This window comes from Cupriavidus sp. MEYA8 (assembly GCF_059278825.1).
This window is the reverse complement of record NZ_CM181222.1, coordinates 336,439-391,445: the sequence shown is the minus strand read 5'-3', so window position 1 is coordinate 391,445 and position 55,007 is coordinate 336,439. Positions and strand designations below refer to the sequence as shown.

The window sequence follows — 55,007 nt, the reverse complement described above, 5'->3', positions numbered from 1 at the left end:
GCATTCCTCGACCAGCTATGGGCCAGGCTCGCCGAGCAGGGCGATTTCCCGACGCTGCAGTATTGCATCGATCATGTCTTCAGTTCGCTCGATGCGGAGCGGAACGTCGGCGAAATGGCCAGCAGCATCCTGTCGGACTTCAGCCTGTCGCAGAAGATCATCCGGCTGTCCAATTCCGCCATGTACCGGTCGTTCGGCGGCGAGGTCACCACCGTTTCGCGCGCGATCATGGTGCTGGGGGTGGATACGGTCATCCACCTGACGCTGGGCGTGCGCGTGCTCGACTTTTTCCAGACCATGCCGGAAAACCGGCCACGGGCCGCGCAAGCGCTCAAGCAGGCCATGGTGGCGGCGGAATTCACCCGGACACTGGCCGAAGCGCGCGGCATCGCCGACGGGGAAGAGGCCGTGGTCTGCACGCTGATGCACCATGTGAGCCGGCTGCTGCTGGTCCTGTATGTGCCGGAGGCGTGGGACCGCATTGCCGCCATGTGCGAGGCCGGCGAGCAGATCGGCGAGGACGATGCCTGCCGCGAAGTCCTGGGCGTGTCGCTGGGCGAGATCGCCCGGGCGGCTGCCGTCAAATGGCGCCTGCCCCCGCTGATCGCCGGCGCCATGAGCGCGCCCCCGTTACCGGAAGGCGCCATGCCGGAGACGCATGCCGGCTGGCTGGGCGCCGTTGCCCGGCTGTCGTCGCAGGCGGCCGCTTCGATCCTGGCGGGGCAGGATGATCCATTGGCCGAAAGCCCTGTTCGGGCCAACAGTTCCCTACGCGCCGACAGTCCGCTGCAGGCCGCCAATCCGTTGTTGGCCGCGGCGCAACGGCTCGGCCTGGAGCCGGCGCATCTCGGGCAGGCGCTGGCACAGGCCAGGGCGCTGACGACCTCGATGGCAGCCACGGACGCCGCCAGCCAGGCCGGCGACGACGCCGGCCAGCAAGGCAGCAAGCCCGCCGATGCGCTGGCCAGGCTGCAGCGCGCCGTCGCGGAAGTCCGGCAGGAGGGCGGGGCGATGTCCATTGCCGAGCTGGCGCCCTTTGCGCTGGAGTCGGCAATGCGCGCGCTGAACTTCTCGCGCTGCTTCCTGATGCTGCTCAACCCATCGGCCAGGCGCTTCGGCGCGCGGCTCGGCTTTGGCGAGGGCATGCGCGAGAAGCTCGACCAGCTGTCCTTCGAAGAGGGCTTCGTTCCGGACGTGTTCCACTTCGCCACGCTGGCGGACCGGCCTTTGCTGATCGAGGACACCTTTGACAGGGAGGCCGCGCACCGCGTGCCGCGCTGGTATCGCGAAGCCATGCCCGATGCCCGCGCGCTGCTGCTGATCCCGGTGCGGGTGCGCAATCGCTGCGTGGCCCTGATCTGCGGCGACTGGGGCGACGCGCGCTTCACCGGTGCGCTGAGCGCGGAGGAGGCCGACGCGATCGTCCAGCTGGCGGCGGAGATTTCGGCCGGCTTCCTGCGGTCGGCGCCGGCGCGATAGGCGGGCAGGGCAGGCGCGGCTGGCGGCGCCGCGCTCACGCGGGAAATGGCATGGAACAGCCCGTTCCAGGCGGCGTCGCCCCACGGCGTGCCATAGACGGAATGCAGCCGCCACGCCAGCCAGGCGGCCAGGCCGCGGCGCCGGGTCCAGTGCCCTTGCCCTACGAAAACTTGCGGATCAGGTGTTGCAAGCGATCGCAGGCGGCCGGGACCTGGTGTTCAATCGCTGTCGCGACACCAAGAAGCAGGCCAGACCGCTGCGTGGAGGCAGAGCAGTACCAGCCCGATAACGGTGCGGGCGCCAGCCCGTAGGCATAGGCTTCCCGGGCGATCCTCTTGTCGTCGGCGCCGTCCGGCAGCCTCACCACTACGGCAAGGCCTGCCGGATAGGCCTGGAATCCCCTGGCACTGAGCGCCGCCAGAAGCGCATCGCTGCGGGCTGCGTAAATGCGTTTCATACGACGCAGATGCCGCATATAGTGCCCATCGCGCATAAACTCGGCCGTCGCCATCTGCACCGCCGGCCCGGGCGCGGAAGCAAGGCAGGCGACGACTTCATCGAAGCGCGATACCAGGCCGGGCGGCACGACGACGAAGCCGAGCCGCAGCGTCGGGCTGAGCGTCTTGCTGAAAGACCCGATATGGATGACCCGTCCCGCCCGATCCTGCGATGCCAGTGCGGGAGCCGCCCGGCGCCTGAGCTGGAGTTCGCCAAGGTAGTCGTCCTCGATGATCCAGGCACCCGCGCGGCTTGCCCATTCGAGCAGTTGCACGCGACGACCGAGCGACAGTGTCGGGCCCAGAGGCGCCTGTTGCCCTGCGGTGACCAGGGCCACCGCGGCATCCGGTGCATGCTCTTCGCCATAGCTGACGTCGATGCCATCTTCGTCCACAGGAACGGGAACGGTCGTGAGCCGGGAAAGTGACATGGCCCTGCGACTGGGCATAAATCCGGGGTTCTCGACCCAGGCTTTTCGGCCCTCGGCCTGAATCACCCGCAGCGTTACACCGAGCGCCCCCGAAAAGCCTGTGGTAATGAAGATCTGCGAGAGCTGACATTCAATACCTCGCGACAAGGCCAGGTGTGCGGCGATTTCTCGCCGGAGTTCATGCTCGCCGCGCGGATCCGGGTAGGCCGCCGGCGCCTCCACCTCGTCACGTGCCGCACGCGATCGCAGCCGCGCGAACAAGGTGGCAGGGAAGCAATCCGATGCCGGCACGCCCATCTGAAAGACCGCGGGACCGGGCAGGAAGTGCTGGTACAGCTCCGAGCGCAGATCCGACTCGACCGAGCGCGCCTGTTCCGCGACAGGCCTTGCGACCGCGGTATGGTCGGAAACCCTGGTCCCGCCGGCGCGCGACGAGACCACCAGTTGCGCATCGGTCAGCCGCTCGTACGCTGTCTTGACGGTGCCTCGAGCCACTCCAAGCTGGGCAGCGAGGTCCATCCACGAAGGCAATCTGGCGCCCGGAACGAGTACGCCACTCTCGATGGCAGCGGTGATACCCAGCCGTATCTGTTCCGCCAGTGAAGTCCTGGACGCACGGTCCAGCTTCAGCGCCAGGATCTTCGTCATCGCTTCTGGTGCATTCAGAAATTGCGTTTTTGGTTCTTTTTTGTGAACCAGGTGGAGCGCATGATTCTAGCCTCCAAGGAGCCAAACATGAAACTGCAACGCTTTCTTCTCTCGCTGGTGGCGGCTACGGGCATGGCCTTTACCGGGGTCGCTTCGGCCCACGGCGCGGGCGACACGGTCAAGCCCAACTTCTCGAAAGAGATTCCCAATATCCCAGGCAAGTCGCTCATTGCCGTGGAGGTTTTCTATCCGCCCGGTGGCGCTTCGCTGCCGCATAGCCATGCCAAATCGTCGTTCATCTATGCATACGTCGTTTCGGGCAGCATCGCGAGCAAGGTGAATGACGAACCGGAACGTGTGTACAAGGCGGGGGAGAGCTTCTTCGAGGAGCCTGGCTCCCGCCATCCGGTGAGCCGCAACGCGAGCAAGACAAAGCCGGCAAAGCTGCTGGCCGTGTTCGTGGTCGACTCGGCCGACAAGGAACTGACGATCAACGACAACTAGGAGTTTGAAATGAGACTGGATTACACCAAAGCATCGCCGGGCGGTGTCAAGGCATTTGGCGGCGTGTACGGCTATGTCATGCAATCGGGCCTTGAAGACGTGCTAGTCGAACTGGTCTATCTGCGCGTGAGCCAGATCAACGGGTGCGCTTATTGCCTCGACATGCATACCCGTGACCTGATCAAGAAGGGCATCACCCCTGCAAAGCTCGCGCTCGTGCAAGCCTGGCATGAAGCAGGGCCGTTGTTCAGCGACCGCGAGAAGGCCGCACTCGCATGGGCTGAGTCGGTCACGCTGGTGGCGGACACACATGTGCCCGAGGAGGACTTCAAGGCCGCGGCCGCGGTGTTCAGCAAGAAAGAACTCGCTGACCTCACGATGGCGATCAGCCTGATGAATGCCTATAACCGGCTTGCCATCAGCTTTCGCCGCGCACCGGATTCCGCGCTGGCTGCGCAAGACTGAGGCCTGTCGTCCCTCTGTATCGAGCGGAGCCGGTTGAGAGAAAACGCGCCTGTTCTGGCGCGTTTTTCCTGATTGCGGCCAGTAGTTCCTTCGGCGACTTCTTGGTCAGCAGCAAAACAGCCCCGGCACACAAGAATTTCGCTTTTCTTGACCGCCTCCTCGTTCCTGGGGTGAATCCGAAATGACTTGCACGGCATTCCGGTCTGGCTCGGCTTCCATCCGCCCGCCGGTACGACCCACTGCACCCCCACTACAACACGGCTTACCGCTCCCACAAAAAGATTCACTTCACTTCCCACCTTCCGTCATAGAAGATTCCCCAGCATCTCCATCTCCGGCCTGAAGCCGCATGCGGCCGGGCGATTGTCCAGTCAATTGGGAGTTCACCATGGCACGCATACCGGCCCTGACCCTGCTTGTCATCGCGCTGGCGGCCTGCAGCAGTACGCCGCCCGCGCCGCCACCCGCAACGCCCGCGTCATCGGCCGCATCCGCCGCGGGACCGGCCGGTAACGTGCAGGCACAGGCGCAACCCCAGCCGAACGCAGTCGACCCTGCAGCGATCCAGGCGCTCAACGACATGGGCAAGTACCTGCAATCCCTGCGCCAGTTCGAGGTCTTTATCGACCTGTCTGGTGAACGGGTGCTGCAGGACGGCCAGAAACTGCAGCACACCGCCATGGCGGACCTGGATGTGCAGCGGCCGGACCGGCTGCGCGCGCTGATGCGCAGCGCGCGCTCGCAGCGCGACCTGATCTATGACGGCAAGCAGGTCACGCTGTATTCGCCCGCGCAGAAGTCGTACTCGCAGGTCAACTTCAGCGACAACCTGGGCGTGCTGGCGCAGCGGCTGCGCGAACGCTTCGGCGTGGAGATTCCGTCGGCCGACCTGTTCCTGTGGGGCACGCCCGCGGCGCCGCTGGACAACATGGAATCGGCGATGAACGCCGGCCAGGACATCATCGGCGGCGAGTTGTGCGACCACTATGCCTTCCGCCAGGGGCAGCTCGACTGGCAGATATGGATCGCCAGCGGCAACCGTCCGCTGCCGCGCAAGCTCGTCATCACCAACCGGGCCGACGAGGCCAGGCCGCAATCGGTCACGCTGTACAAGTGGAACCTCAATCCGAAGTTCGGCAATTCGGCGTTCGCCTTCACGCCGCCCAAGGACGCCAGGAAGGCGGAGTTCGTTCCACTGAAGGCCACCCGGTAACGGGACCATGGACAAAAGGAGCATTGCCATGACCTACACATTCGCAAAGCCGCTCGCAGTGTGCACGGCCGCGCTCGTGCTGGTGGCCTCCGGCTGGACACCGGTGGCCGAGGCCGCCCGCGGTGGCGGCGGGCATGGCGGCGGTGGCGGACCTGCCGCGGGCGGTGGACACGCTGCCGGCGGCCAGCGCGCCGCTGCCGGCGGCGCCAACCGCGAAGCGCGACAGGTGAACAACCAGCGTGCCGACGCGCGCACCAACAACGTCCGCAACACCAGCGTCAACAACGTCAACGCCAACCGCAACGTCAACGTCAATACGAGCCGTAACGTCAACGTGAACGTCGACAGTCATGGCGGCTGCTGCGGCTGGGACAACGATTACCACCCGGTGGCGACGGCCGCTGCGGTCACGGCCACTGTCGCCGTGACGTCGGCGGTGGTGGGTTCCATGGTGCGCTCGGTCCCGCCGAGCTGCGTGCCGGTCAACTACGGCGGCATGGTCTACCAGCAGTGCGGCAGTACCTGGTACATGCCGCAGGGCGCGCAGTACGTCGTGGTCAATCCGCCGTACTGACGACAGGCCTGGGCGCGCCGGCGGGCTACCTCGCCGGCCCGGCGGGCTTACCCATGGCGCCGCTGCAAGTCATGGAATGACACCAGCTCGCCGGCCATCGCACTGGCAGCCACGGTGGGCGGGCTGGCCAGCCACACCTGCCCGGGACCCGAGCGCCCGGGGAAATTCCGGTTGATCGAACTCACTGTCACTTGCCCGGCCCGTTCCGACGAACCCGGGCCGCAGTTGGCGCACGCCCCGCACGATGGCTGCAGGATGCGCGCGCCGACCGCATGGAACGTTTCCATGTAGCCCTGGCGGATGCAGTAGTCCCGGACGTCGGTGGTGCCGAACTGCAGGTAGAGCGTGACATGCGGCGGCAGCCGCAGGCCGCGCTGCACCGCCCAGTGCAGCACCTCGTGGTACAGGTCGAAGTCCTCGCGCTTGCCGGCAGTGCAGGAGCCGCCGTAGGCGATATCCACGCGCACGCGCCGGTCCAGCGCGGCCAGCGGCAAGCCGTTGCCGGGGTCGCCGGGGCGGGCCACCATCGGGCCGAGCGTGCTGCAGTCCAGTTCGATGGTGGCTGCGAAGGCGGCATCGTCATCGCTGCGCATCCACGGCTCGATCACGAAATCGATGCCCCGGCGCTCCCTGAGGAAGCGCACCGTCTGCGCATCCGGCGCGACGATGCCGGTGAAGCCGCCCAACTCGGCGCACATATTGGTCAGCGTGGCGCGTTCGTCGATGGACATCGCGCGCACGACGGGACCGGTGAACTCGAACACCTTGCCGACCCCGGCGCCTGCCTTGATCCCGGCCTGCGCCAGCAGGTGCAGCACCACATCCTTGGCCGTGACGCCAGGCGCAAGTGCCCCGTGGAGCGCGACGCGGATGCCCTCGGGCATGGTCATGCGCACCGCACCCGTCATGAACGCATTGGCCATGTCGGTCGTGCCGACGCCGAAGGCCACGCAGCCCAGCGCGCCGCTATGGGGGGTGTGCGAGTCGGTGCCCACCACGACCTGTCCCGGCAGTGCATAGCGCTCGGCCATCATCGCGTGCGAGATGCCCGCGGCGTGGCTGCCGTCGTCGGTGCGGGACGCTTCCTCTGTGAGCGTGCGGTGGCAACGCAGCTGGTAGGCGTCGACGAACTCCCGCTGTGCCGCGCACATCCGGGCAATGTTGTCGACCAGCCCGCCACGCACATGCGCGGGGCTTTCATTGACGTAGGAGGTATGGTCCTCGAATACCACGATGCGCTCGGGATCCTCAAGCCGCAGCGGCCTGCCAAACGTGGCGTGCAGCATGTGGGCGCACATGCCGGTGTAGTACTCGTGGATAAAGCGCCAGTCCGCGCGCACGAAGATGCCGTCGCCCGGTTGCGGGCCCGCCAGGGATATCGGCGTCACGGGCGTCGCCAGCAGGTGGCGGTGGACGATCTTCTCAAAGAGGGTTTGCGGTGCCGCGGGCGGCGTCGCGGCGGCCGGTTCGACCTTGCCCAGGTATTGCTGGCCGAACTTCAGCAGCCCGCCGCTCAGCAGGATGGCGGCGGCCAGCGCGTCGCGCCCGGCCACCAGCGCTTGCGCGGCGATCGGCTCGCCGGCCTGCAGGCGCGCTAGCAGGCCGAAGTCGGTCGAGGTGAACAGGCCGATGTTGTCGGCGTTCTGTCGGTAGATGCGCTCGAAGCTGCGCGCGATCACCAGCCGGATGCCGGCGAGCTTCTCTGCCGCCGGGCTATGCTCGCGCGACGATCCCTTGCCGTAGCGGTTGCCCGCGACCGTCACCGAGAAGCCGCCCTCGCGGATCGCGCCGGGCGCGACCGGGCAGGTGCCGCCGACCTTGTAGCCGGTATAGGGGTAGCGGCCGAGCTTGTCGTCATAGTGCGTCAGGATCGGCACCGGCGTGATCTCGTCGGTGGACACGTCGTCGCGCAGGGGCCCGGCTTGCTCAGGCGTGAGGGCCTCGCCTTGCAGCTGGCGCGCCATGGCATCCGCCGAGTCGGCGAGGAACAGGATGCGGCCTGCGAAATCTTGGGCGCTCATGCGGGTCTCCAGTGGCATATTGGCGGCACTTTACTGGCTGCATCGCGCCGGCACGAAGCGCTGATCCGGCATGTCTGCTATCTGCGGGTGGCATATCAGGGTTAACCCATGTGTTCGGCGTGGTGCATGCGGCAGGCCTGTGCGCAGGCGTTAGTATTCGGCGACACGCGGCTCGCCGCCGGCATCCTGAAGACCATGCACCGCATCGACCCCGTCAATATCCAGCTGTTCCTGGCCGCGGCACGCGAAGGCTCGATCAAGCGCGCGGCGGAGACCGAACACATTGCGCAGTCGGCGCTAGCCGGCGCATCGCCGAACTGGAGCGCAGCCTTGGGGTGGTGCTGTTCGTGCGTTCGCCCGCCGGCGTGGTGCTGACCGATGCTGGCGCCCGCGCGCTCGAACTGGGCCGCAAGCTCAATGAGGACATCGCCAGCTTCGCGCGCGAAGTGCAGGATCTCGGCGACCAGGTGGCCGGCGTGGTGCGCGTGTCGGCCAGTCCGTCGGCCATCATCGGCTTCCTGCCGGAGCGGCTGCATGCGTTCAAGGCGGCGCATCCGCTGGTCGAGATCGCGCTGTACGAACGTTCCACTGCCGAATCGATCCGCGCCTGCCTCGATGACCGCGTCGACATCGGCATCGGCGTCGCGGCCAAGACGCCTGCTGGGCTGGAGTCGTGGCCGTTCGCCAGCGATCCGCTCAATGTCGTGCTGCCGTCGTCGCACCGGCTGGCGCGGCGCAAGCGCATCCGCTATGCCGAAGTGCTGGAGCATCCGCTGGTGGTGGTGCAGCCCGGCGGCGCGCTCGACCAGGAGCTGCGCGAACAGGCGGCGAACCTGCGCCTGCCGTTCAACCAGAGCGTGACGGTGTCAAGCTTCGAAGCCGCATGCCGCATGGTCGAGGCCGGCCTGGGCATCGCCGTGCTGCCGGCCAGTGCCGGCGCTGCCTATGCCGGCACGCGCGGCTTTGTGCGCGTGCCGCTGGACGAGCCATGGCGCGAGCGGCAGCTGCTGATCTACGCGCCCTACAAGCAGCCGCGGCTGCGCGCGATCGCGGCCATGATCCGCGCGCTCCAGCCAGGCACCACGGAGGCTATGCCGGGCTGAGATAGCCGGTCCAGCGGATTAGCACTCTGCCGCGCAGCGACGCAGCCCTACACTCCGACCCAAGGCCACCGCCCACGGTGCGATTTCAATAAACGGAGACAAGGAATGCGGACAACGCTGTTTCGGCGGGCGTGCCATGCGCTTGCGGGTATCACCACACTGGCCATGCTGGGCGGCCTGCCTGGCGCGGTCAACGCCCAGGAAACCAGGCCGGTCAGGCTGATCGTGCCAACCCAGCCGGGATCGCAGGCCGACGCCGTGGCGCGTGCGCTGAGCCAGCCGCTGGGCAAGCACCTGGGCCAGTCGGTTACAGTGCGGCGCAGTCTTCCGGATCCGCGACAGCCGCACGCGGCACCGGCTTGGTTGTGCTTGCCACGGGCTTCGGTGCCGGTTGCCCAGGGCCGGGAGCCAGGGCCTGTCCCAGACGCGCACCGCGTTGCAGCGCCACATGGACGGCTTCGCCCTTGCTGCGGACGCCGAGCGCCTTGTAAAGGGCGTTGCAATGGCACTTGACCGTCGCCACTGAAACGTTCAGCTGCCGGCTGATGGTCTTGGCGGGATAGCCGCGTGCGAGCAGTACGAGGATTTCGTACTGGCGCGGCGTGAGGCCGAGCGCGTGGGCCTCGCCGGGCGAACGGACGTCGGCCACCGTGTCGTCGTTTGCAGTAAAGGCGCCTTTGGCGCGGCGCTCCGCGTTTCGTCCGGCGCTGCCTTGGCGCATGCCATCGTGCGATGCCGGCGCAGTATCCGGTGCCATATCCGGTTCCAGCGCCGCCCGCCGGCTGAACGGCCTCAGGCTGACCTGGTAGCCGCTGCCGACCAGCCGGATCGCTGCTTCCAGCACATCGGGCTGCACCGATTTCGGCAGGCAACCCACGACGCCCGCCGTGACCTTGTCATCGACCCAGTTCCGGGGCGCGATGTCGCAAAGTACCAGCAGCCGCGCCGCGGGCCAAATCCTGCCGACCTGGCACAGCAGCTGCCATGCAGCCTCCGGATCGTCCGGCAGCCCCAGCACGACCAATGTGATGGCTTCGCCGGCAGCGCAGTGCCCCGCGAGTTCAGCCGGGTCGGCGGTAACGAGCTCCCCGACGGCGTCGACGTTTTCCAGTGACCTGCGCAACGCCACCCGCAGCAAAGCGTGGGATTCAATCAACAGCACCTTCATTGCACATGTCTCTCTTGCGCGCGGACGCGGCGCCGCGGCCGCGGCAGGGAGCGGCATGCGGCATCGTACGTCCGGCGGCCGTGATTTATGCGGCGGCTCGCGTTGCGACTGGCGACATGGTGGCGTGGCTCAGCCTGGATTGCGCAAGCTCGACCGCTTGCTGGAAGCGGGCCTGCGCTAGCTGGGCAAGCCCGGCCTGCGTTTCGGACGCGATTTCATACAGCTGCCGCGTGTAGGCGCAGGCCTTGTCTGCGGCAACGGGCGTCAGGCCGTTCTGCATGTCGAGGACCTTGCGCAGGTCCCTGCTGGCCAGCAGCGCCTGCATCCGCTGCTGGCTTTCGTCGAAGGCTGCCTGCGCGGTCTGCAGGTTCAGCTCGGCGATCCGCTGGAAGCCGGCAAACAGGATGCTGGAGTAGGCGAAGCAGTCAGCGAAGCCGCTGCCGTGACTGGCAGGGAACTGATCGGGCGCGAAATCGGGCATGCAATGGTTTCCTTGGATCCGCCGGGGCATGGTGCCCGACGACAGGTTTGCGGGTGAACGCACGACCGGAGGAGTGCGTCGGAGGAGACGCCCGGCGTGCTGCGTTGCATCATTCGCGCCCAATTTTAGAGTAAGCACTCTAAACAATGTGATCCGCAGGCCTAGGGGGATTCCCCGATGGCTTCAGCGTTTCTGTACGATTTTGTTTTTTTCGTTTTCGTTTGGCATTTCGGCCGGCGCGTTCCGGAACACAGCCGCAATGCGCGACGAATGACGGAGGAGATCGGCATAGCGGCAAGTAGAATCGCTGCGACTCCATCCCCTCGACATGCCATGCGGATTCCCCCGGTAAAGGCCATCATCGCTTTCGAAAGCGTCGCCAGGACCAAGAGCGTCAGCCGCGCCGCTGATGAACTCGGCCTGACCGCTTCCGCCGTCAGCCACCAGCTCAGCAACCTGGAAGAGATCCTGGGCCAGCCGCTGTTCTTCCGGCAAGGGCGCGGGCTGGCGCTGACGTCGGTGGGCGAGCAGTACCTGCGCGATATCACCGGCGTGCTGGCCGATCTCAACCGCGCTACCGAACGCGCCTCGAGCCCGGCCAATATCGAGATCCTGCGCGTCCATTCGAGCCCGAGCTTCGGCCTGATGTGGCTGCTGCCACGGCTAGAATCGTTCCAGGCCGACAATGGCGATATCCAGCTCAACCTGTCGTGCTCGTATGAAGACGTATCGTTCACCGGCGGCTATTACGATGTCGATATCCGCCATGGCTACGCGCACTGGCGCGACCTGCAGGTGAAGACGCTGCGGCGCGAGACGATCGCGCCGCTGGCTTCTCCTGCCTATCTCGAAAAGCATCCGATCCGTACGCCCGAGGATCTGCTGGCGCAGCGGCTGATCTATTCCGAAACGCCGCTGGTGCAGTGGCAACAGTGGTTCGCGCGGTTCGGCGTGCGGGCTTCGCACAAGACCTTCGACTTCAGCTTCGACCGCTCCTACATGTCGCTGGAGACCGCCGCACTGGGCCTGGGCGTGGCGCTGGAAAGCACGCTGCTGGCATCGGTGCAGATCCGCAAGGGCGCACTGATGCCCGTGTTCGACGACAGCCACGCGCTGGAGGTGGGCAGCCACCACGTGGTCTGCCCGGCGCAGAACGCCGGCTTGCCGCGTGTGGCGCGCTTCCTGGCCTGGCTCGACCGCCAGTTGCCGGCGCCGCGCTGAACGCGCGATGCCACATGCGCGGCCGATGAAGTGAACGAGACGGCGCGCTTCGAGGCGACCGTCTGCCGATGTTTGAAAATTTCTCAGCAATAGCTGAGGCAGACCGCGTTGATCGTCAGGCCGCCAGCGACAAAACTCGACACATCCCAAGTCCAATTGCAAGGAGACAAAGATGCTGGTCGAGAACAACGTAGTCATCATCACCGGCGCCGCCTCGCCGCGCGGCATCGGCAGGGCCACCGCCAGGGCCTTCGCCGCGCAGGGTGCCACCGTGGTGATCCTGGACCTGCGCCTCGAAGACGCGCAGGCTGCCGCCGGTGAGCTGGGTGACCGCCACCTGGGCCTGGCCTGCGACGTGACCGACAAGGCCGCCTGCGAACGCGCGGCGCAGACCGTGCTGCAGCGCTACGGTCGCATCGACGCGCTCGTCAATAACGCCGGCATCACCCAGCCGGTGCGCACGCTCGATATCCAGGCGACCGACTACGACGCCGTGCTTGACGTGAACCTGCGCGGCACGCTGTACATGTCGCAGGCGGTGCTGCCGCAGATGCGCGAGCAGAAGCGCGGCAGCATCGTGTGCATGTCGTCAGTGTCGGCGCAGCGTGGCGGCGGCATCTTCGGCGGGCCGCACTACAGCGCCGCCAAGGCCGGCGTGCTGGGCCTGGCGCGCGCCATGGCGCGCGAGTTCGGGCCCGACAGCATCCGCGTCAATTCGATCACGCCGGGCCTGATCCAGACCGACATCACCGGCGACAAGCTCACTCCCGAGATGCGCGCCGACATCATCAAGGGCATCCCGCTGGGCCGGCTGGGCAACGCGGCCGACGTGGCCAACGCCTGCGTGTTCCTGGCGAGCGACATGTCCGCCTACCTGACCGGCATCACGCTGGACGTCAACGGCGGCATGCTGATCCACTAAATTCAAGTGAAGCCGCCCGACAGAGGCGCAGCCTTCAACAGCCGGGGCACCGCAGCGCGGCGCCACCAGGCAGGAGACAACCGATGAAGACCAAATACGCGGCTTCGCCCATCGGCGGCGAAGCGACGCTGCACGCCGATTCCGCCACCTTCGAGACCCGCACCTACGCCAAGGTGGTGAAGCGGCTGATCCCGTTCCTGATGCTCTGCTATCTGGGCGCCTACCTGGACCGGGTCAATGTCGGCTTTGCCAAGCTGCAGATGCTGAGCGACCTGCAGTTCAGCGAAACCATCTACGGCCTCGGCGCCGGCATCTTCTTCCTCGGCTACTTCCTCTTCGAAGTGCCGAGCAACGTGATCCTGCACCGGGTCGGCGCCAAGCGCTGGCTGGCGCGCATCATGCTGACCTGGGCGGTGATCTCGGCGTGCTTCGCCTTTGTCACCACGCCAACCCAGTTCTACGTGCTGCGCTTTCTGCTGGGCGTGGCGGAGGCCGGCTTCGCGCCGGGCGTGATCCTGTACATGACGTACTGGTTCCCCTCCGAGCGGCGTGCCAAGGCATTGTCGATGTTCTTCATGGCGATCCCGCTGGCCGGCATCGTGGGCGGGCCGCTGTCGGGCTGGATCATGCATGCCTTCCACGGCGTGGGCGACCTGGCCGGCTGGAAGTGGCTGTTCCTGATCGAAGCGCTGCCTTCGCTGTGCCTGGGCGTGGCCATCCTGTTCTACCTCGACAACGGCATCGACCACGCGCACTGGCTGACTGACGCCGAGAAGGCCCTGCTCAAGCGCAATATCGAGGGCGACAACGTGCACAAGATGGAACACATGTCGATCCGCTCGTTCATGGCGGACCGCCGCCTGTGGCTGATGGCAGCGATCTACTTCTGCGTGGTGCTGGGCCAGTACGGGCTGACCTTCTGGCTGCCGACCATCATCCGCAAGGCCGGCGTCGCCGATCCGCTGTGGGTGGGCATCTACACCGCGCTGCCGTATCTGTGCGCGATCGTGGCGCTGCCGCTGGTGGGCATGAGCGCCGACCGCCGCCGCGAGCGCCGCTTCCACCTGATCGTGCCGATGGTGGTCGCCGCCACCGGGTTTGCCACCTTGCCGCTGCTGGGCAGTGTCAGTGCATCGCTGGTATGCCTGTGCATCGCCGCCGCCGGCATCCTGGCCTCGTCGTCGCAGTTCTGGGCGTTGCCTACCGCGCTGCTGGGCGGCATGTCGGCCGCAGCGGGCATCGCCGCGGTCAACTGCGTGGCCAACCTGGCTGGCTTCTTCTCGCCCGCCATCGTGGGCTGGCTGAACGACCTGACCGGGAAGTCCACCGCCGGCCTGATGTTCATCTCGGGCACGGTTGTCTTCGGCGCGATGCTGGTGCTCCTGGTCCCCGCCAGGTCCGTGAACCGCTGACACCCCCTCTTTGCCGAATTTCTGAAACTCTGATCGAACCGATTGCTGGAGACACCATGCAACAAGCAACCACCGACAAGGCAGTGTCCTTGCGGGAACGCGCCTACCGCATCCGCCGCAACGCCTTGCTGATGGGCGAAGTCCAGGGCCAGGGCTATATCGGCCAGGCGCTCGATATCGCCGACGTGCTCGCCGTGGCCTACTTCGACGCCATGCGCTACCGCCCCGAAGATCCCGAATGGGAAGGGCGCGACCGCTTCCTGCTGTCCAACGGCCACTACGCCATCGCGCTGTACGCGGCGCTGCTTGAGGCCGGCATCCTGCCCGCCGAAGAGCTGGAGACCTATGGCAGCGACGACAGCCGCCTGCCGATGTCAGGCATGGCCAGCTACACGCCCGGCATGGAAATGTCCGGCGGCTCGCTGGGGCAGGGCCTGACCATCGCCGTGGGCCGCTGCCTCGGCCTCAGGCGCAAGGGCTCCGGCAACTTCATCTACACGCTGTTCTCCGACGGCGAGCTGGACGAGGGCGCGATCTGGGAGGGCATCCTGTCCGCCGCGCACTGGAAGCTGGATAACCTGATCGCGATCGTCGACGTCAACAACCAGCAGGCCGACGGCCCGTCCACGCAGGTCATGGCGTTCGAGCCGCTGGTGCCGAAGCTGGAAGCATTCGGCTGGTTCACGCAGCGCGTCGACGGCAACGACATCGACGCCGTGGCTGCCGCCTTCCGTGCGGCGCGCGAACATAGCGGCGCGCAGCCGCGCATGATCATCTGCGATACGCGCATGGGGTGCGGCGTGCCGTTCCTCGAGCAGCGCGAGAAGAACCACTTTATCCGCGTGGATGCCCACGAATGGCAACTCGCACTGCAGGCCCTGGAAGCCGGGAGACAAGCATGAGCAATACCATCGCCACCGCCAGCACCAACACCAACACCAAGCCTAAGCTGAAGACCTCGGCCATGATCGCCTCCATCGCCGGCGAAGGACAGGCCACCCGATCCGCGCCATTCGGCCACGCGCTGGTGGAACTGGGGCGCCAGAAGCAGGACGTGATCGGCATGACCGCCGACCTGGGCAAGTACACCGACCTGCATATCTTTGCGCAGGCGTTCCCCGAGCGCTACTACCAGATGGGCATGGCCGAACAGTTGCTGATGGGTGCCGCCGCCGGCTTCGCGCATGAAGGGGCACAGCCCTTCGTCACCACCTACGCGGTATTCGCCACGCGCCGCGCCTACGACTTCATGCACCAGACCATCGCCGAGGACAACCTCGACGTGAAGATCGTCTGTGCGCTGCCCGGGCTGACCACCGGCTACGGCCCCAGCCACCAGGCCGCCGAGGACCTGGCGCTGATGCGCGCCATGCCCAACATGACCGTGATCGACCCGTGCGACGCGATCGACATCGAGCAGATGGTGCCGGCCATTGCCGCGCACAACGGCCCGGTGTACGCGCGCCTGCTGCGCGGCAACGTGCCGGTGGTGCTGGACGAGTACGACTACAAGTTCGAGCTCGGCAAGGCAAAGCTGCTGCGCGATGGCGCCGAGGTGCTGGTGATCTCGTCGGGCATCATGACCATGCGAGCGCTGGAGGTGGCCAAGGCGCTGGAGAAGGACCGCATCGGCGTGGCGGTGCTGCACGTGCCGACCATCAAGCCGCTCGATACCGAAACCATCGTGCGCGAAGCGAAGCGGCAAGGGCGCCTGGTGGTGGTGGCCGAGAACCACACGGTGATCGGCGGCCTGGGCGAGGCGGTCGCGGCCACGCTGATGCAGGCGGGCACCATGGTGCCGTTCCGGCAGGTCGGGTTGCCCGACGCATTCCTCGATGCCGGCGCACTGCCCACGCTGCACGACCGCTATGGCATCTCGGCGGGCGTGATGGCGCAATCGATCCGCGACTGGATCGCCTGACGGCCGTCTTTCGCATCCCCCATGGTCATTTCCGCTGCCGCGGGAATGACCTTCAGACTCCAGCAACGGCGTGATGCAGCAACAGTGCCGACAGCACGAACATCGTCACGCCGATCAACCCGTCCAGCACGCGCCAGGCCAACGGCCGGGCGAACCACGGCGCCAGCCAGCGCGCCCCGAATCCCAGCAGCCCGAACCAGAACAGGCTGGCCGAACTCGCGCCCGCCACGAACCAGCCGCGCAGCGCCGCCGGCTGCTGCGCGCCGATGCTGCCGACCAGCAGCACCGTGTCGAGATAGACATGGGGATTGAGCAGCGTGAACGCAGCCGCCTGCGCCAGCGCGGCGCCGCGGCTGAGGCCCTCCTGTCCTGCCCCCGCCCGCAGCTGGTGCGACTGGCGCGCGCGCTGCAGGGCTCGCCATCCGTATAGCGCCAGGAACGCGGCGCCGGCCAGCGCCAGCGCGCGCGCCAGGCCGGGGTTCTCGCCCAGCGCCCGGGCCATGCCCATGACCCCCGCTGCGATCAGCAGGGCATCCGCGACGGCGCAGAACAGCACCACGCTGCCGACATGCTCGCGGCGCAGGCCCTGGCGCAGCACGAAGGCGTTCTGGGCGCCGATCGCGACGATCAGGCCCAGGCTGAGGGCCATACCCTGGAGCCAGACAGACAAGGAGAGGGAGGAAGTGGCGAGCGGCGTCATCATGGGGGCAGCTTGCCTGGCCGCGCAGATGAAGACAAACTATCTTTCCTTTATCTGGTTTAGGAAAACTTAAGGCGATGCTGGACTATTCGGCCCTCTCCGCACTGGCCGCCGTGATACGCGAAGGCAGCTTCGAGCGTGCCGCGCGCGCGCTTCATGTCACGCCGTCGGCCATTTCCCAGCGCGTCCGGCTGCTGGAGGAGCGGCTGGGTTGCGCGCTGGTGGTGCGCGACCAGCCTTGCCGCGCGACGGAGACGGGCCGCAGGCTGTGCCAGCACGTCGACCGCGTGCGGCTGCTCGAGCAGGATCTGCAGGGCGCGCTGCCGGCGCTGGCGCCGGAGGGCATCGCACGCGTCGCGCTGCCGATCGCGGTGAATGCCGACAGCCTTGCGACCTGGGCCGCGTCGGCCATTGCGGCCTTCGCCGCGGCCAGCCCCGTACTGATGGAAGTCGCCGTGGACGACCAGGATCACACCACCGAGTGGCTGCGCAGCGGCACCGTGCTGGCCGCCGTGACCGCGACGGCGCGCCCGGCGGCAGGCTGCAACAGCCAGCCGCTGGGGGCCATGCGCTACCTGGCGGCCGCCAGCCCGGCCTTCGTGCGGCAGCATTTTGCCGGCGGCGTGGGAGCCGGCACGCTGGCGAAGGCCCCCAGCCTGCTGTTCAACACCAAGGATGAACTGCAGGTGCGCTGGGCGCGGCGGCTGTGCCATCGGCATGTTGATCTGCCCAGGCACATGCTGCCTTCCTCGCAGGCCTTCGTGACTGCGGCGCTGGCCGGCATGGGCTGGGGGCTGCATCCGCAGTCGCTGATCGCGCAGCATCTCGGCGACGGCTCGCTGGTCGAGCTGGTGCCGGGCACGCCGCTGGACGTGCCGTTGCACTGGCAATACGCGCGCGCCGCGTCCGGCCTGCTCGACGGCCTGAGCCGCGAGGTGCTGGCGGCCGGCCGCGCCGCGTTGCTGGCGCCCTGACTTGGCAGCGGTAAGCCACCGGCGGCGTGCCGGGGTCAGTCGTGCAGGTGCTCGTCCACGAAACGCCGGAACAGCGCCATGCTCGGCGCCTCGGTCCGGCCCGCCAGCGTGAAGAAAGCGTAGCGGGGGCCGTCGTCGACCGCGGGCGTGGTCGCCAGTTCGCACAGCTTCCCCTCGGCGATTTCCGTCCGCACGGCCGCGACGATGCTGAACAGGATCGCGTCCGAGACCAGCACGGCCTCGACCAGGCTGCGCACGTTCTCGCAGCGCAGGCTCAGGCAATGCTCGGGATCGGCGCGCGGGCCGAAGCGCTTGACCAGCCCGCGCGCGACTTCCGGGCTCAGCGGTGCCGACGCCAGCGGATAGCGCATGACATCGTCGAAGGTCACGGCCTCGCCGGCGGCGGCCTGCAGCAGCAGCGGATGGCCCGCGCGGCAGATGAAGCGGCCCTGCAGCTGCGCCAGCAATTCGTGGCGCAGGTCGGTGGCCGGCGCCACGCTGGTGACCTCCACGATGACCGCGTCCAGCGTGCGCTGGCGCAGCTGGATCATCAGCGCGTCGGAAGTGCCGAGCGACACCGCCACCTGTATGCCGGGGTGGTGCATGGCCATGTGGCGCAGGAACGGCGTCATCAGCACCGCGCCGGGGCCAGCGCCCAGCCCGACGCGGATGGCGCCGAGGTGATGGCGGTGGAACAGTTCGACGCTGCGATGCAGCTCGGCTTCCTCGAACAGCATGCGCCGGGCCCGCTCGGCGATCAGTTCGCCCAGCGGGGTCAGCACATTGCGCCGGCCATGGCGGTCGATGAGCTTGCCGCCAAGCTCGTCCTCCAGCGCCTGGATGCTGCGGCTCAGCGCCGACTGGGTCAGGTGCAGCCGTTGCGCGGCGCGGCTGAACGATTCCACGTCCGCGACCATGAGCAGGTGCCGCAGGTGTTTGAGGTGCATCGATGCCTTGTGGATGAGTTTTATGAATAAATTTTAGACGAGTAATGCATTGGACACATAGCGGGCTGGCCGATACGATCCGTCGCACAACACCCACACGAAGCGACGCAAGGCGCCGAGGAGACTGCCATGACCCGAATCCGATTCCAGAACATTGCCCGCCGGCTGCTGCGCGGCGCGGTGGCCGGCCTGCTGTGCGTGGGCCTGGCGCCGGCCCACGCCTACCCCGACCGGCCCGTCACGCTGCTGGTGCCGTTCCCGGCGGGAGGGCTGTCGGACGTGGTCGCCCGCAACCTCAATGCGCCGCTGGGGCGGCAGTTCGGCCAGCCGGTCATCGTCGAGAACCTGGGCGGCGCCGGCGGCGCGATCGCCGCGCAGAAGGTCCTGCATGCGCCGGCCGACGGGCACCTGTTGCTGCAGGCCGGCCCCGGCGAACTGATCACGACGCCGCTGGCGAACGCGGCCATCAAGTACAAGAGCGAGGACTTCCGGCTGGTCCACATGGTCGGCGCGGTCGACCTGGCCATCCTGGCGCGCAAGGACCTGCCGGTGAAGGATGTCGATGAGCTCGCGGCCCATGCCGCGCAGGCAGCACGGGCGGGCAAGCCGCTGACGTATGCCAGCGTCGGCATCGGGTCGCTCTACCACCTGCTCGGGGCGCACCTGTCGCAGACCATCGGCGCGCCGATGACGCACGTGCCTTACAAGGGTGGCGCGCCCGTGATCCAGGACCTGGTGGGCGGCATCGTCGATATCTTTATCTCGCCGTTCGGCAAGCCCGACATCGAGCGCATGCGCACCGGCCAGGTCAGGATGCTGGCGGTGCTGTCGCCGACGCGGCTCGACGCGGTCAGGTCCGTGCCGAGCGTCAATGAAAGCAAGGCGCTGCGCGGCTTCAACTACTCGACCTGGGCCGGTGTCTTCGTGAAGAAGGACACCGCCGAGCCGGTCGTGCAGGCGCTGCACAAGGCGCTGGCGCAGACGCTGGCCGACCCGGCGGTGCGTGCCAGCCTGGATGCCGCGAACCTGCCCGCATCCCGTCCGGCATCGCTGGCGGAAAGCCAGAAGGCGTACCAGCAGAGCATCGACCAGTACCGCGGCATCGCGCGTGCCATCGGCCTGCAGCCGCAATGAAGGACGCCATGCATCCCCTCCTGGAAACGCTGCAAGACAGTGCGGAAGCCTTCGTCGCCATCCGCCGCGATATCCATCGCCATCCGGAACTCGGCTTCGAGGAACACCGCACCAGCGACATCGTGGCCAGCCTGCTCGCCGAATGGGGCTACGAGGTGGAACGCGGGCTCGGCACTACCGGCGTCGTTGGCCGGCTGCGGCGGGGCAGCGGCAGGCGCAGTCTCGGCATCCGCGCCGACATGGACGCGCTGCCGCTGGCCGAAGCCACCGGGCTGCCCTATGCCAGCTGCCATCCCGGCGTGATGCACGCCTGCGGACACGACGGGCATACCGCCATGCTGCTCTGCGCCGCCAGACATCTGGCGCGGCACGGCAGTTTCAGCGGCACGCTGAACCTGATCTTCCAGCCGGCGGAGGAAGGGCTGGGCGGGGCAAAGCGGATGATGGAAGCGGGGTTGTTCGACAAGTACCCGTGCGATGCCGTCTTCGCCATGCACAATGTCCCCGGCACGGCGCCGGGCCGGTTGCTGCTGCGCCAGGGCGCCGCGCAGGCCTCGGCCGACAGCGTGACCATCACGCTCGCCGGCATCGGCGGCCATGCGGCGTTCCCGCACAACGCGGCCGATCCGGTCGTGGCCGGCGCTTCGATCGTGATGGCGTTGCAGACCATCGTGGCGCGCAATGTCGACCCGCTGCAAACGGCGGTGGTCACGGTGGGCGCGTTCCAGGCCGGCACCGTCTCCAACATCATTCCCGCGCAGGCCGTGCTCCGCCTGAGCGTGCGCGCGCTGGACCGCCGCGTGCGCGACCAGCTCGAGCAGCGCATCCGCGCACTGGTCTCCGCGCAGGCGCAAAGCTATGGCGTGACGGCGCGGATCGACTACGCGCGCGGCTACCCGGTGCTGGTCAACACGCCGGCGGAAACGGCGCTTGCCGGCCAGGTTGCGCTGGAGCTGCTGGGGCCCGGCCACGTCGACTGCCAGGCGCCGCCGATCGCGGCGAGCGAGGACTTCGCCTTCATGCTGGATGAGGTGCCCGGCTGCTACCTGTGGATCGGCAACGGCGAGGGGGCCGAGGGGGGCTGCATGGTGCACAACCCCGGCTACGACTTCAACGACGGCAATATACCGGTTGGCGCGGCGTATTGGGCGCTGCTATGCGAGCGCTTCCTGGTGGACCAGCCGTGGCCGGAGCACGTGGAGCACATGGAGAACGCGGCGAACGCGGCGAACGCCTAGGCCGGCCTGCCGCTCTGCTGCACCAGCCATTGCCGGAAGGTGCGCGCGACCGAGGTCTCCACCCGGTCGCGGTGCCATAGCGCGTAGTAGCCGCCGCCGAGCGTGGCGGTGGCCTCGCACGCGCGTACCAGCCGGCCGTCCTTCAGGCAGCCGTCGATCATGTGGCGCCAGCCCAGCACGATGCCGTGGCCTTCGATCGCCAGCTGCACCAGGATCGGGTAGGCGTTCGACACCACCGTATTCTGCACGCGCGCCTTGCCCAGCCCGTTCTGCGCCAGCCACGCCGGCCACGACATCCACTGGCGCTGCGCGTCTTCCAGCACCAGCAGCGTCTCGGCCGGCAGGTCGGCCACGGCCAGCCGCCGGCCGCGCAGGTAGCCGGGCGCGCATACCGGTATCACTTCCTCGTCGTAGAGCCGCTGCGCGGCCAGCCCTTGCGGCGGGCCTTCGCGCAGGTAGTACAGCGCCACGTCGAAACTGGTGTCGACCAGCGACGCCAGCCCGTCGCTGACGAACAACCGCACCTGCACGTCCGGATGCTCGGCGCGGAACTGCGCCAGCCGCGGCGCAACCCACAGCGTGGACACGCCCGACGACGCCGCCACCGTCAGCTCGGTGCTGCCCTTGCGCCGCATCACGCTTTCGGTGGCTTCGGCGCAGTCGACCAGCAGGCGCTGGATCTGCTCGGCGTATTGCTGGCCGCTGACGGTCAGGCTCAGCGCGCGCGGCCCGCGCTCGAACAGTTTCTTGCCGAGGAAGCGTTCCAGCTGCGCCACCTGCCGGCTGATCGCGCTCTGGGTCAGGTGCAGTTCCGCGGCCGCGCGGGTGAAGTTGCCGTGCCGCATGGCCGCCTCGAAGGCGACCAGGCAGGGAAGGGGAGGAAGCGGGGAGATGCGCATGGGGGCGGCCGGAGGTCGGGGAACCAGCCGCCCATCTTAAGGGAAAGCCGGAAGGCTCACCCCTGCCGCGCGTGGATGCGCCCGGCCTGCATGACCAGCGAGATATGCTCGCCCTGGCCGCACAGCAGGCCGATGTCCTGCAGCGGGTCGCCGTCGACCACCAGCAGGTCGGCCAGCGCGCCGGCCCTGACCGTGCCCAGCTCGTCCTCGCGCTGCAGCACCGCGGCGGCGATCGAGGTGGCCGAGCGGATGGTCTCGAGCGCGCCGAGCAGCTCGGCGCGGATGCGGAACTCGTCGGACTGGTAGTGGTGCATCTCGCCCAGCAGGTCGGAGCCGAAGGCCATCGGCACGCCAGCCTCGGCGTAGATCGCCAGCGAGTTGCGGCCGGCCTCGCGCACGGTCTCGATCTTGGCGACCGACTCCGGCGGCAGGCCCAGGCGCGCGCCGTCGCGGGCCAGCGCGTCGTAGGTGACCAGCGTCGGCACCACGAAGGCGCCGTGCTCGCGCATCACGCGCGCCGCCGCGGCATCGACCAGGTTGCCATGCTCGATGGTGCGCACGCCGCAGCGGATCGCCCGCGTGACGGCGCGGCCGGTGTAGGCGTGCGCCATCACGTAGGTCTGCGCGGCTTCGGCCTCGGCCACGATCGCGCGGATCTCGTCCTCGCTGTACTGGGTGTTGCCGATCGGGTCGGTCGGCGAAGCCACGCCGCCCGACGCCATGATCTTGATCTGCGTGGCGCCCTTCTGGATCTCTTCGCGTACGGCCAGGCGCACCGCGTCGACACCGTCGGCGACGCGCGCGATGGCGCCGGCACGGAAGGCGCACGAGCAGGGCTCGAGCACGTCGGCGCGCGGGCGGAAATCGCCATGCCCGCCGGTCTGCGACAGCGCCTTGCCGGACGGGAAGATACGCGGCCCGGGGATCAGCCCGGTGGCGACCGCCTGCGACAGGCCCCAGTCGGCGCCGCCGGCGTCGCGCACGGTGGTGAAGCCACGCTCCAGCATCGCCTTCATGACCGGCATGGCGCGGAAGGCCACCAGCACGTTGGGCTGCACCGCGTTCAGGCCCAGGTTGGCCAGCGACGCCAGCACGTGCACGTGGCAGTCGATCAGGCCGGGCATCACGGTCTTGCCGGCGACATCGATCTGCCGCGCATGCGGCGCCACGATGCCTTGCGCGGAGACTTCGACGATGCGCTCGCCTTCGATCAGCACATCGGCGCGCGGCAGCGCGGTGCCGCGGGCGGGATCCAGGACGTTGCCGCCCTTCAGCAGGATCTGGTTCATGGTCATTGCTTGCGGAGATAGGCCGGTTCGCGCACCAGCAGCGTGCCGGCGAAGCTGATGGCGGCGGCGATCATCACGTAGAACGCGGGCGCCATGGTGCTGCCCGTGGTGGCGATCAGCCAGGTGATGATGAAGGAGGCAAAGCCGCCGAAGATGGTGACCGCCAGGTTATAGGCGACCGACAGGCCGGTCGACAGCACCTTGGCCGGGAACAGTTCGGAGAAGGCCGCCAGGATCGGGCCGGTGTAGCCGGCGATCAGCACGCCGAAGACTAGCTGGAACACCAGCAGCGAGAACAGGCCCGGGACCTGGTTGATGTACACGTACATCGGCCAGGCCAGCACGAAGATCAGCGCGGCCGAGCCCGACAGCAGGATGCGGCGGCCGAAGCGGTCGGCCAGGCGGCCCACCAGCGGCGCGAACACCAGGATCGCCATGCCGCCGACCATGCCGGCGACGAAGCCCGACGACTGCGGCACCTTCAGCACCTTGACGGCGTAGGTCGGCATGTAGAACAGCAGCACGTAGGTGCACACCGTCCACAGGATCACCATCGAGAAGCTGGCGGCGGTCTGGCGCGGGTAGTCGCGCAGCACTTCCTTCAGCGGCGAATCGGTCTTGTCCTTGGTCTGCTGGAACGTGGGCGTCTCATCGAGGTGATGGCGGATGTAGTAGCCCACCGGGCCGATCAGCATGCCGATCAGGAAGGGCAGGCGCCAGCCCCAGCTGTTCAGCGCCTCGGGCGGCAGCGACGAGGTGACGAAGGTGCCGACCGCCGCGCCCAGCAGCACGGCCACGCCGATGCTGGCCTGGATCCAGCTGGAATAGTAGGCACGCTCGCGCTCGGGTGCGTACTCGGTCAGGAAGGCGGTGGCGCCGCCCATCTCGCCGCCGGCGGAGAAGCCCTGCAGCAGGCGCGCGAGCACGATCAGCATCGGCGCGAATGGGCCCACCTGATCGTAGGTCGGCGCGATGCCGATCAGTGTGGTGCCCACCGCCATCAGCAGGATGGTCAGCGACAGCGCCGCCTTGCGGCCGACGCGGTCGGCATAGATGCCGATGATGATGCCGCCCACCGGCCGCATGAAGAAGCCGACGCCGAAGGTGGCGACGGCCAGCAGCAGCGACGACAGTTCGTCGCCGGTGGGGAAGAACAGCCGGGCGATGATGACCGCGAAGAAGCTGTAGACGGTGAAATCGAACCACTCGAGACCGTTGCCGATCACGGTGGCAACGATGGCGCGGCGCCGCTGGCTGGCGCCGATCGGCGCGCTCACGCGGTCAAGGGTTGTGCTGGCTTGCATGTCACTCCACTCCAGGCGACAGATCGGGGGCTAGGGGCTACGGGGATGCCGGGGCGCATCGGTAGGCAAGCCGATGATAGGTGTCGGCCCGATGATAAAAAAAACGATATCTGCGCATGGAGGCATGCGCGCAGCGCATGGCGGGGCGGGCGAAGCGGGCGGGGGATCACGGCAAAGCCGCGCCGGGCCAAGGCTGGCGGGCAGCGGGGCGCAAAGCCTTGTGCCGCGCCGCCGGCAAGGGCAAGGCATCGGATATCAGGGTTTGCCCTGATGCCGGCAACAGGGCATGCGCTCCGCGCATGCCTCGGCCCGGGGCGCCGCATCAAACGCTGGCGCGATATCTGGAGCGCGGGGCACTCGGTGTCGGGTGTCGCGCAGGTGGAGTCGGTGGCAGAACTGGTGGCGCGCACGCGGCAGGAATTCGACGCGGCGCGCGCGGCGGCATGCCGGGCGCTGGCGCCGGAGGCTCCTGATTCAGCGCCTGACACAGCGCCCGGCGCGCAACGCCTGGCCTAAGCCGCGGCACTACATCACCCGGCCAAACCACCACAGCGACAGCAGCCCCGCCATCGCCGCCAGCAGCGCGCCCAGCGCGGTGAAGAACGCGGTGACCTCCACCTGGTCGCGCTTGTCGAAGGCCAGCTTGGCGTTGAGCGCGCTGTACACCTTCTTCAGCTGGGCCGTGTCTTCCAGCCGGAAGTACTCGGCGCCGGTTGCGTTGGCGACCTGCTTCAGGACCTTCTCGTCCAGCCTGACGCGGGACGACATGCCGTCGACCGACAGCACCACGCCCTCGGGGGTGCCGACGCCCACGGTATAGACGCGCACGCCGTAGTTGGCGGCCAGCTCCGCGGCCTGCAGCGCGCCCGGGCCGGCGTTGCTCTCGCCGTCGGAGAACACCACGATCGCGCCCGCGCCGTACGAGCCGGGCGAGACCGGCTCCGTGTCGCTGTCGGGGGACGAGGAGGCGCTGCCCGGGACCGCCGGCTTCTTCGGCTGCGGGCTGTCGTCGTTCATCAGGCGTTCGGCCTCGTTGGTGGCCTGCGGCAGCAGCTCAGTCAGCGCGATCAGCAGGCCATTGCCCAGCGCCGTGCCGCCCTGCGGCTTCAGGCGCTCGATGGCGGCAGCCACGTCGTCCTTGCTGCGGCTTGGGGCCTGCGCCACGGCCGCGGTGCCGGCCATCGCCACCACGCCGACGCTGACGCTCGCGGGCTGGTCTTCCAGCAAGACCCGGGCGGCCTGCTGCGCCGCGCGGATGCGGGTGGGCTTGATGTCCTTCGCGCGCATGCTTCCGGACAGGTCGATGACCAGGATCACGGTCTTGATGCGCGAGGGCAGCGTCAGCAGGGCCTGGGGCCGGGCGATGGCGACGATCAGCGCGGTCAGCGCCAGCAGCGTCAGGGCTGGTGCCACATGGCGGCGCCAGCCCGCGCCGCCGCGGACGGGCACGCCGACAGACTTCAGCGCGGGGTAGTGCACGGTCGCGCGCCGGCGGCGCGCATCCAGCCACAGGTAGCCGCCCGCCAGCACCAGCACGGTGGCGAGCCCCCACAGCATGCTCGGCCATAGGAAGCTGAAGACGGGCAGGCGGGTTATCGCTTCGGTCATGCCGCACCCCTGGCGGTTCCTTGCCGGTGGCGCCGCTGGCGCGTGAAACTCAGCAGCGCCAGGTCCAGCCGGACGTAGGTCGACAGCGTCAGGCACTGCACGCCGGCCCGCGCGAAGGCATTGTGCAGCTCGGCCTCGCGCGCCTCGGCCGCGGCGGCGAAGCGCTTGCGGAAGGCCGGGTCATGCGTGTCGACGAAGATCTGCTCGGCGGTCTCGGCATCCTGCAGCACCACCAGGCCCAGGTCGGGCAGGGCCAGTTCGAGCGGATCGACCAGCCGCACCGCCACCACTTCATGGCGCCGCGCCAGCATGCCGAGCGACGCCTGCCAGCCGGTCGCGCTGATGAAGTCGGACACGACGAACACCACCGAGCGCCGCCTGGCAACCAGGCGTGCCTGCTCCAGCAGGTCGCGCAGTCGGGTCTCGCCAGGGCAGGCCGCCGGCGTGGCATGCATGCGGTCGAGCACGTGCAGCAGCTGGCGCCGGCCCGAGCGCGCGGGGATCACGGTCGCGGCCTTTTCGGTGGCGCCGCCATAGAGCACGGCGCCGACGCGGTTGCCGTAGCGCGTCAGCAGCAGCGCCATCACCGTGGTGAAGTCGGTGAGCAGGTCGCGCTTGCGCACCGCGCCCGAGCCGAACTCGACCGATCCGCTCAGGTCCAGCACGAACCACGCCGAGACGTCGCGGTCTTCCTGGAACTCGCGCACGTGCGGGGTCTGCAGCCGCGCGGTCACGTTCCAGTCGATATGGCGCACGTCGTCGCCGGGGCGGTATTCGCGCAGGTCGGCCAGGTCCAGCCCGAAGCCGCGGAACAGCGTGCGGTAGTCGCCCTGCAGCAGCCCGTCGAGGCGGCGCACCACGGTCCATTCGAGCCGTCGCAGCAGCGCCTCGGTCTGCTTGGACCCGACCGCGGCCACTGCCGCGTTGGCGGCAGCGGAGACCTGCGCCGCGGCCTCCGCCTCCCGGCGGCGCCTAGCGCTCAGCCGCCCGAACATGGGATTCCAGCGGCCGCTCGGGGACCGGCTGCGCCTGCAGGATGCGGCCGACCAGATGGTCGGCCGTGACGCCATCGGACATGCCCTCGTAAGACAGCGCCAGGCGGTGGCGCAGGACGTCGGGCACCAGGTCGGCAACGTCTTCCGGCAGCGCATAGTGCCGGCCGCGCAGGAAGGCCAGTGCGCGCGCACCCTCGATCAGGCCGATGGTGGCGCGCGGGCTGGCGCCGAAGGCAATATAGCGGTCCATGTCCTCCACGCCGTAGCTGCCGGGCTTGCGCGTGGCCGCCACCACGCGCACCGCGTACTGGATCAGCGCGGGATCGACATAGACCCTGCGGCACGCCTCCTGCAGCTCGGCCAGGTGCTCGGGCGTGGCGACCGCGCCCACGTTGATGCGCGGGCCGGTGACGCGGTTGACGATCACGACCTCTTCTTCCTCGCTCGGGTAGCCCACCAGCACCTTCATCATGAAGCGGTCGACCTGCGCCTCGGGCAGCGGATAGGTGCCCTCGGTCTCGATCGGGTTCTGCGTGGCCATCACCAGGAAGGGCGACGGCACGCGGTGGGTCTCGCCGGCGATGGTGACCTGCTTCTCCTGCATGACCTCGAGCAGCGCGCTCTGCACCTTGGCCGGCGCGCGGTTGATCTCGTCAGCCAGCAGCAGGTTGGCGAACACCGGGCCGCGCACGGTGGAGAACTCGCCGGTGCCCTGGTTATACATGCGCGTGCCGATCAGGTCGGCGGGCAGCAGGTCGGGCGTGAACTGGATGCGCTTGAACGTGCCGCTCATGGTCCGCGCCAGCGTGTTGACCGTCAGCGTCTTGGCCAGCCCCGGCACCCCTTCGACCAGCAGGTGCCCGCCGGCAAGCATCGCCACCAGCACACGTTCGAGAAAGTGGTCTTGGCCCACGACCACGCGCTTCACCTCGTACAGCAGGCGTTCCATCAAGTCTGCGCTGTCGGCAGCGTCCCTGGCTTGGTCGTTCATAGGCCCCCACGTTTCAGAAAGGAGAAGATCCGATGGCAACGCCGGCGCTCTCGATGGTGACGGCAAAGCCGATCCCGAGGAAAGTGCCGCTCTGGTTAGGGTTGAGGATGGCAGTGACGATGCCGACTACTTCCCCGTCCATGTTCACCAGCGGCCCGCCCGAGTTGCCCGGGTTGGCGGCCGCGTCGAACTGGATGAGCTTGTCCAGGCTCTGCTTGCGGTCGGGCGAGACGAAATGGCGGTCGAGCCCGGAGACCACGCCGGCCGACACCGACGGGCCGATGCCGAACGGGAAGCCGACCGCCACGACTTCGCTGCCGGGCGCCAGATCACGGCTGGAGCCGAGTGTCGCCGCCGGCAGGTCGTCGGGAATGGATTTGGGCCGGAGCACGGCGAGGTCTTTCTCGGGGATGGCCTGCACCACGGTGGCTTCGGCCATGTGGCCGTCGTGGAACCTGACCTCCAGCCGCTTGGCATCGGCGACGACGTGGTAGCTGGTCAGCACCATGCCGGTTTCGGTCACGACCACGCCCGAGCCGATGTGGCGCGCTTCGCGCTTGCCGCCGGCCGGGTCCTTGCCGTCGGGCGGTTCGCGTTTGGCCAGCTCGTCCTGTGGCGCAGGTTGCGAGGCTGGTGACGACTTGCGGCGTGTGGCAGGGGGATCACGCTTCGCCTTCGGCACGGAGGCCGCTTCCACGGGATCCTCCGCCGGCGTATAGCTGCGGATCTCGACCACCGATTCGCGCACCGCCTCTGCTGCCCTGGCGGTGCGCGACGGCAGGCTTTTGGTCCGCAGCGTGTGCAGCACCGCGGCGTCGATATCTGCCTGCTTGAGCACGCGGGGTGGCGGCTGCGACCACCAGGCGATGGCCGCGCCCGCCGCGATGACCACGACCACCGCCGCCGAGGCCAGCCCGTAGATCGTCACCCGTTTCATCGCTGCCCCCGAGGTCCCGTCCCGCCTTAAAAAATACAGTACCATCCTCTTAACCACGCGCCAAGGAGCAGGGCATGCAGTTTCTCTGGCCGCAGATGCTCTGGTTGCTGCTGGCGCTCCCGGTGCTGGCAGCTGCCTACCTGTACCTGCTCGCGCGGCGCAAGAAATCCGCCCTGCTGTATGCCAGCCTTGCGCTGCCCCGCGCCGCGCTGGGCCGGCGCCAACGGCTGCGGCGTCACATCCCCCCAATGCTGTTCCTGGTCGCGCTGGGCGCGGCGCTGCTGGCGTGCGCGCGGCCCACCGCGACCGTCACCCTGCCGTCCGACACGATCACGCTGGTGCTGGCCATGGACATCTCGCGCAGCATGGAGGCCACCGATGTGCCGCCCACGCGCATCGCCGCGGCGCAGCAGGCCGCGCGTGACCTGGTCGTGGGACTTCCGGCCAGCGTGCGGCTCGGCATCGTGTCCTTTGCCGCCACCGCGACCGTGGTGCTGCCGCCGACCAGCAATCGCCAGGATATGCTCGACGCGCTCGATCGGGTCCAGCTGCAACGCGGCACCGCCACCGGCAGCGGGCTGATCCAGGCGCTGGCGGTGCTGTTTCCCGATGACGGCATCGACCTGGAGGCGATACTCTTCAGCGACAGCGCAACCCCGTTCGGCCGCCCGCCGTCGCTCGACGAGGCCGCCGCCGCGGAGGCCGCGCGCAAGCGCGGGCAGGAACGCCAGCCGATGCAGCCCGGCGCATACCGGCATGGCGCGGTGATCCTGCTCAGCGACGGCCGCCGCACCACCGGGCCGGACCCGATCGATGCCGCGCGCATGGCGGCCGAGCGCGGCGTGCGCGTCTATACCGTGGGCTTCGGCTCGCCCCAGGGCGGCGGCGTGCCGGAGTCGAGCCTGGCGTACTTCATGCAGCTCGACGAACCGGCGCTGCGCGCGGTGGCGACGCTGACTGGCGGCGAGTACTTCCAGGCAGGATCGGCCGCCGACCTGACCAGGGTCTATCGCCAGCTCAGCGCCCGTTTCGCGCTGGAGCGCCGGGAAACCGAGCTGAGTGCGCTGTTGTCGGCGGCAGCGGTGCTGCTGCTGGTGCTGGCATCCGGGCTGTCGCTGCTGTGGTTCCGGCGCTGACCGGCGCCGGCAGGCGCAGGCCGCGTCACGCGGTGACGGGCGTACCGGTCACTTCATAGCCTGCGGAATCAGCGGCGCTTCTCTGCACGAGCCGGTGTGGTGCGCTGGGGCAGTACAATGCCGGACGCTTGTTTTACCGGATCTGCCGGATCTGCCTTTCCCGCCACCCGACCGCATCGCCCATGTCCAATCTCATCGTCCACGGTGGCACGCCCCTGCGCGGCCGCATCATCCCTTCGGCCAACAAGAATGCAGTGCTGCCGGTGCTTTGCGCCACGCTGCTGACCGACCAGCCGCTGCGCCTGCACGGCGTGCCGGACATCACCGATGTCCGCAAGATCCTCGATATTTTCCGCATGCTGGGCAGCGATGTCCGTCTCGATGAAGCCACCGGTACGCTCGACCTGCACCACCGCGACACCACTTTCGACGCAGCCACGCACCGGCTCCCGGAAGAAATGCGCTCGTCTATCATGCTGGTGCCGCCGCTGCTGGCCCGCTTCGGCGTGGCGCGGCTGGAAGACAACGTCAAGGGCTGCACGCTGGGCGTGCGCGAGATCGACCCGCACGTCGACATCTTCCGCTCGTTCGGCGGCGCGGTGGAGCGCGCCAGCGGCTCGCTGCTGGTGCGCAGCGGCGAGCCGCTGAAGCCCACGCACCACTGGCTCGACTATGCCTCGGTGACCACCACCGAGAACTTCGTGCTGTGCGCGGCCGCTGCCGAAGGCGAATCGACGCTGACCAATGCCGCGTCCGAGCCGCACGTGCAGGAGTTCTGCCGCTTCATGCAGATGATTGGCGCCGACATCGACGGCATCGGCACCTCGCGGCTGACCGTGCGCGGCGGCGGCCGGCTGCGCGGGGGCGAGTTCACCTTCGAGGAAGATTTCCACGAGATCACCACTTTCCTCGCGCTGGGCGCGATCACCGGCGGCGACGTGGTGGTGCGCAACAGCACGCCGGGCAACTTCCCGCTGATCGACCGCACCTTCGCCAAGTTCGGCGTGCAGGTAGTGCACGAGGACGGCTGGTCGCGCGCGCTGCTGCAGGGACCGCTGAAGGTGCAGACGCCTTTTACCAGCAATGTGCTGACCAAGGTCGAGGCCGCGCCGTGGCCGTATTTCCCGGTCGACCTGCTGCCGATCTTTATCGCGCTGGGCGTGCGTGCGCAGGGCAATGCGATGTTCTGGAACAAGATCTACGACGGCGCGCTCGGCTGGACCGGCGAGCTGTCGAAGTTCGGCGCGCATGTGTTCCAGTCGGACCCGCACCGGCTGATCACCTTCGGCGGCAATCCGCTGACGCCGGCGGTGGTGGAAAGCCCGTACATCATCCGCGTCGCGATCGCGCTGTTCATGGTCGCGGCCAGCATCGAAGGCCGCTCGGAAATCCGCAACGCCACGCCGATCCGGCGCGCGCATCCGCGCTTTGTCGAGAACCTGCGCAGCCTCGGCGTCCATGTCGAGTGGACCAGCGAGGAATGATCGTCGTGCGCGCGCGCTTTTACCCGCCGTGCTTTTACCCGCTATTCCCGGCTGGGAACCCGCGTCGCTGATTCGCCGAAGATCCAGGTCAGTGCCACGCCGGCCGCGAACGCGTCCTTGCGCCGGACCAGCGGGCTGTCCTCGAAGGTGGCGCCGTCCAGCCGGTCATAGCGCATGAAGGCACCCAGCCAGACATGGCGGAAGCGGCGCGACAGCGTCGCCATCGCCATGCTGCCGGCGTAGCCGCCATGGGCCGCGTAGGCCGGCCGCGTAGCGGTCGCGAACTGCGCCTCGACGGCATAGAAGTACTGGTTGTAGCGTGCGGTGGCGAACAGCGGCCCGGCCGTGACGCCCAGGTTCCAGCCCGCGAAGCCGCCCAGGTCGGCGATGTCGAGATGCAGGTTTGGCGAGAAGATCCAGCCGATCGCGCGGGGCGAGGATTCCACTGTCAGGGCCAGCCGCACCGGCAGCCGCAGGTCGAGGCGGGTGCGGTCCGAGTCGGAATGCCATAGCGTCAGGTTCAGCGAGGGGCCGATTTCCACCGCTGTCTTCAGGTCGGGCATGCCGCGGCGCGCTTCGTCGTCGCCGCTTTCCACCGGCAGCGAAAGTCCCAGGCTGACGTTGAGTTCGACGCGGTCGCTGTCGAACAGCTTGCCGCGCACGCCATTGCGGTCGGCGCGCAGGTGCTCGCCACGGTAGATGAAATAGGGCACGGGAAACAGCAGGCTGGCGCGTTGGTCCGAGCCACGGTAGTGCGGCACGGTGATGCCGCCGAGGCCGAGCCCGACTTCCCAAAGCGGTCGTTCTACCTCATCGAGATCCTGTGCCGCGCAGGTCGTGCCAAATGCCGCGGCGGCGAGCGCCAGCGCGCCGCAACGCCTGCATCGCCGCATATCGTACCGGGGAGATTGCGCGCCCTGCAAAATTTACACGCCTGCCAGGCCGTGCGGCCCTTTTCAGCGCACCGGGTCGGGAGGCGTCACCACGCTGACGCCATGCACATGCACCATCTTCCCGCCCCGCCATCCTGGAATCGGGTGTTTGGCAATACTGGCAGGTGTGCGCACGGCAACTCTCCTCTGCGGGCCCGATGTGCCAGCGCAGGCGCAAGAGCCGTACCCACTCGCGCGGCGGCGTGAGGGCTTCATACCCTACACACTGTCAGTGGCATGAGCAAAATCACAAAGGGCCGCCCAGCGGCGGCCCGTCACGAGCGGTCGTCTTTCCGGCCGTTCCAGCCGGGCGGATAGAGCGGATGACGCAACGCGGCATACACCAGAACCACGGCTGCCACGGCGGTGATCCAGTCGAGCAGGTCCATAACCCTCCTTGCGGCCCCCGGTGACTGGCATGCCCGGGGGAACGCTTCCACCATAGTCGAGCCATGGCTGCAGGGGAATGAAGGTGTACGCAGAACCATATGCAAGCGGCGATGGGCGGCCAAGGTCGGTGCAACGTGGCAGCGGGGCCAGCGGCATCAGTGCTCCGGTGGCGGCACGGTCACGCCACATTCCTGCGCCACGGCCAGCAGCTTGTCGAAATCCGGTGCGCCGGGCGCGATTTCCTCATCCAGCCGCGTGAACAGGCGCGAGGCGTTGCCGTTGTGGCTGGTGACCGAAACCATTTCGCCGCCCCCGGCGCCGAAACGGAAGTAGTGGACCGTGCCCGCCGGCACATGGACGAAGGTGCCGGCGACCGCCTGGAAGGCCTGCCCGCCATAGCCGATCTCGATCGTCCCGCGGGTCACGAAGAACGATTCGTCCCAGTCATGGCAATGCGGCGGTGGGCCGGTGCCTTCGTCGCCCTGCTGCAGGAAGACCTCGTAGCCCTGCGTGGCGGCGTTGGAGGCGAGCACGGTGATCTTCTCTCCAACTACGTTGAGCGCGCGCGCATAGGCGTCCGGCGTTACCACAAAGGGTTCTGGCTTCATGATGCGCGCCTCCGTTTGTCGGGACCTGGATCCGGGAATGGCAGCGGCGCCCCGCGCCGGGGTGCCGTGGTGTCAGCCTATTCTAGGCGCGGGAAACGGGCTGTCCTAGTGGATCTCCATGCGCATCGGTGCCGGCCTGGGTCGGCATGCACTGGCGGCGGCCATGCCAGCCAACTACGCTTTGTTGCAGGCGCCGCCGAGGCGCCGCAGTCCCCATCCAGCAGGAGATACCATGCCGCAGCGCATCCACAACATCAAGCAATCGCACGAGCTGTTCAACGGCATGAAGCGCGCCAGACCATACGGCATCGTCGCGCTGGTGCTCAGCGGACTGCTGGCCCTGCAGCCGGCGGTGGCGGCACCCCCGGAAGCCAAGGTCACGCTGCTGACGACCGAGCCCTTGCCGCAATACCCGGGCAAGGAAGTGCAGATCATCATGGTGGAATATCCGCCCGGCGGTGCCGACCCGGTACATCGCCACGATGCGCATGGATTTATCTATGTGCTGGAAGGGACCATCGTGATGGGCGTCAGGGGCGGCAAGGAAGTTACGCTGACCGCCGGCCAGACCTGGCACGAAGGCCCTGACGATATCCACTCGGTGGGGCACAACGCCAGCAAGACGCAGCCGGCGAAGTTCCTGGTAATGCTGCTGAAGAACAAGGGGGCGCCGATACTGACGCCGGTGAAGTAGGGCGCAACCGTGAGGACGACCGGCCCGGCGAGCCCTCAGCTGCCGCACGCGTGGATCAGGAACTCCCGCAGCGCGTCGGCCGGCTTGCCCAGCTTGCGTCCCGGCTGCCACAGCATGCCGACCTCCATGTCCGGCACCGCGTTGGCGATGGGCCGGGCTTCGATCTGCTTGCCTTCCAGCGACCACGGCCGGTATACCATGTCGGACAGCACGGTGACGCCGAAGCCGTGCGCGACCAGCCCGCGCAGTGCCTCCATCGACCCGGTGCGGAAGGCGATATTGGGCGAGAGCCGCAGGCTGCGCCAGTAGCGCATGGTCGATTCCTCGGCCTCGTCGACCGTGATCAGGATGTACGGGTAAGCCGCGACGTCGCGCAGCGACGGCCGCTCGATGTCCAGCAGCGGATGGCTGGCCGAGGTCCACAGCTGGCGGCGCGAGCGCATCAGCGTGTGGCGCTTGAAGCGCTGCGGCCGTTCCAGGTTGGACAGCAGCGCGATCCCCAGCTCGATCTCGCCCGCCAGCACGGCGCGCTCGATATCCGGCCGGTCCATGTCAAGCAGGTCCAGCTCGATGTCCGGGTAGTTGGTGCGAAAGCGCGCCAGCAAGCCCGGCAGGAAGTAGCCGAGCACGGTATAGGAGGCGGCCAGGCGCACGCTGCCTTGCAGGCCGTGCACCTGGAAGCGCGGCTCGCGCAGCGCATCCTCGACCGAATCCAGGATCTGGCGCGCATGCTGGTAGAACAGGTGGCCTTCCGCCGTCAGCGTCACGCCGTGCGGGCGCCGCTCGAACAGCCGCACGGCCAGCCGCTGCTCCAGCGCCAGCACGGCGTTGGTCACCGCCGACTGCGACACATGCTCGGCCGTGGCCGCCATCGAGAACTGCCCGGTTTCCGCCGCCGCGACAAAGTAGCGGAACTGCCGCAATGTGATTTCCTTGGCAAGTCTCTCCGAGCTCTCGCGCGCCTTGGCCATGTATGTCTCCGGGGATATCCGTTTTGCAGATATCAGGTGTGGGAATTCTTGATTTTACGATAACCAGCGGGATTCCTACACTGCTCCGGACACCAGAATAAGCACGGAGACATCGTGAACGCACCGCTACCCCACACCCTCCTCGACACCCTCGCCAGCGCCAGCCTGGACGACAAGTACACCCTGGACAAAGGCCGCGTCTACATGAGCGGGGTCCAGGCGCTGGTCCGCCTGCCGATGCTGCAGAAGGCGCGCGACCGCGCCGCCGGCCTGAACACGGCCGGCTTTATCTCCGGCTACCGCGGCTCGCCGCTGGGCGGTGTCGACCAGGCGCTGTGGAAGGCCAAGAAACACCTGGCGGACAACGATGTTGTGTTCCAGCCCGGCGTCAACGAAGACCTTGCCGCCACCGCGGTGTGGGGGTCGCAGCAAGTCAACCTGTTCCCCAACGCCTCGCGCGATGGCGTGTTCTCGATGTGGTATGGCAAGGGTCCGGGCGTGGACCGGTCCATCGACGTGCTCAAGCACGCCAATTCGGCCGGCTCGTCGCGCCATGGCGGCGTGCTGCTGCTGGCCGGCGACGACCATGCCGCCAAGTCCTCCACCGTCGCGCACCAGTCCGAGCACGTGCTGCAGGCCGCCGGCATCCCGGTGCTGTATCCGGCCAACGTGCAGGAATACCTCGACTACGGCCTGCACGGCTGGGCCATGAGCCGCTATTCCGGCCTGTGGGTGTCGATGAAGTGCGTCACCGATGTGGTCGAGTCGACCGCCTCGGTCGAGATCGACCCCGACCGCGTGCAGGTGGTGCTGCCGCAAGACTTTGCCATGCCGGCCGGCGGCCTCAATATCCGCTGGCCCGATACCCCGCTGGAACAGGAAGCGCGCCTGCTCGACCACAAGTGGTATGCGGCGCTCGCCTATGTCCGCGCGAACCGCCTGAACCGCGTGGTGCTCGATTCGCCCAATGCGCGCTTCGGCATCATGACCGCCGGCAAGGCTTACCTGGACGTGCGCCAGGCGCTGGCCGACCTTGGCCTCGACGACGAGACCTGCGCCCGCATCGGCATTCGCGTCTACAAGGTAGGCTGCGTGTGGCCGCTGGAGGCGCATGGCGCGCGCGAGTTCGCCACCGGCCTGGAAGAAATCCTGGTGGTGGAAGAGAAGCGCCAGATCCTGGAATACGCGCTCAAGGAAGAGCTGTACAACTGGCGTGAGGACGTGCGGCCCAAGGTGTTCGGCAAGTTCGACCAGCGCGGCAACGACGGCGGCGAATGGTCGGTGCCGCGCGGCAACTGGCTGCTGCCGGCGCACTACGAGCTGTCGCCGGCGCTGATCGCCAAGGCTATCGCCCGGCGCCTGGAGCGCTTCGACCTGCCGGAAGCCGTGCGCGCCCGCATCGCCGCGCGCGTCGCGGTGATCGAGGCCAAGGAGCGCGAGGCCGCGCAGCCGCGCATCTCGGCCGAGCGCAAGCCCTGGTTCTGCTCGGGCTGCCCGCACAACACCTCCACGCGCGTGCCGGAAGGCTCGCGCGCGCTGGCCGGCATCGGCTGCCACTACATGACCTTGTGGATGGACCGCAATACCGACACCTTCAGCCAGATGGGCGGTGAAGGGGTGGCGTGGACCGGCCAGATGCATTTCACCGGCGACAAGCACGTGTTCGCCAACCTGGGCGACGGCACCTATTTCCACTCGGGCCTGCTGGCGATCCGCGCCTCGATTGCGGCGAAGGCCAATATCACCTACAAGATCCTGTTCAATGACGCGGTGGCGATGACCGGCGGCCAGCCGATCGACGGCGTGCTGACCGTGCCGCAGATTGCCCACCAGGTGCTGGCCGAGGGCGCCAAGAAGCTGGTCGTCGTCACCGACGAGCCGCAGAAGTACGGCGACGGCAGCATGCTGCCGTCCGGCGTGACGGTGTTCCATCGCGACCAGCTCGATGCCGTGCAGCTGGAGCTGCGCGACACCGAGGGCGTCACCATCCTGATCTACGACCAGACCTGCGCCACCGAGAAGCGCCGCCGCCGCAAGCGCGGCACGTATCCCGATCCGGCCAGGCGCGCCTTTATCAACGACGCTGTGTGCGAAGGCTGCGGCGACTGCTCGGCCAAGTCCAACTGCCTGTCGGTGGAACCGCTGGGGACCGAACTGGGCACCAAGCGCCGGATCAACCAGTCGTCGTGCAACAAGGATTTCTCCTGCGTCAACGGCTTCTGCCCCAGCTTCGTCACCGCCGAGGGCGCGCAGGTGCGCAAGCCCGCGGCGGCGGGCGGCAAGGGCGCCGGCGCCGATTTCGAGGCGCTGCCGATGCCAACGCTTCCCGCGCTGGAACGGCCGTATGGCGTGCTGGTGACGGGCGTGGGCGGCACCGGCGTGGTGACCATCGGCGGCTTGCTCGGCATGGCCGCGCACCTGGAGCGCAAGGGCGTCACCGTGCTCGACATGGCAGGCCTGGCGCAGAAGGGCGGGGCGGTGATCAGCCACGTGCAGATCGCACCGGCGCCGCATGACCTGCATGCCACGCGTATCGCCACCGGCGACGCGCGGCTGGTGATCGGCGGCGACGCCATCGTCTCGGCCTCGGCCGAGGTGCTGTCCAAGACCCGGCACGGCGTGACCGCTGCGGTGGTCAACAGCGCCAACACCCCGACCGCCGAGTTCATCAAGAACCCGAAGTGGAAGTTCCCCGGCGCCAGCGCCGAGCAGGACCTGCGCAACAGCGTGGGCGAGGCCAGCGCGTTTATCGACGCCAGCGCCTGGGCCGTGACGCTGCTGGCCGATGCCATCTACTCCAACCCGCTGCTGCTCGGCTTTGCCTGGCAGAAAGGCTGGATCCCGCTGCAGCATGCCAGCCTGCTGCGCGCGATCGAACTCAACGGCGTGTCGGTCGACAAGAACCGCCAGGCGTTCGAATGGGGCCGGTATCTCGCGCACCACGGCGAGGCTGCCGTGAAGGCGCTGCTGCCGGATGCGCCGGCGCAGACGGCCCACGTGGTGGCGTTGCCGCAGACGCTCGACACGCTGATCCGCAAGCGCGAGTCGATGCTGACCGACTACCAGAACGCCGCGTACGCCAGCCGCTACCGTGAAGCGGTCGAGCGTATCCGCGCCGCCGAGCAGAAGCTGGGCGCCGACCGCAAGCTGCCGCTGACCGAAGCGGTGGCGCGCAACCTGGCCAAGCTGATGGCGTACAAGGACGAGTACGAGGTGGCGCGCCTGTACGCCGACCCGGCCTTCCTCGACAAGCTGCGCGCGCAGTTCGAAGGCGAGCCCGGCCGCGACTACCAGCTCAACTTCTGGCTGGCCCCGCCCACGCTGACGAATGCGGGCAAGACCGACAGCAAGGGCCATCCGGTGAAGCGCCGCTTCGGCCCGCGCACGCTGACCGCCTTCCGCCTGCTGGCCCGCCTGAAAGGCCTGCGCGGCACAGCGTTCGACGTGTTCGGCAAGACCGCGGAGCGTCGCGCCGAGCGCGCGCTGGTGGCCGACTACCTGGCCATGGTCGACGAGTTCGCCGCCTCGCTGGGCGCCGACAAGCTCGACACCGCGCTGGCGCTGGCCACGTTGCCCGACGACATCCGCGGCTACGGCCATGTCAAGGAAGCCAGCATGCAGGCAGCGGCCGCGCGCCGCGAAGCACTGCTGGCGGAGTATCGCGGGGCGGCGCGCCGGGCCGCGGCCTGAGCGCCGGCGTGCAACCGGGAAAAGCCCGGGCTGGCCGGACCTGGCATGGTCCGGCCACAATCGGCTATCCTCCCGGCTGCACCCGGAGACTCCCTTGACGCAAGACCCCGCCTTCCACCGCAAGACCGCCACGGACGATGACCTGACGCTGCGCCGCGAGACCATCCGCTGGATGGCCGAGCTGCCCGACGCGGTCCGTCCGGTAGAACTGGGGCGGGCTTTCCCCCGCATCGTCAATACCGTCGCCGCCAAGTGGTTCGATGCGGTCGGATGCCGGCACTACCTGAACGGCCTGCAGTTCGACGACCGCGGCGGCCGCCAGGGCTTTTCGTTCGCGATCGTGCAGGAGATCGCCGCGCTGCGCGAGCATTTCGACGCGGTCTATCCGCCAGACCACGATGTCTGGCAGAAGGCCTTCGATGCCGGCCAGCGCTGACCCGGCTATCGGGTTTTAAGAACCATCGGCATGAATAGCGCAGCGATCACTGCCGGGGGAGAAATGCCGGCGAGTTGCGCATCGTTATCTTTCGGCGGGAAAGTTATCGCCGGCGATTCCAACCTTGCCTTCAATCCTTTCCTGTATCCGAAGCTGCCGTACAACCCGTCGAAGGACCTGACCGGCGTGGCGATGCTGGCCAACTGCAAGTCATGCGCGAGCTGGGCGCACTGACCGACTGGGTGCAGGACCGCTACCGCGAGAGCATCCGCCCCGGCCGCCTGGTGCAGGAACTCGATCACGCCATGGCGGCGCTGATGGTCGAGGAAGCCGCCCGGCGCTTTCCCGGCGAGGACTTCGACATCCTCAAGTGCTGGACGCTCACCGGCCCGGCCTCGGCCTCGCCGCATGGCGACGGCGCCGCGTGCGGATCGCGCATCGCCGAAGGCGACACCATCGTCAATCTCATACTGCCGCGGCTGAACGGCCTCTATGTCGAGAACGAGCGCACATGGTTCTGCGGCCGGCCCGGAGACGAGCAGGCGCGGCTCTACCAGGTCGCGGCCCGCGCGACCGATGCCGCCGTCGCCTCCGCGGTGCCCGGCCGGCGCGTCTGCGACATGGACGCCGCCGCACAAGCGGTGATCGAAGCGGCCGGCTGCGGACAGTACGTGTTCCACCGCACCGGGCATGCGGTCGGGCTGATGCTGCACGAGTATCCCGAAGACATGGCCTTCAACACGCGCGCGCTGCTGGCGGGAGAGGTGTATTCGTCGGAGCCGGGGCTGTACGTCTACGGGCTGGGCGGATTCCGGCTCGATGACACGGTCATCGTCGGGAAGTGCCCGAGGTGATCGTGAAGACGCCGAAGACGCTGGAGTACGCGACGGTGTTGTAGGGGCCGACAAGGCAGGGCGGCGCCGGAAGCCGCAAACGCACAGACCAGACCCGGGACCACCCGCGCCTTCATTTTCCGACACTGTCATTGCGGCGTGATAACGTCGCGCGAGGCAAATTCCATGTGAAGGGAGCAGGCATGCAAGCGGGCATTGTCGAGGCGGGCTATGGATCGGACCCGGTCGGCCTGGTCAGCGGTTTCCTGTTCGCGCCCGGCGGGGCCATGCGCGAGATCGATTCGCGGGGCGCGGCGGCTTGGCTGCAGCAGGCGCCGCCGGCTGCCGCGCACGAGCGCTGCTTCGTCTGGCTGCATTTCAACCTGTCCCACAGCGCCTGCGAACGCTGGATGAAGGGGCACCTGGGGCTGCCGGACGAATACTTCGAGGCGCTGCGCCAGGGCTCGCGCTCGACGCGGATCGAGCGTCTGGACACCGCGCTGCTGGCCGTGGTCAACGATGTGATCTACAACTTCGGCGTCTCATCGACGGACATTTCGACCATGTGGGCCCACGCTGACCACCGCCTGCTGGTCACGGCCCGGGCGCGGCCGCTGCGCTCGGTGGACCGGCTGCGCGAGGCGGTGCGGCACGGCGAGGCGTTCCGCTCGCCGGCGGACCTGATGGTGCACCTGCTGCGCGACCAGGCCGACGTGCTGGTGCAGATCGTGCGCGAGACCGGCGTGAACGTCGACCAGATCGAGGACCAGCTGCTGTCGCAGCGGCTGCAGGGCAACCGCGCCGATCTGGGCGCGATGCGGCGCGGCCTGGTGCGGCTGCAACGGCTGCTGGCGCCCGAGCCGGGCGCGCTGTTCCGGCTGCTGAACCGGCCGCCGGCGTGGCTGCAGGAAACCGACCTGCAGGAGCTGCGCGAATCGACCGAAGAGTTCTCGCTGGTGCTCAACGACCTTGCCGCGCTGGTCGAACGCATCAAGCTGCTGCAGGAAGAGATCGCCGCCAAGCTCAACGAGCAGACCAACCGCACGCTGTTCACGCTGACGCTGGTGACCGTGCTGGCGCTGCCGATCAATATCGTGGCCGGCTTCTTTGGCATGAACGTGGGCGGCATCCCGCTGGCCGAGCATCCGCACGGCTTCTGGGTGCTGGTGGCACTGGTGGCCAGCTTCACTGTGCTGGCGGGGCGCTGGGCGTTTCGCAAGCAGGCAGGTTAGCGACGTTGGCGAGGTTGGCGGCGTGCCGGCCAGGCTGGCATGCCGCCAGCGTCTGCCGGATGCCCTCGGCGTAGGGCGTCTTGCGGATCGGCCCGATCAGCCGCTGCAGCGCGGCATCGTCCAGGATCAGCGGATCGGTCATCAGGTAGTGCATCTCGACCAGTTCGCGCATGAACGGGTTGAACAGCCCGAGCAGGCGCAGCATGCCCTTGCCGGCGATGCGCAGCCTGAGCCGGCGGCCGGTCTGCCTTTCCATCTCCAATACCAGTTCGCGCTGTGTCGTGGCGCCGGCGCCGGCCAGGTGCCAGATCCTGCCGAAGGCCGCGGGCGTATCCGCCAGCCGCGCCACCACCGGCCCCACGTCCGGCACATAGACGAACTCGTGCGGCGCATCGATCGGCCCGATCATGTCCGCGGTGCCGCCGGATACGGCAGCCTGCGCGGCGCGGTGCAGCAGGCTGGCCTGCACGCCCGGGCCGTAGAAGTCGGGCAGCCGCAGCACCGTGGCGCGGATGCGCCCGGCGGCGTCGGCCTGCATCAGCAGGTCTTCCTGCGCCTTGCGCATGCGGCCCTTGAAGGTATGCGGCGCGCGCGGGTGGTCCTCGCTGACCGGATTGCCGCCCCGGACGCGTCCGTAGGGGTAGACGGTGCCGATCAGGATGAATTGCCTGACGCCCGCTGCGAGCGCGCCATCCAGTGTCTTGCGCAGCAGTTCCGGGTGCAGGTCGAAGCGCCAGTAGTCGACGCCGACCATGTAGACCAGCGTGTCGATGCCGCTCGCCGCGGCCTGGACGGAGGCCGGCGAATCGGGGTCCCACGCGACGATCTCGGCGAGCGGGTCGGCCCCGAAGGCCTGGTGGAGGCGCGCCGCATCGCGGCCGACTACGCGATACGGCTGGCCCCGGCCTGCCAGTGCGGCGGCGATGCTGTGGCCAATGGCGCCGGCGGCGCCAAACAGCGCGATCCTGGACATGGGATTCTCCTTGGCATGGGTGCTGTCGTGGTCTGATGCAGGCCAGTTTGCGGGCATCTCGGCAAAAAGAAAATTGCCTATAATCGGCTGGTTGCTAAACAAAAATGCATAGGCATGGCCGGCGAACCGAACTGGGAGTGGTACCGCACCTTCCTCCACGTGCTGGAAACCGGCTCGCTGTCGGCTGCCGGCCGCGCCATGGGCCTGACGCAGCCGACCGTCGGCCGCCATATCGACAGTCTTGAGGCCGCGCTGGGCCTGAAGCTCTTCACGCGCTCCTTCGACGGCTTCGCCCCGACCGACGCCGCACACACGCTGCGGCCCTATGCCGCCGGACTCGCCGCCACGGCCGCGGCCATGCGGCGCGCGGCCAGCGGGCACGGCGCCGGCGTGCGCGGCACGGTGCGGCTGTCGGCGAGCGAGGTCGTCGGCGTCGAAGTGCTGCCGCCGATCCTGGCCGCACTGCGCGAAGCCCACCCGGCGCTGGAGATCGAACTGGTGCTGTCGAACCGCGTCGACGACCTGCTGCATCGCGAAGCCGATATCGCCGTGCGCATGTTCCGGCCCGAGCAGGATGCGCTCGTGGCCCAGCGCGTCGGCGGCATCGAACTGGGGCTGCATGCGCATGAGCGCTACCTGGCCGCGCACGGCGTGCCGCAGTCGCTGGAGGAACTGCCGGGGTTTGCCATGATCGGCTTCGACCGGGAGACGCTGTTCATCCGCCGCTTGCTGGAGCGCTTTCCGGCGTTCTCGCGCCAGCGCCTGGCCTTTCGCGCCGACAGCGACCTGGCCCAGCTGGGCGCGATCCGCGCCGGGTTCGGCATCGGCGTGTGCCATGCCGCGCTCGCGGGGCGCGACCCGGGGCTGGTCAGGGTGTTGCGCAGCGAGTTTTCGGTGGCGATGGATACCTGGGTAGCGATGCACGAGGACTTGCGCGGCAGCGCGCGCTGCGCGGTGACGTTTGCCGCGCTGGTCGCAGGACTTCGCGACTACGCCGGAACGGCGACGATGGGGCCTTAGTCCGGCATCACGCCGGTGGCCTTGCTACCTGAGCGCGCGTGGCGAGATAGGGCAGGTTTGCCGCGACGAAGAACGCCAGCAGCAGCGCCCCCGCGCTCCATGCGAGCGCCGGCATCCACGGCATCAGGCTGGCCAGTATCGCGCCCTTGGCGGCGCCGGAGGCCACCGCGGCGATGCGCAGGAAAGCGGCGATGGCCAGCACGGCAAACACCAGTCCGGTGAGCCTGCCTTCGCGGCCCACACGCCCGGCATCGAGCGCGGCATTGGCCGCCGCGCCAAACATGATTCCCCACATGCCGCCGGCCAGGCATTGCGCGGCCAGCACCGCCTGCAGCGAAGCGGCGGCAATGAACCCGGACAAGGCCAGCGCGCCCAGCACCGACGCGGCGAGCAGCAGCACGCAGGCGGGAAAGCGCCGCAGCCATGGTGTCTCGGGCAGCAGCACGCACAGCGCGAAGCCGATCCAGAACGCCGGCATCACCCGCACCAGCTCGGCGCTGGCAACGAAGCGAAGGTAGGCCGGTCCGGAGTTGATCGCGGTGTGGACCTGGAAGCCCAGCGCGAGCAGCCAGACCGCCGCGAACAGCAGCCACAGGCGCCGCGGGCCGGCACTGGCAATCGGCGCCGCGTCAGCCCGTTGGCTTGCCGGCGGCAATTCAACCCAGCGCAGCGCGACCACGGCCACCACCAGTGCCGCGCTGGCCGCGGCAAAGGGGATCAACGGCGAAGCCTCGCGCAGCCGCGCCGTCAGCACCGGTGCCACCGCGCCGGCCAGGCCGATGCCGAGCAGCGACGCCAACACCAGGAACGACGAAGCCGATCCCTGCAGCCGCCGCGCGATGATCACCATGGGCGGCGCGCGCAGGGCCGAAGAGGTGGCGGCCCACAACGCGGTCAGGGCAAGCAGCAGCACCGGCGAGGAAGCCGAAGGCAGCAGCACGAACGCCAGCGCGGAAACCACCGACAGCGCCAGGATCCAGCCGCCGAGCCGGCGCATGCCGTTGGCGACACGGTCGGCGGCGATGCCCAGCGCCAGGTCCATGGCTACGAAGATCACCTGGTCCATCACCAGGATCCACGCAACCTGCGCGCGCGGGATGCCTGCCTGCGTGGCGAGCTGCGGCAGGAACGCCACGTAGAGGGTCCACGTGACCGCCAGCAGGAACTGCACGGAGCAGAAGATCAATGCGCGCATGCGGCCCACCTTGCCCGGTGTATTCCCTGGAAGGATAGGGCAAGGACGGGGGTAAAGCCGGGGGTAGGGCCGGGAGCGGGGCTCAGTAGTCGCGGAGCTTCTCGCCGTTGACCTCGACGAGCTGGTCCAGCCGCAGCGCCTCGCCCGTGCCGAGCGAGACAAACTCCACCCGCTCGCGGCTGAAGATATCGGTGATCGTCGCCGTCACTTGCCGCGCCGCGCCATCCTGGTCGCGATAGCGGATCACGGCGGGCCGGCGCACGGTGGCCAGCGCTTCGAGCAGGTCGTGGAATTCGCAGCTGATCGGGCTGTACGGGGTGGATGCCTGGTTCATGTCAGTAGCTCGTAATGCAGGGCGGTGGCCGGCGCCTTCAGTCGCCGGACCTGACCGACCGGATCAGGTTGTTGCGCAGCGTCGCCACCGCCTTCTGCAGGCGTGCGAATTCGTCCGGCGCCAGGCCGGTGGCTTCGGCCAGGCTGCCTTCGAGGCGCTTTTCGCGCAGGCGGCGGCCAGTGCGGGTCAGGCTGACCCGCACCTGGCGCTCGTCCTCGGGATCGCGCTGCCGTTCCACGTATCCCATGGCTTCGAGCTTCTTCAGGATCGGCGTCAGCGTGTTCGATTCCAGGAAAAGCTTCTCGCCCAGGCTGCCCACGGTCTGGTTGTCTTCCTCCCACAACGCCACGATGGTGATGTATTGCGTGTAGGTCAGCCCCAGTTGTTCGAGGACGGGCTTGTACGCCTTGCCGAACGCCAGGTTGGCGGAATAGACGGCGAAGCAGAGGAAATCGGACAGCTTGGGGTCCGCGGCGGCGGCCTTGTCGGTGGCTTTCATGGTCTGGCTCCCGTGTCTGGATGACGCTGCGGGAAATTATAGGTCGTATGCGATTGTATCGGGGATGCGATAACCGGATGCGACCCATGGGCCCCGGTCCGTGCCTTTTAGGCACGGACCGGGCCGCGCGGCTGCGTCAGCCGGTGATGACGTTGATCGCCACGTCGATGTTGCCGCGCGTGGCCTTGGAGTACGGGCAGATTTCGTCAGCGGCATGGGCCACCGCCGTCGCCACGTCATGCGGCACGCCGGGCATGCGCACGTTCAGGCGGGCCTGCAGCAGGTACTCGCGGCCGGTCTGGCCCAGGTCCACCTCGATCTCGACGGCCAGGTCGGACGGCAGGGTCAGCTTGTGCGTCTTGGCCGCCAGGCCTACCGCGCTGATGTAGCACGCCGACCACGCGGCCGCGAACAGGCGCTCGGCGGTGGGATGCGCATCGCTGCCATCGAAGACATGGTTGGGGTTGGCTTCGCTGCCGGGCGACGACAGCCGCATGTCGACGGTGCCGTCATGCCCGCGGGGCGTGTTGCCGGCGGCGCTGAGGGTGGTGTAGGTCTTGCCGGTGGCCAGGACTTTGTCGATCTTGCTCATGGCGGGGGTTCCTTTCGGTCAGGTGGTATTTATATCTTTTGCGATTGCATCGCATGCGATATGTATGGGGAAAAACAATCAGCTGTCGCTGATCTATCGCAAACGCTTCAATCGCATGCGATGGAAAGCATGATGGGATACGGACCGGCTGAAGTCAAGGAGAATTTCCACGCCACCGTGCAACTGTGCGGGAGCCGCCTCAGTCTTCCTCGACAAAGAACTCGATCGCCTCCTGGCCGGCATCGCCGGGTGCGGAGAACGTGATCCAGCCGTGGCCCCGCAGCGTGATCTCGTCACGGCGCAGCATCAGGCTGTCTTCGCCGTCGATGCGGACATGGGTGCCGTTGGAACTGCGGTCGATCAGCACGAAGCGGCCGCCGCGCGGCTCGACAGTCGCCTGGAAGCGCGACACCTGCCGGTCGAGGATGACGATGCTCATGGTGCTGTCGCGGCCGATGGTCAGCGGCGCCGAGGTGGCGTCCATCTCGAACAGCGTGTCGCGGTAGCGCAGCGACAGGAACAGCGAGCGGCGCGCCGCGACATCAACCGGGGCGACCAGGGTCAGCTCGGTGTTCTGCTGCCAGATCGCCTCGTACAGCTCGATCAGCTGCAGCTTGCCGCGCACCTGGATCGGATACAGCGCGCGCGTCATCTGCCGCAGCGGTGCCGATAGCTGCTCCACGGCATGCTTGCTGGTGATGATCTGTCCGCGCGAGGCCAGCTTGACCAGCCGCGCGGCCAGGTTGACCGTGTCGCCGAACACGTCGCCGCCTTCGTCCGACAGGATCGGGCCATGGTGGAAACCGATATGGATCGACAAGGCTATGCCGGCGATCGGTGCCAGCCCGGCCACACCCTCCTGCATGTCGAGTGCGGCCTGCATCGCGTGATCGGCGGCGGGGAACAGCACCATGATTTCGTCGCCGATGGTCTTGACCACGCGCCCTTGCGCGAGCGCGGCGCGCGCCTTCATCAGCGCCAGGCATTGGCGGATGGCGGCGAGTGCCACCGCGTCACCGGCCTTGTCGTAAAGCCGCGTGCTGTCGCAGATGTCCGCGAACATCACGGCGCCGTCGCATTGGTCGGCTGGCGAACCTGGATCCTTTTGCATCACCGGCGAAGTTGTCAGTTTTCCGGGCGGGCAGCGCGGGCTGCTGCGGGCACGCGCCACGTCTGCATGATAGGAATTCCACTGGCGGATTGCTGGCCCGCACGCGCTCGCCGCCGGTGCGCAAAGCCTCAGGTGTGGCGTGGCGCCGACTAGAATGAATCAGCCTGTGTTTGTCCCTCTGTTTTGTCTCCTGTATCGCGGGAGGAAGATGCCATGGCGGAAATCGAGAAAGACAAGGTCGTCGGGGTGCTGAACCAGATACTGGAAGCCGAACTCGCCGGGGTTGTGCGCTATACGCACTATTCCTTCCTGGTGTTCGGCTTCGGCCGCATTCCCGTAGTGTCCTGGCTGCGCGAACAGGCCAACGAATCGTTGCTCCATGCGCAGCAGGCCGGGGAGTGGATCACCACGCTGGGCGCGTATCCCTCGCTCGGCATCGCGGCGCTGCTGGACAGCCACACCACCGACATCGGCACCATCCTGCGCGAATCGCTGGCGACCGAGCGGCAGGCGCTGGACCTGTACCGCCAGCTGCTGACCCTGGTCGAGGGCCGCTCGGTGGCGCTGGAAGAATATGCGCGCGAGTCGATCCAGCTGGAGGAACTGCATGCCGGCGAGGTCGACAAGATGCTGCGCAAGCCCGGACAGCCCTAGGTTGATGGGCGGGTTTGTGGCCCGGGTGACGAAAAGGTTGCCCGAGCCCCCGGGCTCGCCTAGACTGGATTTCGGCCGGCGCTGAGTACAAGCCTGGCGTACCGATGTGAACCTTTGCGGCTTTCACCGCGGGGAGACGCTCGATGTTGCCCACGCCCATTTCCGAGAAGGCGCTGTCCCGCGGGTTGCTTGACGTCCTGATCCGCGCCGGGCTGATCGCCGTGCTGGCGGTTTTCTGCTTCCAGATCTTCCACCCGTTTGTCGACCTGCTGCTGTGGTCGGTGATACTGGCGGTCACCATGTACCCGCTGCAGGTTCGGCTGCGCACGCGGCTGGGCGGCCATGACGGGCGCGTTGCCACGCTGATCGTGGTGCTGGTCCTCGCCATCATCCTGGTGCCGACCTACCTGCTGGGCGAGGCGCTGGTCGAGTCCGTGGAGAACGCCATCGCCATGGTCAGGGAGGACCGCGTGCATATCCCGATGCCGGCGGAGTCGGTCGCCGCGTGGCCGTTCGTCGGGCAGCGCCTCTACGACTTCTGGCTGCAGGCCGCCACCGACATGACAGCGGTGATGGAAAAGCTGATGCCGCAACTCAAGGGCGTCAGCCTGGCGCTGCTGGGCAAGCTCGCCGGCGTCGGCGTGGCCCTGCTGGTCCTGCTGTTCGCGCTGATCATCGCCGGCATCATCATGGCCTATGGCGAGGAAGGGACGCACAGCGCCAGGCAGATCGCCTCGCGCGTGTTCGGCCCGGAGCGCGGCCCGCGGCTGGCTATGCTGTGCACCGCCACCATCCGCGCGGTGGCGCAGGGCGTGGTAGGCATCGCCTTCATTCAGATGCTGCTGATCGGCGTTGCCTTCGTGATCAAGGGTATTCCCGGCGCCGGCCTGCTGGCGCTGGCGGTGCTGCTGCTCGGCATCATGCAGTTGCCGGCGACGCTGATCACCATCCCGGTGATCATCCTTGTCTTTGCCGCCGAGGGTGCCACCGGGGGGACCGTGATCTTTGCCGTCTACACCTTTATCGCGGGACTGGCCGACAACGTGCTCAAGCCGCTGATGCTCGGCCGCGGCGTGGACGTGCCGATGCCGGTGGTGCTGATCGGAGCGCTGGGCGGGATGGTGACAGGCGGCGTCATCGGGCTGTTTATCGGTCCCGTGATGCTGGCCGTGGCCTACCGGCTGTTCTGGCAGTGGGTCGAAGACCAGCCGCCTCCGCAGCCTGCGCAGCCGGTGCCCGAATCGATCGAGCAGACCGCGGAATAGTGCAGGCCGGTTCGCCTCATGCCCGTGCGCAACCGGCCGAACGGAATGCTGCTGGCCGGCGTGCTGTGCCTGGGCGCATGCGCGCGGGTGGGCCCCGACTTCCAGCCGCAGCGCGAGGCGTGGACGGCCTCATGGGACAGCCCGGCGCTGCAGGGCGCGATTGAGCAGCGCCCGGCGCCCGACCTGGGGCAGTGGTGGCAGGTATTCGGCGACCCGACGCTGGAGCGCCTGATCGCCGAGGCCGATGCCAACAACGCCGGACTGCGCATCGCCGGCCTGCGCGTGATGGAAGCGCGCGCGCAGCTCGGCATCGCCCAGAGCGGCCGCTACCCGCAGCTGCAGCAGGTGAGCACCGATGCGCTGTACACCTCCAGCCGCCAGGCCGGCGGGCGCAACCCGCAGAACAGCCGCTTCTGGCAGTTCAGCGCGGGCTTCGACATCGGCTGGGAGCTGGATTTCTGGGGGCGCTTCAGCCGCGCCATCGAATCGGCCGATGCCGCGTACTTTGCCGCGCGCGCCAACCACGAGGATGTGCTGGTGCTGCTGCGCGCCCAGGTGGCCGAGACCTACTTCGCGCTGCGCACCGCCGAGGCGCGGCTGCGCATCGCCCGCGACAATGCCCGGCTGCAGCAGCGCAGCTTTGAAATCACCGAGCGGCTGTTCCGCAGCGGCGAGACCGACGAGCTCGACCTGCAGCAAGCCAAGACGCAGTACCTGGGCACGCTCAGCAGCATCCCCGAGTTCGAGGGCCAGATCCTGCGCACGCGCAATGCGCTGGCGGTGCTGGCGGGCCACCCTCCCGGCGCGCTGCCGGAGCTGCCCGAACTCGCGGAGCGGGAAGGGGCCCTCCCGCTGCTCGACCGCGCCGTGGTGCAGGACGTGCCCGCCAGCCTGCTGGTGCGCCGTCCGGATGTGCGCGCCGCCGAGCTGCAGATCGCGGCACAGTCCGCGCTGATCGGCGTGGCCGAGGCCGATCTCTACCCGTCGCTGTCGCTGCTGGGCAGCATCGTCTGGTCCGCCAGCACGCTGGCCGGCACGCCCAACACGCTGGCGCTGGTGGGCGGGCCCAGCCTGCGCTGGAATGTCTTCGACTATGGCCGCATCCGCAATAACGTGCGGGTGCAGGACGCGCGCCTGCAGCAGCTGATCGTGGCCTACCAGGACGCGGTGCGGCAGGCCGCGCGCGAAGCCGACGATGCCGCCAGCGGCCTGCTCAAGTCGCTGGAGCGCGAAGAGATCCTGCGCGAAGGCACGGTCGCCGCCAACCGTTCGCTGTCGCTGGCCAACTCGCTCTACCGCGAGGGCTATTCCGACTTCCAGCGCGTGCTGGACGCGCAGCGGGCGCTGGCGGCCCAGCAGGATGCCTACGTGCTCAACCGCAGCAGCGCCGTGAGCAACCTGATCGCGCTGTACAAGGCGCTGGGCGGCGGCTGGCACAGCGAACTGCCTCTGGTCGACCCGGCGACGCGCCAGCAGATGCAGCAGCGCACCAACTGGGGCGACCTGTTCGAAGAAGCCGCGCGGCCGGCCGTGCCTGCGGGGGCGGGCGTTCCGGCGACACCACGGCAGGTATCCAACGCGGAGGCCCGATGAGCGACACGCCACAGCCCGCAGCAGTCCCGCCGGAGCCAGCATCGCCACCGCCGCCGCCGCCGCCGCCGCCGCCGCCGCCGCCCGCCGCGGCAGCGACCGCCGATCCGGCCAGGAAAGGCATTCGCTGGGTGCTCGTGCTGATCGCCGTGAGCCTGGTGTGGTACCTGCTGGCCGACCGGCTCACGCCCTATACCCAGCAGGCGCGCGTGCAGGCCTTCGTGGTGCCGGTGGCGTCGGAGGTGGCGGGGCGCGTGACCCGCGTCCATGTGCGCAACAACCAGGACGTGGCGGCCGGCACGGTGCTGTTCGAGGTCGACCCGCAGCACTACCGGATCGCCGCCGACCGCGCGCGCGCCGACCTGGAGTCGACGCGCCGGCAGATCGGCGCCAGCACCGCCGGCATCGAATCGGCGCAGGCGGCGCTGCGCGCAGCGCGCGCCAACGAGGTCAAGGCGCGCCAGGACAGCGAACGCCTGGAGCGCCTGTACCGCGAGGACCAGGGCACCATATCGCTGCGCCGGCTGGAGATCGCGCGTGCCAGCCTGGAAGCAGCCACCGCGCAGGTGGCCGCGGCCCGCGCCGAGGTCCAGCGCGCGCGCGAGCAGGAGGGCGGCAGCGCCGAAGACAACGCCAAGCTGCGCAGCGCCGCCGCCGCGCTGGAAAAGGCCGAGCTGGACCTGGCCAATACCAGCGTGCGCGCGCGCTCGGCCGGGCTGGTCACCGATCTGCGCACCGAGACCGGCCAGTTTGCCGCTGCGGGCAATCCGGTGATGACGCTGATCACCATCCACGACGTATGGATCAACGCGGAGATGACCGAGAACAACCTTGGCCACGTGGTGCCCGGCACGCCGGTGGCGATCGTGCTGGATTCGCTGCCGGGGCGGGTCTTCACCGGGCGCGTGCGCAGTGTCGGCTATGGTGTCAGTGTCGGCGGCCCCCCCACGCAGCCCGGCAGCCTGCCGACGGTGCAGAACAGCCGCGACTGGCTGCGCCCGGCCCAGCGTTTCCCGGTGACGGTGGAATTCGATCCCGGCCAATTGTCGTCGCTGCGCGACGTGCGCGTGGGCGGGCAGGCGGAGGTCATGGCGTTTCCGACGGAAGGCAATCCGCTCAACCCGCTCGGCCGAGCCTTCCTGTACCTGATGAGCTGGCTGTCCTATGTCTACTGACAGCCCGGCGACGGTACCGGCGGCATCGCGGCCGCCGCCCTCGCCGCGCGCACGGCGCGCGCTGCGCCTGGCCGGCGGCACCGCGTGGTGCCTGGCGGCCAGCTTCGGCCTGGGCCTGCCGATCCCGATGCTCGCGCCAGTGCTGGCCATATTCCTGCTCGCCAGCATGAACCGTCCGCTGGCGTTCAAGACCGGCGTGGGCCTGGCGCTGGTGGTGATGCTGACCACCGGCAGCGGCCTGCTGCTGATTCCCTTGCTGCGCCACTACCCGGTCAGCGGCGTGCTGCTGACCGGCCTGTGCCTGTTCCTGGCATTCCGCTACGGCTTGCGCGGCGGCAACAACCTGGTGTCGACCTTCCTGGTGGTCGGCCTGACCATGATCTCGTCGGCCGGCACCTTCGACTTCGGCCTGGCCGTGACGGTCATTGCCGCGCTGGTCAAGGGGCTGCTGCTGGCGGTGCTGGCGCTGGCGCTCGGGCATTGGCTTTTTCCCGAGCCCGCGGGCACACCGGCGGCGCCCCCGGCCAGCGCGCTGCCGGACGACCTGGCGGCGTGGGTCGCACTGCGCGCGGCGCTGGTGGTGATGCCAGCCTTCCTGCTCACGATGACCGATCCCACCACCTACATGCCGATCATCATGAAGGCGGTCAGCCTGGGCCGGCAGAGCTGCACCACTTCTGCGCGCAACGCGGGCCGCGAGCTGCTGGGCTCGACGCTGCTCGGCGGCCTGCTGGCGATCGCATTCTGGGGCGCGCTCAGCCTGTTCGTGCACCTGTGGATGTATTTCCTGTGGATGCTGCTGTTTGCGCTGCTGGTGGCGCGCAAGCTCTATGGGCTCAGCCCCTCGCGCCAGGCGCCCGGCTTCTGGCTCAATACGCTGGTGACGCTGGTCATCCTGCTGGGGCAGTCGGTGCAGGACAGCGCGGCCGGCAAGGACGTCTATACCGCCTTTGTCGTGCGCATGGGGCTGTTTATCGGCGTCACGCTGTACGCGTGGCTGATGATCGAGCTGCTGGACCAGCCGCGCGCGATGCGCAGAGGGCAACCGCAGTCGTCGCAATAGATGCCCGGCATCAATCCACCCAGGGGTTGGCCAAAACGATCCCGGTCCCATCGAAGTCCTTTCCGTTGCGCGTGGCGAGCGTGGCGCCGTTATGCCTGCAAATGGCAGCAATCTGCGCATCTGCCATGCTGATCGGACGACCATTGCGCTCTCGCTGTGAAACGAGCGCGGCATAGTGCACGGCGGCGTTCTCGTCGAACGGAAGCACCCGCTCGGCAAACTCCTCGTCGAGCATCTTCAGTGCGGCATCACGTAGAAAGTCTTATCCCAGCGCCAGCCCGCCATGCGCCAGCAACTGGCGGAAGACCGCCAGCTGGGTTTCGCCGGTCTCGGCCAGCCGGTGGCACACGTGCACGTGGGCATCCATGTCGCTGTGGCCGCGCAGCGCGTCCTTGCACTCGCGCTCGGAAATCTCCACGTGGACCCCCGTCAGGATGGCGCGCCCGTAGCCCACGCGCGCGGACACGATCGCAGGCGGGGAGCCGGCCATGCCGGTGTAGACCGCCAGCACCTGCGTACCCGGGCCGGGCTCACCCCCGAAATCGAACAGGCAGCCGCCGTGGTAGTGCATGTAGAGAGAGACCGGTGTCGGTGTCAGGTGATCGGTGGTGCGGATCTCCACGGCCGCGGCGGTGCGCGGCGTGCCGTCGTACAAGCGTCCGCCGGTGAGGTCGGGCAGCGAGCCGACCGCCACCGCGTCGACAAAGCGCAACTCGCGGGCGCCGCAGATCGCGCCCGAGGTGCCGGCGTGAAAAGCAAGCTCCCGGCACGCGTAGTAGGCGCCGGCGCAGATGCCCAGGTAGACGCCGCCCCGTTCGATAAAGCTGCGGATGCGCGCGTTGGGTGCGCCATTGAGCGCCGCGCAGTAGGGCAGGTCGGCGCCGCCCGGCATCACGAACATCACCGCATCGTCGAACAGCGTAGGGTCGTGGCGGATATCGTCGGCCATGACCGCGCGGATTTCGTAGGCGCCGGCCTGCAGCTGGTGGCCGATGGTGCGCATCAGGCAGGCGGTCCAGTCGGAGGCGCCGGCGTCGACATACGTCAGGATCTTGTGCTTGGACATGCTGGTCGTGGCGGTTGGGGGCGGGGGGCACAGGCAACGCTTATCGCTTGCTTTCTACCCTAGTTTTCGCGACGGCGCAGTACCGGCTTTCCTGGGGCCGCGCGCCGCCATCGTATCGCGTACGGCTTCGCGCACGCATTCCGCCAGCAGCGCCGCCGCGCGCGTCTGGCCGGTACCCGCCTGCGCGATCACCAGCGGCTGGCGCACGGTTTCCTCGAGGATTGGCTTTTCCACGACGCTGGCCGACTGGCCGGAGGCCGGCGCCTGCGTGATCAGCAACGCGGAACCCAGCCCGTTCGCCACCATGCTGCGCGCCAGTTCCAGCGACGTGGCGCGGTAGCGCACCTCCGGCTGCAGGCCGAATTGCCAGAACGGCGCCATCAGGAATTCGCGGCTGTGTGGCAGGTCGATCAGGATCAGCGGCTCGCGCGCCAGCGCGTGCAGCGAGATTGCGGCCTTGCCGCGGGCCAGCTTCGAGCCGGCTGGCACCAGCCCGTAGGGCCGCAGTTCCGCCAGCACTTCGCGGCCGATCTCGGCAGGCAGCCCCACGTCGTAGGTCAGCGCCAGCTCGATCTGGCCACCGTGCAGCCAGTCTTCGAGCTGGGCCAGGTCGCCTTCGACAAAACGCACTGCGAGCCGGGGATAGCGCTCGCGTGCCACGCGCAGCACCGCCGGCAGGTAGGCCGGCGCCAGCGTGCGGAACACGCCGATGCGCACCTCGCCGGCATCGCCGTCGCCGCGCTGGTCGATCTCGAATGCCGTTGCCGCGCCCAGGATCCGGCGCGCTTCCGCCAGCTTGCGTGCCCCGAAGCGGGTCAGCGCCAGCCTGGTGCCCGCATCGCGGGCGAACAGGGCTTCGTCGAACAAGGCTTCCAGCTCGCGGATGGCGACCGAAATGGAAGGCTGCGAGACATTGAGCAGCCGCGCAGCGGCGGCGGTGCTGCCGGATTCCGCCGTGGCGGCGAAGTAGCGCAACAGGCGCAGCGAG

Annotated in this window: 51 protein-coding genes and 2 pseudogenes (2 of these 53 only partly in view); 28 read left to right on the top strand and 25 right to left on the bottom strand. The window is 68.3% G+C overall.

Features of this window, described 5'->3' with window-relative positions; translation table 11 throughout:
- A protein-coding gene (locus AC5WJ1_RS18910) for an HDOD domain-containing protein (protein WP_494476878.1) crosses the window boundary here: on the top strand, positions 1-1,479 show its 3' portion. The gene continues 12 nt to the left of window position 1, outside the view; 1,479 of the gene's 1,491 nt are visible here — the last part of the coding sequence; the start codon falls outside the window, past its left edge; the stop codon is at positions 1,477-1,479.
- 160 nt (positions 1,480-1,639) lie between these two features.
- Here the strand turns inward: AC5WJ1_RS18910 and pdxR are convergent, their stop codons facing one another.
- Positions 1,640-3,055 carry a MocR-like pyridoxine biosynthesis transcription factor PdxR gene (gene pdxR, locus AC5WJ1_RS18905; protein ID WP_135703735.1) on the bottom strand — a complete coding sequence of 472 codons (1,416 nt, stop codon included), beginning with the start codon at positions 3,053-3,055 and terminating at the stop codon, positions 1,640-1,642.
- Positions 3,056-3,142: 87 nt separating this feature from the next.
- Between pdxR and AC5WJ1_RS18900 the strand changes: the two genes are divergently transcribed.
- From AC5WJ1_RS18900 to AC5WJ1_RS18885, 4 genes are all read left to right on the top strand, one after another.
- On the top strand, positions 3,143-3,559 hold the full coding sequence (locus AC5WJ1_RS18900; RefSeq protein ID WP_133095299.1) for a cupin domain-containing protein: 417 nt from the start codon (positions 3,143-3,145) through the stop codon (positions 3,557-3,559).
- A 9-nt stretch (positions 3,560-3,568) separates the two neighbouring features.
- Positions 3,569-4,024, top strand: coding sequence for a carboxymuconolactone decarboxylase family protein (locus AC5WJ1_RS18895; protein WP_135703736.1), 456 nt, complete (start codon positions 3,569-3,571; stop codon positions 4,022-4,024).
- Between the two features lie 388 nt (positions 4,025-4,412).
- A complete protein-coding gene (locus tag AC5WJ1_RS18890) occupies positions 4,413-5,237 on the top strand; it encodes a DUF2092 domain-containing protein (RefSeq protein WP_135703737.1) in 825 nt (274 codons plus the stop codon).
- A 28-nt stretch (positions 5,238-5,265) separates the two neighbouring features.
- On the top strand, positions 5,266-5,811 hold the full coding sequence (locus AC5WJ1_RS18885) for a hypothetical protein (protein WP_135703738.1): 546 nt from the start codon (positions 5,266-5,268) through the stop codon (positions 5,809-5,811).
- Between the two features lie 47 nt (positions 5,812-5,858).
- On the opposite strand, the gene AC5WJ1_RS18880 is transcribed toward AC5WJ1_RS18885, so the two are convergent.
- Positions 5,859-7,832, bottom strand: a complete 1,974-nt coding sequence (locus AC5WJ1_RS18880; protein ID WP_135703739.1) for an aconitase family protein — start codon at positions 7,830-7,832, stop codon at positions 5,859-5,861.
- Between the two features lie 195 nt (positions 7,833-8,027).
- Between AC5WJ1_RS18880 and AC5WJ1_RS18875 the strand changes: the two are divergent.
- Positions 8,028-8,935 (top strand): annotated as a pseudogene (locus AC5WJ1_RS18875) (LysR family transcriptional regulator).
- A 307-nt stretch (positions 8,936-9,242) separates the two neighbouring features.
- Here AC5WJ1_RS18875 and AC5WJ1_RS18870 read toward each other — a convergent pair.
- Positions 9,243-10,103: a response regulator transcription factor gene (locus tag AC5WJ1_RS18870; RefSeq protein WP_494476877.1), complete on the bottom strand. Its 861-nt coding sequence runs from the start codon at positions 10,101-10,103 to the stop codon at positions 9,243-9,245.
- An 85-nt stretch (positions 10,104-10,188) separates the two neighbouring features.
- Positions 10,189-10,584 (bottom strand): TIGR01841 family phasin, encoded by a 396-nt coding sequence (phaP, locus tag AC5WJ1_RS18865; protein WP_167884564.1) that lies wholly within the window; start codon positions 10,582-10,584, stop codon positions 10,189-10,191.
- 333 nt (positions 10,585-10,917) lie between these two features.
- Here phaP and AC5WJ1_RS18860 point away from each other — a divergent pair, with 333 nt between their 5' ends.
- The 5 genes from AC5WJ1_RS18860 (at position 10,918) to AC5WJ1_RS18840 (ending at position 16,060) form a co-directional block, all read left to right on the top strand.
- Positions 10,918-11,805, top strand: coding sequence for a LysR substrate-binding domain-containing protein (locus AC5WJ1_RS18860; RefSeq protein WP_494476876.1), 888 nt, complete (start codon positions 10,918-10,920; stop codon positions 11,803-11,805).
- A gap of 172 nt (positions 11,806-11,977) precedes the next feature.
- Entirely contained in the window at positions 11,978-12,727 is a 750-nt protein-coding gene (locus tag AC5WJ1_RS18855; RefSeq protein WP_133095290.1) for an SDR family NAD(P)-dependent oxidoreductase, read from the top strand.
- 83 nt (positions 12,728-12,810) lie between these two features.
- The gene (locus AC5WJ1_RS18850; protein WP_135703743.1) at positions 12,811-14,139 is read left to right on the top strand and encodes an MFS transporter; all 1,329 of its coding nucleotides are present in this window, start codon (positions 12,811-12,813) and stop codon (positions 14,137-14,139) included.
- Between the two features lie 56 nt (positions 14,140-14,195).
- Positions 14,196-15,041: a transketolase gene (locus AC5WJ1_RS18845; RefSeq protein WP_135703744.1), complete on the top strand. Its 846-nt coding sequence runs from the start codon at positions 14,196-14,198 to the stop codon at positions 15,039-15,041.
- Positions 15,038-16,060 carry a transketolase family protein gene (locus AC5WJ1_RS18840; RefSeq protein ID WP_135703745.1) on the top strand — a complete coding sequence of 341 codons (1,023 nt, stop codon included), beginning with the start codon at positions 15,038-15,040 and terminating at the stop codon, positions 16,058-16,060. Before AC5WJ1_RS18845 ends, AC5WJ1_RS18840 begins: the two co-directional genes overlap by 4 nt.
- A gap of 52 nt (positions 16,061-16,112) precedes the next feature.
- On the opposite strand, the gene AC5WJ1_RS18835 is transcribed toward AC5WJ1_RS18840, so the two are convergent.
- The gene (locus AC5WJ1_RS18835; RefSeq protein ID WP_135703746.1) at positions 16,113-16,763 is read right to left on the bottom strand and encodes a LysE/ArgO family amino acid transporter; all 651 of its coding nucleotides are present in this window, start codon (positions 16,761-16,763) and stop codon (positions 16,113-16,115) included.
- 74 nt (positions 16,764-16,837) lie between these two features.
- Here AC5WJ1_RS18835 and AC5WJ1_RS18830 point away from each other — a divergent pair, with 74 nt between their 5' ends.
- Positions 16,838-17,734 carry a LysR family transcriptional regulator ArgP gene (locus tag AC5WJ1_RS18830; protein WP_135703747.1) on the top strand — a complete coding sequence of 299 codons (897 nt, stop codon included), beginning with the start codon at positions 16,838-16,840 and terminating at the stop codon, positions 17,732-17,734.
- Between the two features lie 35 nt (positions 17,735-17,769).
- On the opposite strand, the gene AC5WJ1_RS18825 is transcribed toward AC5WJ1_RS18830, so the two are convergent.
- The gene (locus AC5WJ1_RS18825; protein WP_133095284.1) at positions 17,770-18,681 is read right to left on the bottom strand and encodes a LysR family transcriptional regulator; all 912 of its coding nucleotides are present in this window, start codon (positions 18,679-18,681) and stop codon (positions 17,770-17,772) included.
- A 129-nt stretch (positions 18,682-18,810) separates the two neighbouring features.
- Here AC5WJ1_RS18825 and AC5WJ1_RS18820 point away from each other — a divergent pair, with 129 nt between their 5' ends.
- Both AC5WJ1_RS18820 and AC5WJ1_RS18815 read left to right on the top strand, forming a co-directional pair.
- Positions 18,811-19,815: a Bug family tripartite tricarboxylate transporter substrate binding protein gene (locus tag AC5WJ1_RS18820; protein ID WP_135703748.1), complete on the top strand. Its 1,005-nt coding sequence runs from the start codon at positions 18,811-18,813 to the stop codon at positions 19,813-19,815.
- 8 nt (positions 19,816-19,823) lie between these two features.
- Positions 19,824-21,053, top strand: a complete 1,230-nt coding sequence (locus tag AC5WJ1_RS18815; RefSeq protein WP_135703749.1) for a M20 aminoacylase family protein — start codon at positions 19,824-19,826, stop codon at positions 21,051-21,053.
- Here AC5WJ1_RS18815 and AC5WJ1_RS18810 read toward each other — a convergent pair.
- The 7 genes from AC5WJ1_RS18810 to AC5WJ1_RS18780 form a co-directional block, all read right to left on the bottom strand.
- Positions 21,050-21,952 carry a LysR substrate-binding domain-containing protein gene (locus AC5WJ1_RS18810; protein WP_133095281.1) on the bottom strand — a complete coding sequence of 301 codons (903 nt, stop codon included), beginning with the start codon at positions 21,950-21,952 and terminating at the stop codon, positions 21,050-21,052. The genes AC5WJ1_RS18815 and AC5WJ1_RS18810 overlap by 4 nt on opposite strands.
- A 56-nt stretch (positions 21,953-22,008) precedes the next feature.
- Positions 22,009-23,241, bottom strand: coding sequence for a metal-dependent hydrolase family protein (locus AC5WJ1_RS18805; RefSeq protein ID WP_135703750.1), 1,233 nt, complete (start codon positions 23,239-23,241; stop codon positions 22,009-22,011).
- Between the two features lie 2 nt (positions 23,242-23,243).
- Positions 23,244-24,545: an MFS transporter gene (locus AC5WJ1_RS18800; protein WP_135703751.1), complete on the bottom strand. Its 1,302-nt coding sequence runs from the start codon at positions 24,543-24,545 to the stop codon at positions 23,244-23,246.
- 525 nt (positions 24,546-25,070) lie between these two features.
- Positions 25,071-26,153, bottom strand: coding sequence for a vWA domain-containing protein (locus AC5WJ1_RS18795; RefSeq protein WP_135703752.1), 1,083 nt, complete (start codon positions 26,151-26,153; stop codon positions 25,071-25,073).
- Positions 26,150-27,148: a DUF58 domain-containing protein gene (locus AC5WJ1_RS18790; protein ID WP_494476875.1), complete on the bottom strand. Its 999-nt coding sequence runs from the start codon at positions 27,146-27,148 to the stop codon at positions 26,150-26,152. Before AC5WJ1_RS18790 ends, AC5WJ1_RS18795 begins: the two co-directional genes overlap by 4 nt.
- Positions 27,126-28,139 carry an AAA family ATPase gene (locus tag AC5WJ1_RS18785; RefSeq protein ID WP_494476874.1) on the bottom strand — a complete coding sequence of 338 codons (1,014 nt, stop codon included), beginning with the start codon at positions 28,137-28,139 and terminating at the stop codon, positions 27,126-27,128. Before AC5WJ1_RS18785 ends, AC5WJ1_RS18790 begins: the two co-directional genes overlap by 23 nt.
- A 13-nt stretch (positions 28,140-28,152) precedes the next feature.
- Complete coding sequence (locus AC5WJ1_RS18780) at positions 28,153-29,076, bottom strand: S1C family serine protease (protein ID WP_133095275.1); 924 nt, start codon at positions 29,074-29,076, stop codon at positions 28,153-28,155.
- A gap of 74 nt (positions 29,077-29,150) precedes the next feature.
- Between AC5WJ1_RS18780 and AC5WJ1_RS18775 the strand changes: the two genes are divergently transcribed.
- Together AC5WJ1_RS18775 and AC5WJ1_RS18770 are read left to right on the top strand one after the other, a co-directional pair.
- Positions 29,151-30,212: a VWA domain-containing protein gene (locus tag AC5WJ1_RS18775; RefSeq protein ID WP_133095274.1), complete on the top strand. Its 1,062-nt coding sequence runs from the start codon at positions 29,151-29,153 to the stop codon at positions 30,210-30,212.
- A 182-nt stretch (positions 30,213-30,394) separates the two neighbouring features.
- Entirely contained in the window at positions 30,395-31,696 is a 1,302-nt protein-coding gene (locus tag AC5WJ1_RS18770) for a UDP-N-acetylglucosamine 1-carboxyvinyltransferase (protein ID WP_133095273.1), read from the top strand.
- Between the two features lie 41 nt (positions 31,697-31,737).
- On the opposite strand, the gene AC5WJ1_RS18765 is transcribed toward AC5WJ1_RS18770, so the two are convergent.
- The gene (locus AC5WJ1_RS18765; protein WP_135703753.1) at positions 31,738-32,589 is read right to left on the bottom strand and encodes a MipA/OmpV family protein; all 852 of its coding nucleotides are present in this window, start codon (positions 32,587-32,589) and stop codon (positions 31,738-31,740) included.
- Positions 32,590-33,173: 584 nt separating this feature from the next.
- A complete protein-coding gene (locus AC5WJ1_RS18760; protein ID WP_133095271.1) occupies positions 33,174-33,626 on the bottom strand; it encodes a cupin domain-containing protein in 453 nt (150 codons plus the stop codon).
- A gap of 283 nt (positions 33,627-33,909) precedes the next feature.
- On the opposite strand from AC5WJ1_RS18760, the gene AC5WJ1_RS18755 reads away from it, so the two are divergent.
- The gene (locus tag AC5WJ1_RS18755; RefSeq protein ID WP_133095399.1) at positions 33,910-34,320 is read left to right on the top strand and encodes a cupin domain-containing protein; all 411 of its coding nucleotides are present in this window, start codon (positions 33,910-33,912) and stop codon (positions 34,318-34,320) included.
- A gap of 35 nt (positions 34,321-34,355) precedes the next feature.
- On the opposite strand, the gene AC5WJ1_RS18750 is transcribed toward AC5WJ1_RS18755, so the two are convergent.
- Positions 34,356-35,291 (bottom strand): LysR substrate-binding domain-containing protein, encoded by a 936-nt coding sequence (locus AC5WJ1_RS18750; RefSeq protein ID WP_133095270.1) that lies wholly within the window; start codon positions 35,289-35,291, stop codon positions 34,356-34,358.
- Positions 35,292-35,405: 114 nt separating this feature from the next.
- On the opposite strand from AC5WJ1_RS18750, the gene AC5WJ1_RS18745 reads away from it, so the two are divergent.
- The 5 genes and pseudogenes from AC5WJ1_RS18745 (at position 35,406) to AC5WJ1_RS18725 (ending at position 41,482) form a co-directional block, all read left to right on the top strand.
- Positions 35,406-38,981 carry an indolepyruvate ferredoxin oxidoreductase family protein gene (locus tag AC5WJ1_RS18745; RefSeq protein ID WP_434034184.1) on the top strand — a complete coding sequence of 1,192 codons (3,576 nt, stop codon included), beginning with the start codon at positions 35,406-35,408 and terminating at the stop codon, positions 38,979-38,981.
- 94 nt (positions 38,982-39,075) lie between these two features.
- Positions 39,076-39,417: a hypothetical protein gene (locus AC5WJ1_RS18740; protein WP_135703755.1), complete on the top strand. Its 342-nt coding sequence runs from the start codon at positions 39,076-39,078 to the stop codon at positions 39,415-39,417.
- A 30-nt stretch (positions 39,418-39,447) separates the two neighbouring features.
- Positions 39,448-39,651 carry a tripartite tricarboxylate transporter substrate-binding protein gene (locus tag AC5WJ1_RS18735; RefSeq protein ID WP_240745867.1) on the top strand — a complete coding sequence of 68 codons (204 nt, stop codon included), beginning with the start codon at positions 39,448-39,450 and terminating at the stop codon, positions 39,649-39,651.
- A pseudogene (locus AC5WJ1_RS18730) lies at positions 39,612-40,315 on the top strand (M24 family metallopeptidase); the annotation flags it as partial. The gene AC5WJ1_RS18735 and the pseudogene AC5WJ1_RS18730, both read left to right, overlap by 40 nt.
- A 138-nt stretch (positions 40,316-40,453) precedes the next feature.
- On the top strand, positions 40,454-41,482 hold the full coding sequence (locus tag AC5WJ1_RS18725; RefSeq protein WP_135703756.1) for a transporter: 1,029 nt from the start codon (positions 40,454-40,456) through the stop codon (positions 41,480-41,482).
- On the opposite strand, the gene AC5WJ1_RS18720 is transcribed toward AC5WJ1_RS18725, so the two are convergent.
- Positions 41,436-42,455, bottom strand: a complete 1,020-nt coding sequence (locus AC5WJ1_RS18720; protein WP_494476873.1) for an NAD-dependent epimerase/dehydratase family protein — start codon at positions 42,453-42,455, stop codon at positions 41,436-41,438. The two genes, AC5WJ1_RS18725 and AC5WJ1_RS18720, sit on opposite strands and share 47 nt — an antisense overlap.
- Positions 42,456-42,569: 114 nt before the next feature.
- Here AC5WJ1_RS18720 and AC5WJ1_RS18715 point away from each other — a divergent pair, with 114 nt between their 5' ends.
- Positions 42,570-43,475, top strand: a complete 906-nt coding sequence (locus AC5WJ1_RS18715; protein WP_135703758.1) for a LysR family transcriptional regulator — start codon at positions 42,570-42,572, stop codon at positions 43,473-43,475.
- Between the two features lie 7 nt (positions 43,476-43,482).
- On the opposite strand, the gene AC5WJ1_RS18710 is transcribed toward AC5WJ1_RS18715, so the two are convergent.
- From AC5WJ1_RS18710 to AC5WJ1_RS18690, 5 genes are all read right to left on the bottom strand, one after another.
- A complete protein-coding gene (locus AC5WJ1_RS18710) occupies positions 43,483-44,670 on the bottom strand; it encodes an MFS transporter (RefSeq protein ID WP_135703759.1) in 1,188 nt (395 codons plus the stop codon).
- A gap of 82 nt (positions 44,671-44,752) precedes the next feature.
- Entirely contained in the window at positions 44,753-45,004 is a 252-nt protein-coding gene (locus AC5WJ1_RS18705; RefSeq protein ID WP_133095263.1) for a hypothetical protein, read from the bottom strand.
- 37 nt (positions 45,005-45,041) lie between these two features.
- Positions 45,042-45,503, bottom strand: a complete 462-nt coding sequence (locus AC5WJ1_RS18700) for a MarR family winged helix-turn-helix transcriptional regulator (RefSeq protein ID WP_135703760.1) — start codon at positions 45,501-45,503, stop codon at positions 45,042-45,044.
- A gap of 136 nt (positions 45,504-45,639) precedes the next feature.
- Complete coding sequence (locus AC5WJ1_RS18695; RefSeq protein ID WP_133095261.1) at positions 45,640-46,095, bottom strand: Ohr family peroxiredoxin; 456 nt, start codon at positions 46,093-46,095, stop codon at positions 45,640-45,642.
- A 199-nt stretch (positions 46,096-46,294) separates the two neighbouring features.
- The gene (locus AC5WJ1_RS18690) at positions 46,295-47,158 is read right to left on the bottom strand and encodes an adenylate/guanylate cyclase domain-containing protein (protein WP_133095260.1); all 864 of its coding nucleotides are present in this window, start codon (positions 47,156-47,158) and stop codon (positions 46,295-46,297) included.
- Positions 47,159-47,419: 261 nt separating this feature from the next.
- Between AC5WJ1_RS18690 and AC5WJ1_RS18685 the strand changes: the two genes are divergently transcribed.
- The 5 genes from AC5WJ1_RS18685 to AC5WJ1_RS18665 all read left to right on the top strand — a co-directional run bounded on the left by AC5WJ1_RS18685 (position 47,420) and on the right by AC5WJ1_RS18665 (position 52,953).
- Entirely contained in the window at positions 47,420-47,860 is a 441-nt protein-coding gene (locus tag AC5WJ1_RS18685) for a ferritin-like domain-containing protein (RefSeq protein ID WP_133095259.1), read from the top strand.
- A gap of 143 nt (positions 47,861-48,003) precedes the next feature.
- A complete protein-coding gene (locus AC5WJ1_RS18680) occupies positions 48,004-49,125 on the top strand; it encodes an AI-2E family transporter (RefSeq protein WP_195431512.1) in 1,122 nt (373 codons plus the stop codon).
- An 18-nt stretch (positions 49,126-49,143) separates the two neighbouring features.
- Positions 49,144-50,718 (top strand): efflux transporter outer membrane subunit, encoded by a 1,575-nt coding sequence (locus tag AC5WJ1_RS18675; RefSeq protein WP_434034183.1) that lies wholly within the window; start codon positions 49,144-49,146, stop codon positions 50,716-50,718.
- Positions 50,715-51,890, top strand: a complete 1,176-nt coding sequence (locus AC5WJ1_RS18670; protein ID WP_494476872.1) for an HlyD family secretion protein — start codon at positions 50,715-50,717, stop codon at positions 51,888-51,890. Before AC5WJ1_RS18675 ends, AC5WJ1_RS18670 begins: the two co-directional genes overlap by 4 nt.
- A complete protein-coding gene (locus AC5WJ1_RS18665; RefSeq protein ID WP_135703764.1) occupies positions 51,880-52,953 on the top strand; it encodes a DUF2955 domain-containing protein in 1,074 nt (357 codons plus the stop codon). Before AC5WJ1_RS18670 ends, AC5WJ1_RS18665 begins: the two co-directional genes overlap by 11 nt.
- Before the next feature lie 10 nt (positions 52,954-52,963).
- On the opposite strand, the gene AC5WJ1_RS18660 is transcribed toward AC5WJ1_RS18665, so the two are convergent.
- The 3 genes in view from AC5WJ1_RS18660 to AC5WJ1_RS18650 are tightly spaced (at most 54 nt apart) and all read right to left on the bottom strand, a layout consistent with a single transcriptional unit that may run on beyond the window.
- The gene (locus AC5WJ1_RS18660) at positions 52,964-53,188 is read right to left on the bottom strand and encodes a PIN domain-containing protein (RefSeq protein WP_135703765.1); all 225 of its coding nucleotides are present in this window, start codon (positions 53,186-53,188) and stop codon (positions 52,964-52,966) included.
- 27 nt (positions 53,189-53,215) lie between these two features.
- The gene (locus AC5WJ1_RS18655) at positions 53,216-54,019 is read right to left on the bottom strand and encodes a BPL-N domain-containing protein (protein WP_135703766.1); all 804 of its coding nucleotides are present in this window, start codon (positions 54,017-54,019) and stop codon (positions 53,216-53,218) included.
- A 54-nt stretch (positions 54,020-54,073) separates the two neighbouring features.
- Positions 54,074-55,007: the 3' portion of a LysR substrate-binding domain-containing protein gene (locus AC5WJ1_RS18650; protein ID WP_135703767.1), read on the bottom strand. Its footprint extends 29 nt past the window's final position; 934 of the gene's 963 nt are visible here — the last part of the coding sequence; its start codon lies off the right edge, out of view — the gene reads right to left on this strand; the stop codon is at positions 54,074-54,076.

Bases quoted from the DNA above. Each gene is read 5' to 3' on its own strand.
- AC5WJ1_RS18735 (WP_240745867.1), top strand. From the start codon at position 39,448: ATGAATAGCGCAGCGATCACTGCCGGGGGAGAAATGCCGGCGAGTTGC.
- AC5WJ1_RS18900 (WP_133095299.1), top strand. From the start codon at position 3,143: ATGAAACTGCAACGCTTTCTTCTCTCGCTGGTGGCGGCTACGGGCATG.
- AC5WJ1_RS18700 (WP_135703760.1), bottom strand. From the start codon at position 45,503: ATGAAAGCCACCGACAAGGCCGCCGCCGCGGACCCCAAGCTGTCCGAT.
- AC5WJ1_RS18760 (WP_133095271.1), bottom strand. From the start codon at position 33,626: ATGAAGCCAGAACCCTTTGTGGTAACGCCGGACGCCTATGCGCGCGCG.
- AC5WJ1_RS18765 (WP_135703753.1), bottom strand. From the start codon at position 32,589: ATGCGGCGATGCAGGCGTTGCGGCGCGCTGGCGCTCGCCGCCGCGGCA.
- AC5WJ1_RS18785 (WP_494476874.1), bottom strand. From the start codon at position 28,139: ATGAACGACCAAGCCAGGGACGCTGCCGACAGCGCAGACTTGATGGAA.
- AC5WJ1_RS18715 (WP_135703758.1), top strand. From the start codon at position 42,570: ATGGCCGGCGAACCGAACTGGGAGTGGTACCGCACCTTCCTCCACGTG.
- AC5WJ1_RS18795 (WP_135703752.1), bottom strand. From the start codon at position 26,153: ATGACCGAAGCGATAACCCGCCTGCCCGTCTTCAGCTTCCTATGGCCG.
- AC5WJ1_RS18815 (WP_135703749.1), top strand. From the start codon at position 19,824: ATGCATCCCCTCCTGGAAACGCTGCAAGACAGTGCGGAAGCCTTCGTC.
- AC5WJ1_RS18845 (WP_135703744.1), top strand. From the start codon at position 14,196: ATGCAACAAGCAACCACCGACAAGGCAGTGTCCTTGCGGGAACGCGCC.
- AC5WJ1_RS18805 (WP_135703750.1), bottom strand. From the start codon at position 23,241: ATGAACCAGATCCTGCTGAAGGGCGGCAACGTCCTGGATCCCGCCCGC.
- AC5WJ1_RS18675 (WP_434034183.1), top strand. From the start codon at position 49,144: ATGCCCGTGCGCAACCGGCCGAACGGAATGCTGCTGGCCGGCGTGCTG.
- AC5WJ1_RS18790 (WP_494476875.1), bottom strand. From the start codon at position 27,148: ATGTTCGGGCGGCTGAGCGCTAGGCGCCGCCGGGAGGCGGAGGCCGCG.
- AC5WJ1_RS18770 (WP_133095273.1), top strand. From the start codon at position 30,395: ATGTCCAATCTCATCGTCCACGGTGGCACGCCCCTGCGCGGCCGCATC.
- AC5WJ1_RS18725 (WP_135703756.1), top strand. From the start codon at position 40,454: ATGCAAGCGGGCATTGTCGAGGCGGGCTATGGATCGGACCCGGTCGGC.
- AC5WJ1_RS18660 (WP_135703765.1), bottom strand. From the start codon at position 53,188: ATGCTCGACGAGGAGTTTGCCGAGCGGGTGCTTCCGTTCGACGAGAAC.
- phaP (WP_167884564.1), bottom strand. From the start codon at position 10,584: ATGCCCGATTTCGCGCCCGATCAGTTCCCTGCCAGTCACGGCAGCGGC.
- AC5WJ1_RS18705 (WP_133095263.1), bottom strand. From the start codon at position 45,004: ATGAACCAGGCATCCACCCCGTACAGCCCGATCAGCTGCGAATTCCAC.
- pdxR (WP_135703735.1), bottom strand. From the start codon at position 3,055: ATGACGAAGATCCTGGCGCTGAAGCTGGACCGTGCGTCCAGGACTTCA.
- AC5WJ1_RS18825 (WP_133095284.1), bottom strand. From the start codon at position 18,681: ATGCACCTCAAACACCTGCGGCACCTGCTCATGGTCGCGGACGTGGAA.
- AC5WJ1_RS18665 (WP_135703764.1), top strand. From the start codon at position 51,880: ATGTCTACTGACAGCCCGGCGACGGTACCGGCGGCATCGCGGCCGCCG.
- AC5WJ1_RS18695 (WP_133095261.1), bottom strand. From the start codon at position 46,095: ATGAGCAAGATCGACAAAGTCCTGGCCACCGGCAAGACCTACACCACC.
- AC5WJ1_RS18710 (WP_135703759.1), bottom strand. From the start codon at position 44,670: ATGCGCGCATTGATCTTCTGCTCCGTGCAGTTCCTGCTGGCGGTCACG.
- AC5WJ1_RS18840 (WP_135703745.1), top strand. From the start codon at position 15,038: ATGAGCAATACCATCGCCACCGCCAGCACCAACACCAACACCAAGCCT.
- AC5WJ1_RS18860 (WP_494476876.1), top strand. From the start codon at position 10,918: ATGCGGATTCCCCCGGTAAAGGCCATCATCGCTTTCGAAAGCGTCGCC.
- AC5WJ1_RS18895 (WP_135703736.1), top strand. From the start codon at position 3,569: ATGAGACTGGATTACACCAAAGCATCGCCGGGCGGTGTCAAGGCATTT.
- AC5WJ1_RS18835 (WP_135703746.1), bottom strand. From the start codon at position 16,763: ATGATGACGCCGCTCGCCACTTCCTCCCTCTCCTTGTCTGTCTGGCTC.
- AC5WJ1_RS18820 (WP_135703748.1), top strand. From the start codon at position 18,811: ATGACCCGAATCCGATTCCAGAACATTGCCCGCCGGCTGCTGCGCGGC.
- AC5WJ1_RS18800 (WP_135703751.1), bottom strand. From the start codon at position 24,545: ATGCAAGCCAGCACAACCCTTGACCGCGTGAGCGCGCCGATCGGCGCC.
- AC5WJ1_RS18720 (WP_494476873.1), bottom strand. From the start codon at position 42,455: ATGTCCAGGATCGCGCTGTTTGGCGCCGCCGGCGCCATTGGCCACAGC.
- AC5WJ1_RS18680 (WP_195431512.1), top strand. From the start codon at position 48,004: ATGTTGCCCACGCCCATTTCCGAGAAGGCGCTGTCCCGCGGGTTGCTT.
- AC5WJ1_RS18775 (WP_133095274.1), top strand. From the start codon at position 29,151: ATGCAGTTTCTCTGGCCGCAGATGCTCTGGTTGCTGCTGGCGCTCCCG.
- AC5WJ1_RS18890 (WP_135703737.1), top strand. From the start codon at position 4,413: ATGGCACGCATACCGGCCCTGACCCTGCTTGTCATCGCGCTGGCGGCC.
- AC5WJ1_RS18850 (WP_135703743.1), top strand. From the start codon at position 12,811: ATGAAGACCAAATACGCGGCTTCGCCCATCGGCGGCGAAGCGACGCTG.
- AC5WJ1_RS18780 (WP_133095275.1), bottom strand. From the start codon at position 29,076: ATGAAACGGGTGACGATCTACGGGCTGGCCTCGGCGGCGGTGGTCGTG.
- AC5WJ1_RS18755 (WP_133095399.1), top strand. From the start codon at position 33,910: ATGAAGCGCGCCAGACCATACGGCATCGTCGCGCTGGTGCTCAGCGGA.
- AC5WJ1_RS18810 (WP_133095281.1), bottom strand. From the start codon at position 21,952: ATGCGCATCTCCCCGCTTCCTCCCCTTCCCTGCCTGGTCGCCTTCGAG.
- AC5WJ1_RS18880 (WP_135703739.1), bottom strand. From the start codon at position 7,832: ATGAGCGCCCAAGATTTCGCAGGCCGCATCCTGTTCCTCGCCGACTCG.
- AC5WJ1_RS18670 (WP_494476872.1), top strand. From the start codon at position 50,715: ATGAGCGACACGCCACAGCCCGCAGCAGTCCCGCCGGAGCCAGCATCG.
- AC5WJ1_RS18855 (WP_133095290.1), top strand. From the start codon at position 11,978: ATGCTGGTCGAGAACAACGTAGTCATCATCACCGGCGCCGCCTCGCCG.
- AC5WJ1_RS18830 (WP_135703747.1), top strand. From the start codon at position 16,838: ATGCTGGACTATTCGGCCCTCTCCGCACTGGCCGCCGTGATACGCGAA.
- AC5WJ1_RS18750 (WP_133095270.1), bottom strand. From the start codon at position 35,291: ATGGCCAAGGCGCGCGAGAGCTCGGAGAGACTTGCCAAGGAAATCACA.
- AC5WJ1_RS18685 (WP_133095259.1), top strand. From the start codon at position 47,420: ATGGCGGAAATCGAGAAAGACAAGGTCGTCGGGGTGCTGAACCAGATA.
- AC5WJ1_RS18655 (WP_135703766.1), bottom strand. From the start codon at position 54,019: ATGTCCAAGCACAAGATCCTGACGTATGTCGACGCCGGCGCCTCCGAC.
- AC5WJ1_RS18690 (WP_133095260.1), bottom strand. From the start codon at position 47,158: ATGTTCGCGGACATCTGCGACAGCACGCGGCTTTACGACAAGGCCGGT.
- AC5WJ1_RS18885 (WP_135703738.1), top strand. From the start codon at position 5,266: ATGACCTACACATTCGCAAAGCCGCTCGCAGTGTGCACGGCCGCGCTC.
- AC5WJ1_RS18870 (WP_494476877.1), bottom strand. From the start codon at position 10,103: ATGAAGGTGCTGTTGATTGAATCCCACGCTTTGCTGCGGGTGGCGTTG.